The organism is Bacillus cereus group sp. N14 (assembly GCF_016483555.1).
Lineage (GTDB): Bacteria > Bacillota > Bacilli > Bacillales > Bacillaceae_G > Bacillus_A > Bacillus_A wiedmannii.
Genome location: NZ_JAEHBQ010000028.1, coordinates 1 through 57,671, shown reverse-complemented (window position 1 = coordinate 57,671; position 57,671 = coordinate 1). Strand labels below are relative to the sequence as shown.

Sequence of the window (57,671 nt, the reverse complement as noted above, 5' to 3'; positions counted from 1 at the left end):
GAGAATGAGCATTAAGTATTCAAATAAAATCAATAAAATCCGGACCTTTGCATTAAGTTTAGTATTTATCGGCCTCTTCATTGCATACTTAGGTGTCTTTTTCCGTGAAAACATTATTATTATGACAACATTTATGATGGTTGGCTTTTTAGCTGTTATCGCTAGTACTGTCGTTTACTTTTGGATTGGCATGTTATCTACTAAAACTGTACAAATTATTTGTCCAAGCTGCGATAAGCCGACCAAAATGCTCGGTCGTGTCGACGCATGTATGCATTGCAACCAACCTTTAACAATGGATCGAAATCTAGAAGGAAAAGAATTTGATGAGAAATATAATAAGAAGAGCTATAAATCATAGGCATATATAGGTACAATGTGCCCTTACAAAACTAAACGTTAAAAGGTGATTTCTTAACAAAGAAATCACCTTTTGTATTTATCTTTAATTAAATTAGGTTCTTCACTGAACGTTTTAAATCCTCCTGAACCTAACGTAATTCCCATATATAATAAAGAAAGAGGGAGACGTAAACGTCTCCCTCTTTCTTTATTATATATTACGCCTTATGACACTCTGGACAAACGCCATAAATTTCTAAGCGATGACTATTAATAACGAAGCCTGTCGTTTTCGCAGCTTCCTCTTCAAGCTTTTCCAAGCCTCCATAAGGAAAATCAACAATCTTACCACATTTTTCGCAAATCACATGATAATGTTGACTTGTAACATAATCAAATCTACTTGAAGCGTCTCCATAAGTTAATTCCTTTACAAGTCCAACCTCTTTAAATACACGTAAGTTATTATAGACAGTTGCAACACTCATATTTGGAAACTTACCTTCTAATGCTTTATAAATGTCATCCGCTGTTGGGTGCGTCATAGATTCCACAAGGTACTCTAAAATAGCATGACGCTGTGGAGTAATGCGTACACCCGTATTTTTCAGCATTTCTAGCGCTTCTTTTAATTCTTCTTTGACCACCGTCATGCACCCCGATTCTATACGGATTATTATTTTATAATTCTTATAAAGAGTGTACTCCTTTTCTTATAAATCGTCAATATTTCTACTATAAGTATGTGGTTTATTTTTATATATAGCCTTATTCTTATATATCTTTCCCCATTTTCTATACATTTACATAGAAAAAAAGTGCGACATAATCGCACTTGGAATACTATCATCTGAGGAGGTATGCCCTACACTTCACTTTATGTAAGACGATAAAATATGTATAGACACTCGCCTTACTTCTATATATTTTATCTCCACAATGGATTTACTTTATATAAGAAAGAACATCTTCAGTATGTCCTTTCACTTTCACTTTACGCCACTCTTTTACAAGCTCACCGTCTTTATTAATAAGGAATGTAGAACGCTCGATTCCCATATACTCTTTTCCAAAGTTCTTTTTCAATTTCCAAACGTCGTATAATTCCGCTACCTTATGATCTTCATCTACTAAAAGTACAAATGGAAGATCATGCTTCTCAATGAATTTCAGATGTCTGTTCGCTGAATCCGGACTTACACCTAGAATAACTGTATCTTTCTCTTGAAATAATCCATACGCATCGCGAAAATCACATGCTTCAGTTGTACACCCTGGAGTCATATCTTTCGGATAAAAATATAGCACTACGTTTTTACCACGAAAATCAGTTAAGCGAACTTGTTCCCCGTTACTTCCCTCTAATGTAAATTCTGGAGCCATTTCTCCTACTGTGATCATTGTTATCACTCCTACTCTTTTCTTTTACTATATCAAATGCTATCTTATTTTTCATTGTCTATTACAGACCTCATTACAAAAGCAAACGGTAATGTATATCCAATTAGCGCTTCTGCAATCGCAATCCATCTCCCTATTCCAATCGGAGCTATATCACCGTACCCAACGGACAATAAAGTAACCGCGCTAAAATATAAGCAAATTTCTACAAGTTGAAAAGATTGGGCATGCAAGCTTTCTCCATCTTCTTTCAAAACTGCAAAGCCCATTTCTTCTAATACAACATAACTTAACCCAAACGCAATCAATACCGTTGTATAAATTAAAAATAAGGAGGCTAAATTATAAAGCGAAAAGAAACGCCTAGAATCTGAATATGAACTCCATAACAATTGGACACTTCTCAAAATAGCAATTGCTGCAATTAATAGAATAAATCCCCATAACATGTCCTCCACCTCATTTTATATGTATGAGACAGCCATTGGATTTATCCCTTAGAAACAAACAAGCTTCTATAATTAATTCCCAGCACCACGGTACCTTTTTACCCCTTGATTCCAAAGAGTAATTGCAATCGTAAAACAGATAACACCAACGAATGGTGTTGCAAATGCATAGCTATTCCACTCTGTTTTTCTTAAAAAGTATGCTGCTGGATACACTCCGACAAACGCAAATGGTAAAACAAACGTTAAAATGAAGCGAATCACACGGTTATAAATGTTAACAGGATAGCGACCATAGTTACCTATGTTATACATTAGCGGCATAATTGAACTTTTCGCATCCGACCAAAAACCAAGACTCGCAAGCGTAACAAATATCCCTCCGTATACAAGTGCTCCTCCTCCTACCATCAGTAAGAATAAGAAGAAATCGTACCAGTAAAAAGATAATTGCAGCTCCACTGCTGCATATCCCATTACAATTATTCCTGTAATCGCTCCAATTAAAGATTCAAGTTCCATTCTTTCTAATATAATTTGAAATAAACTATGAATCGGTCTCGTTAATATACGATCCATTTCTCCTTTAATAATGTAACGATCATTAAAGTCCCATATGTTAAAGAAAGCTGAGAATATGGCAAACGGTACTAAAAAGAAACCATAAATAAAGATTACTTCTTCTCTACTCCAGCCCTTTAATGCTTGTGTATGCCCAAACACAACGAGAATAAAGATTAAATTAACAGCCTGTAGTGCTAAATCAGAAAGTAATCCAACGATAAAATCGCCCCGATACTCCAATTTTGTTTTTATATATTGGCTTGCATATTGCAAAAATAGGTTTATATATATCATCTCATCATCCCCCTTGTACAATTAGACGTTTTCTCGCCGTTCTCCACATGAGTACAATTGGAATAATAAGTACAATTGCCCAAATTACTTGGAATAATAATGCCTCATACAATTTACTTCCTTGTATACCTTCTGAAAAAATCATACTCGGAATATAACTAATAGCCTGAAACGGTAAAAATACCATTGCTTTTTGGGCCCATAACGGATAAAAACTAATTGGTAATAATAGACCTGAAAATAAATCAATAACAACACGTTTTGCATACATAATTCCACTATTATTAAATAGGAAGAACGTGAGCATTCCAGTCATTAAATTAATTTGTGTATTAATAATAAAACTAAATATTAAAGATAAGAAGAAATATAACCACGTTTGAAAATTCGTTGTAATTTGCAATGAAAATAATAAGGTAACGATAACCATACCTGGAATTGAAAAGAAAGCAAAACGAAATATTCCTTCACCAAGACCTTGCATCACTTTCATGCCTAAATAGTTATATGGACGAATGAATTCTACTGCTACACGTCCTTCTTGAATCTCCATCGCAATTTCCCTGTCTATATTATTAAAATAAAAGGCACGTGCCATCCACGCAATTGCGATATAAGTAGTCATTTGCGAAATAGATAAACTTTCAATATTCTCTTTTCCACTATAAATTGCTTGCCATAAAAAATAATACGCACCGATATTAATTGTATAAATTAAAATCCCGCTATAATAGTTTGTACGATACGCAAGCATCATTAAAAAGCGAATCCGAATCATTTCAATGTACTTACCCATGTTTAATACCTTCCTCATAAATGTTACGAATAATTTCCTCTGTAGACACTTCGTTAATTTTTAAATCTTTAATTTGAAAGGCTTGTACTACTTTAGAAATAAGCATTGAAATGATAACTTCTTCATTCGGTATTTTTGCAACCCACGCGTTTTCCTCTTTCGCTTTCGACCAAACGACATGACTATCTGGCATAACCATTGATAAAGCCTGATAGGAAACTGGTGCAATAAATTGAAAATGTATTTCCTTCTCTGCTCCCCACTGCGTACGAAGATTATTTAAAGAACCGTCATACATAATATTTCCTTCATCCAGCATGATAACGCGCTCACATAAAGCTTCAATATCAGTAATATCATGGGTTGTTAATAAAATTGTTGTTTTGTAACGTTCATTCATTTCTTTTAAAAATTCACGTATTTTTAATTTCACAAGAACATCCAATCCAATTGTTGGTTCATCTAAAAATAATAACGGTGGATTATGAATTAATGCTGCCGCTAATTCACAACGCATCCTTTGACCTAGAGATAACTTTCGAACTGGCTTATCTAATAAAGGACCAATATCTAACGTTTCAATCACGTGTTCCATATGCTCTTTATACTGAGCATCTGATACACCGTACACTTTTTTTAATAAACGAAAAGATTCTTGTACAGCAATATCCCACCAAAGTTGTGAGCGTTGACCGAAAACAACACCAATTGTTCTTACGAATTCTTCTCTCTGCTTATGGGGGTTCATCCCATTTACTAAAATTTCTCCTGATGTCGGAGTCAAAATCCCCGTAAGCATTTTAATAGTTGTTGATTTACCAGCACCGTTCTCACCGATATATCCAACCATTTCACCTTGTTTCACATTAAAAGATACATCATTTACTGCTGGTACTATTTTATAATTACGATTTAATAAATCGCGAAAAGCACCCTTTAATCCCGGACGACTTGAATAGGCTGTAAACTCTTTACGTAACCCTTGTACCTCAATTACCGATTTCATAATCGGACCCCCTTCCTAAATGTCACAACGAATAGTTTACCCAACTGCCTTCTCTATCACAAACAATACGTCTTTTCGAAAAACATGTTAGAATAATACATAGATTTTTGTAAGGAGATGAATTGTAGTGAAATTCACAAAATCAGAAGCATTACATAAAGAAGCTTTAGAACATATCGTTGGCGGCGTTAATAGTCCTTCTCGTTCTTTTAAAGCAGTTGGCGGCGGCGCTCCTGTTGCTATGGAACGTGGAAAAGGTGCTTATTTCTGGGATGTAGACGGAAATAAATATATCGATTATTTAGCAGCATACGGTCCTATTATTACTGGACATGCTCACCCGCACATTACAAAAGCAATTACAACAGCTGCTGAAAATGGTGTACTTTACGGAACACCAACAGCACTAGAAGTAAAATTTGCAAAAATGTTAAAAGAAGCAATGCCTGCATTAGATAAAGTCCGCTTCGTAAACTCTGGTACTGAATCAGTAATGACAACAATTCGTGTCGCTCGTGCTTACACAGGCCGCACAAAAATTATGAAATTTGCTGGTTGTTACCACGGTCATTCTGATTTAGTACTTGTAGCAGCTGGATCTGGCCCTTCTACGCTAGGAACTCCTGACTCAGCCGGTGTACCACAAAGTATCGCTCAAGAAGTTATTACCGTTCCATTTAATAATGTAGAAACCTTAAAAGAAGCTTTAGATAAATGGGGACACGAAGTAGCAGCTATCCTTGTAGAACCGATTGTTGGAAACTTCGGTATTGTAGAGCCAAAACCTGGCTTCCTTGAGAAAGTGAATGAACTTGTTCACGAAGCTGGTGCACTAGTAATTTATGATGAAGTTATTACTGCTTTCCGCTTCATGTACGGTGGTGCTCAAGACTTACTTGGCGTAACACCAGACTTAACAGCGCTTGGTAAAGTTATTGGCGGCGGACTTCCGATCGGTGCTTATGGTGGTAAGAAAGAAATTATGGAACAAGTTGCCCCGCTCGGACCTGCATATCAAGCTGGTACAATGGCAGGAAATCCTGCTTCTATGGCATCCGGTATCGCTTGTCTAGAAGTTCTTCAACAAGAAGGTCTTTATGAGAAATTAGATGAACTTGGTGCAATGCTTGAAAAAGGAATTTTAGAGCAAGCTACGAAACATAATATTGATATTACATTAAACCGACTAAAAGGTGCTTTAACTGTATACTTCACAACAAATACAATTGAAGATTACGATGCAGCACAAGATACAGACGGTGAAATGTTCGGTAAATTCTTCAAGCTTATGCTTCAAGAAGGAGTTAACTTAGCACCTTCTAAATACGAGGCATGGTTCTTAACGACAGAACATACAAAAGAAGATATTGAATATACAATTGAAGCTGTAGGCAGAGCATTCGCTGCTTTAGCGGATAATAAATAATCCCGCCATTAAAAGGAAAAAAGAAAGCACATCTTTCTTTTTTCCTTTTTTCTATTTCATAAATCCCTCATTAATAGTATAATTATTCATAATTATCTGTTTAATTTTCTTTTATATCCTTACTACCTTTGTATACAAGGCTGCTCACGCCTTAAATAGTAAGATTATTCAAACTTCAATAAGAGGGGGGATTGACGGATGCTCAATAAAACAAATACATGGACACCGTCTTTATTTCGAGATTATAAAAATGCAGAACATGATGCGTGTGGAATCGTTTCCGTTATGGAGAAACGAAAAGTTGCCACGAAAGAAAACATTGATCTTTGCATACAATCACTTGTCAAAATGAATCATCGAGCTGGTTTCATTAATGGTGAAGGAGATGGTATCGGAATTCACATTGATGTCCCAAAAGCACTTTGGAATGAAAAGCTGAAAAATAACGGATACAATCCAACGATTGTGGATCATCCCCACTTTATCGTTGGACATTTTTTTCTAAACAAAAACGCAAATATCGTTAATTTAAAAAATCATATTCGTACGCAATTAAATAACGAAAGTTTTACTATTATTTTTGAAAGTGATGATGTAATAAATTCCGATGCACTCGGTCCACTTGGTAAACAGGAAGAACCTTTATTTTGGCAAGTTGCTCTTATCGCAGAAAATAAAGTTGAAAATGTTGAGCAAACATTATTTTCAGTAACGATAAAAATAGAGGAAAACGAAGCGATTCATGTTGCTTCATTAAGTCGTGACCATGTTGTATATAAAGTTCTAGGCGCTGGGGATACACTTGTTGCCTATTACAATGATTTACAACATCCACTTATCGCTTCAACTATGACACTAGGACATAACCGCTATTCTACTAATACATTATCTAATTTTTTTCGTGTACAACCATTTAGCATTCTCGGACATAATGGTGAAATTAACACAATTGCAAAATTACGTGATCAAGCTGACATGATTCATGTTCCACTTACTGCTGGGGGCAGTGACTCCCAAGATTTAAACCGCACCTTAGAAACTCTACTTGTTCAATACGACTACAGTTTATTTGAAGCAATGGATATACTATTCCCACCAATTATTAATGAAATGAAACTTTATGAACCGCATTTACAAGATTTATATACGTATATACGTGAAGCTTGGGGCCATTTTGCGCAAGGTCCAGCTGGTATTATTTCACGTTATAAAGATGAGGCTGTTTTCAGCGTTGATTCCCTTGGACTACGACCAGTATGGAAAGTAGAGACAGCGAGTTCTTATGTTTTCTCTTCTGAACCTGGAGTTGTATCACCAACTGAATATGTAGCAGAACCAAAACCACTCGCTCCTGGAGAAAAAGTCGGTCTAAAGTGGAATGAACAAGATGAACTTGTACTCTACGAATACGATGACTACCAAACTCAAGTATATAACCGTTTTAAAAAGCGAGTTGATACTAAAGATTATCATTTAAACTTATCTATCCCTGAAACGAAAGAAATCCCAGGATTATTTGATTCTATACAAGTCGAAACGAAACAATACGTTGCTTTTGGATGGGACCGAGAACATATTCAGCTTCTTGAACAGATGGCAACAAAAGGCGTTGAGCCAATTCGCTCACTTGGGCATGACTCACCACTTGCAGCACTCGATACTGATAGACGAAATATCGCTGATTTCATTAAGGAAAGTGTAGCCGTTGTTACAAATCCAGCAATCGATCGTGATCGAGAGGTCGAGCACTTCTCCACACGAACAATACTTGGAGAGCGCCCAAGTTTATTAAGCGGAGCTAAACGGCCATTTGTAGTTGAGATTCTTTCCCCCATTATTTTAGAAGGAAGTGTAGCACAATCTATTACAGAGGAATTACACACAGTTACGTACGAACAACTTATACAGCTATTCAATACTCATAGCTCTATCGCTACAATCTCTGCTACATTCAGTCCGCCAGAAACTTTACAATGCGCCTTAAATCGAATTAGTTCTGAAGCGATAAAGGCCGTGAACGATGGAGCTTCCCTACTATTAATAGACGATGCCAACGCTCATCTAAATGAACAGTTATGGATTGATCCGCATTTAGTTACCGCTAAAGTACATCAAGTATTAAGCGAAAATAAATTACGCCGAAACTGCTCTCTCGTTATACGTTCTGGTGCTCTTCGCTCTTTACATGATATCGTCACACTGTATGGATTAGGAGCAGATGGTATGAATCCATATTTATTATTTGCAACCGTAAATGATGGAACAAAAACGCCAATTATGAATTTGTATAATGCTCTTAATAAAGGACTAGAAAAAGTCATTTCAACAATTGGAATTCATGAATTACGTGGTTACGGTCGCCTCTATTCTTCTATCGGATTACATGAGGAAATCGCAAATATATTACAAATTACGAATTTCTTCGGTTCAAATGATTTAGCTTTTTCGCTTAAATCACTTGCTGAAGATGCACAATTGCGAGCGGATGATTATAACAATCCTAAAGTTAGAATGCGAAAATCTTTTCATATATTCCCGCGAATTTGGAAAGCAATCGGCGATGTCGCAAAAGGAAATTCTTATGATGATTACCGTGACAAATTAAGTGAGTTAGAAGAAAATAATCCAATCGCGATTAGACATCTTGTTCAAACGAAAGAAACAAAACATGTCGTTCCGGCCGAAGAAGTATCCATCAGCATTCAAAATCATGATTTACCATTTATTATCAGTTCCATGTCATTCGGTTCTCAAAATGAAATTGCCTTTCGTGCATATGCAGAAGCGGCCGATCAGCTAAATATGATTAGCTTGAACGGTGAAGGCGGCGAAATTAAAGATATGATTGGAAAATATCCACATACACGTGGACAACAAGTTGCATCTGGGCGATTTGGTGTAAACGCCGAACTACTAAATTCATCAAACTTAATTGAAATAAAAATTGGGCAAGGCGCAAAGCCTGGTGAAGGCGGACATTTGCCTGGTTCAAAAGTAACAGCAAAAATCGCTGAAGCGCGTAATGCTACAATTGGCTCTGATTTAATTTCACCTTCTAACAACCATGATATTTATTCCATTGAAGATTTAGCTCAAATGATTACAGAAATTAAAACGGCTAATCAACTTGCGAAAGTAGCTGTAAAGGTTCCTGTCGTCCCTAACATTGGAACAATTGCTGTCGGTATCGCAAAGGCTGGTGCTGACTTTATTAACATTAGCGGATTTGATGGTGGTACAGGTGCCGCACGTATTCACGCATTGCAACATGTAGGCCTTCCTGCAGAAATTGGTGTGAAAGCCGCTCACAATGCTTTATTAGAAGCAAATATGAGACAAAAGGTAGAAATTTGGGCTGACGGTGGTATTCGAAGTGTTAATGATGCCTTGAAAATCATGCTCCTTGGGGCAAACCGTATTGGATTTGGTACATTATCCATGATTGCAATCGGCTGTACAACTTGCCGCGGATGTCATCTAGATACTTGTCACGTTGGAATTGCAACACAAATTGATTCTGAAGCTCAGGCGAAAGAACACGGATTACGCCGCTTCGTCCCGCGCGAATTAGAAAGCGCCGTTGCTGGATTATTACATTTATTCACCGCTTTTGGCGTAGAACTAAAACGATTAACAGGAAATCTTGGTTATACAAATTTACAAGAAATTGTCGGACATTCCGATTTATTAGAACAAGTTCGAGGCGAAAATTTATTAGACTTATGTAATTTACTACAAACGATAGAAAACCCATCTGTTACAAAAACAGAATACGTACCGGAAAAACAATTTGAAACAGTTCATTCCCCTCATTCAAAAGAATTAATAGGCGTTGGCGTAGAGCAACGCGTTATGGGGGGGCTAGAATCTTGCTATCGCGTTCGTAGTAAATTATATGAAGACACCAAGCTTGAACCACTTACATTAAAGTATACGAATGGCTCTATTCCTGGAAATGGATTAGGTGCTTATAATAGTGAGAACTTATTTATACACGTAAATGGCGGTGCACAAGATGGTATTGGTAAAACCTCCTTTGGTGGTGGTATTTATATAACGAAAGCAAAAGGAAAAGACGGCATATATTATAACGGTTCTGTCGGAAAAGGTTTTGGGTACGGTGCACAAAAAGGATCGCTATACGTTCAAGGTAACGCTGATGCTCGCGCTGGCATTCGCCTCTCTGGAGCAGACATGATAATTGGAGGGCGAATGACAAAGCCACTCCGTGAAAAAGAGCAAGGGAATATAGGTGTATACTCTAATATTAAAGGTTTCGCTTTTGAATATATGACAAATGGGCGAGCGCTTGTTTTAGGGGATCCTGGTCCATGGATTTGTGCTGGTATGACTGGTGGTGTTGTTTATTTACGTCATGATTCAAGCTCGGGTTTAACAGAACACGCCTTAAAAAGAAGAATCGCAAAAGGGGCAAATGTTACATTACAACCAATTAGTAAAAACGGCGTGCAAGATGTGACTGAGTTATTGGTAGATTACATTCGTGTATTAAATGAACATGAGCAATACGAGGAAGTTGCTTTATTAACACCGTTACTCGATGATATGCAGCAACAGTTTTTTGAAATTATCCCGAAAAAAGAGCAGGCTGATCCATCTATCTCAACAGAGTGATATACCAACTTTTCATTTTTAAGAAAAAATTGACGAAGTACACTTCTCATAGTAATCTATAGTAACAATTTGAAACCTGCTGAAATTCAGCAGGTTTTTTCACTAAAAATTGATGTTTAAAAAGAATTAGGAAAAAGTATAAAATGAATCTTATTTTCTTATTAACGTCACTAAAATATCACTTGCTAACATATTGTAATGAATGTATAGTATCATGTTGTACATTCATTATGACAAGAGAAAGGATCTTATTAAGGGTATGAAACTTGGTGCTCGCATTTTAAAAACGGGTATTGCCATCACATTAGCTTTATTTGCTTGTATTTTACTTCAATTACCGAGTCCAGTATTCGCGGGAATCTCAGCTATATTCGCTGTTCAACCGTCTGTATACCGCTCGTATTTAACAGCTCTTGAGCAAATTCAAGCAAACGTCATTGGTGCGGTATTCGCTATCGTATTTGCTACTGCTTTTGGACATAATCCTTTTATTATTGGATTAACATGTATATTAGTAATTGCGCTTACGTTACAATTACGATTAGAAAACACAATATCAATTGCTTTAGTAACAGTTATCGCCATTATGGAGTATCAGGGCGACGATTTCTTTAGTTTTGCCTTACTTCGCTTTGCGACGATTATGATTGGAATTATTGCGGCTTCACTTGTAAATTTAGTGTTTATGCCGCCAAAATACGAAACAAAACTATATCATCGTATCGTTGATAATACAGAAGAAATTGTAAAATGGATTCGAATGAATAGCAGGCAAGCTTCTGATTTTACAACGCTAAAAACTGATATTGATCGTATGAAAGAAAAGATGATCAAACTAAACCATTACTATTTGCTGTATAAAGAAGAAAGAAGCTACACGAAAAAAGTAAAGTTCGCAAAAATTCGTAAGCTCGTTTTATTCAGACAAATGTTAGCGACGACAAGCCGTGCTTTAAGTACGTTAAAATCATTACATCGTACTGAAAATGAACTGCGCTATATGCCAGAAGAATTTCAGGAATCTATCCAAAACGAACTTGACTCATTAACCCATTACCATGAACAAGTTTTATTAAAATTTATTGGTAAAGCAAAAAAACAACAATCCGTTGAAATGCTTGATGAAGTTGAAACAGGTAAACAAGAATTAATTGATATCTTTATGGATTATCAAAACAAGGACGATGAGGAAGCGTATAAAACATGGCTACACCTCTTCCCTCTTATTTCTGCCATTATTAACTATAGTGAAGAAGTAGAGCATTTAGATTTACTTGTGGATAGCTTCTACACATACCATAAACCAGAAGCGGAACTCCAAATCGAAGATAAAAAAGAAGACGAATAAAGAAAACAGCTCCTTTTACGCTAAAGGAGCTGTTTCTGTTATATGTTGAAGTTGATATAAATTGTAATAAAACCCTCTTTTTTTCATTAACTCTTCATGAGAACCTGTTTCTTTAATTTCACCATCTTCAATGTAAATAATCGTATCCACATGTGTAATCGTCGCCAATCGATGTGCGATTACGATCGTCGTCCGATCAGCAGCTAACGTCTGAAGCGCCTGCTGAATATACCGTTCATTTTCTAAATCTAAAGCGGAAGTCGCCTCATCTAATATAAGCAACGATGGATTCTTTAGAAACACTCTTGCAATCGCTACACGTTGCCTTTGCCCACCAGATAACTTCACACCGCGTTCCCCAACGACAGTATCATAGCCATCAGGTAACTCTATAATAAAATCATGGATTTGCGCAGCTTTAGCAGCTGCAATCACTTCTTCCTCTGTAGCTTTCGGGTTTCCATATAAAATATTTGCCCCGATTGTATCACTAAATAACAAGTTATCTTGCAGTACAATTCCAATATGACTACGTAAATTTCTCATATCATACTTTCTAACATCTATCCCATCTACATAAACTGCACCTGAAGAAACATCATAGAAACGTGGGATTAAGCTAGCAAGAGATGACTTCCCTCCCCCACTTGCTCCTACAAGTGCTACCTTCTCTCCTGGCAACATAGTTAACGAAAGGTTATGTAATATCTCTTTTTCATCCGAATTGTAACGAAAAGATACATTATCAAATATCACTTCACCATTTAATTTTGTCGTTTGTACCGCACTTGGCACATTGACAATATCGTATTTTTCATCTAACAATTCAAACACTCGATCCATCGATGCGAAAGACTGTGTTAATGTTGTAGAGGAATTGACAAGGCGGCGAAGCGGACTATACAAACTATCCATATATCCAACAAAGGCAACCATAGTCCCTAATGTTAACTGCCCCTGAATTACTTCATATGCTGCAAAACCGATCACCAGTAACGGGCCTAAATCGGTTAACGTATTCACTACCGAAAATGTCCTTGCAGTCCAACTCGTATGCGTTAATGCTTTCGTCAAAAATTCATTATTTCTTTTTTCAAATTGCTTACCCTCATACTCTTCTAATGCAAAGCTACGTGTCACTTGCATCCCTTGAATACGTTCATGTAAATACCCTTGCATCGTTGCTAAAGCTTGCGAACGCTCTTTCGTTAATTTTCGAAGACGCCCGAAAAAATATTTCACTGCCACTACATAAATAGGTAAAATTAATAACGCAACAAATGTTAATTTTATATTCATAGAAAACATAACAATAATAGCAATAGCAATCGTTGCCGTATCTAGCCAAACATTCATCAAACCAGTAATTACAAAATCCTTTGTTTGTTCTACATCATGGATTACACGTGAAATAAGCTCCCCTGTTTTTGTATTCGAATAATAGCGTAAACTCAACTTTTGTAAATGACCAAAAATATTTTTTCGCAAATCATATAGTATTGTATTTGCGATACGCTGCGCGAAATATTGACGATAATATTCAATTGGCGGTCTTACTACTGCAAAAATAAAAAAAGCAATCCCAACGGCTGTTACTAATTGGGATGTTTTATCTTGAAGTGACCCTCCGCCTTGAATTACATCATCGATAATATATTTTAATAACCACGGCATAATAAGCGGGATGCCGAATTTAACTAGACCAATCATAATTGTAATAGCAATAAGCCATCGATACGGTTTAACAAATTGCAAATATCTTTTTATACCTTGCACATAATCCCCCCTCTAATAGGACAAACCTGCCGGGAAATCCCCTGCAGGTTTGTTTTAATTTCTGTACATTAAATATCTTTCATACCACATATCTACGAAATCTGGCGCGAATGGCCCTTTTCTTTGATGAATCCATTGTGTTAATTGTGCTACATTTCGTTTTAAAATAGTATCAATAACAGGTGGATACTGCATAATTTGACTATGCTTTTCATACTCATCTTCATCTAAAAGCGTATATGTCATATCTGGATATACTTTAATATCTAAATCATAATCAATGTACTTTAATGCTTCAGAATCATATGCAAAAGGTGAGCCTAAATTACAATAATAATATACTCCCTCTTCCCTTAGCATCCCAATCACATTAAACCAATAGTTTGCATGAAAATAACAAATTGCTGGTTCACGAGTAATCCATGTTCGGCCATCTGATTCTGTCACTACTGTACGATCATTTGCTCCGATCACAAGGCTCTGTGTCCCTTTTAAAATTGTTGTCTCTTCCCACATTCTATGAATGGAGCCATTATGTTTATAACTATGTATTTGTACTTTTTCTCCTTCTTTGGGAAATCCCATATATGCTCCCTTCTTTCAACTGCAAATGCCCTTTGAGCTGCATTCACTTTTTTTCTATTATAACTTTTTTGTCGAAATTTTAAAACTAAAGCGACAAGACTCTATTTTTCACACTGAATACCATATCCCTAATCTTCTTAGGAGACGGGGCCTTCGCTAAATGATTTACAAACGAGGAAATGGAAATAGAAAAAGCCCTTCCTTATTTCTATCTAAAGAAGGACCTTTCACCGGAAGGTAACAATATGCCTTATCCTAAACTCGAAATCATTTTTTCAGTTTCAAAAGATTGAATCACACTATTTGTTTGCTCTTCAAATTTCTCATGTAACAGTTTTAATGCTAATTCTGTTCTATATATTTCTTGGCGGATAAAATGTAATTCCTTTTTATCGCACGTATCCTTTTCGCTCATTTCAATTTGCTGATACTTCTCTAGATGAGCCTGTAACTTTAACAACTCATCCATCGTTTCCAATTGCTCTCCTACCAACTTATCAAAATCGTTCATTACTTACCCCCTTTTGGACTTATTTATCAGTTATTATTCCTCATTACATATTTCTCATCTTTACCTTCCTTCTCCTTTGACTACATTTGTTGACTTATTAGAAGTTATGTCGTTCACTTTATTTTCATTACCATGACCCAGGCACAAAGAAAACACTTCTCCCGAATTAGAGAAGTGTTTTTCTTTCATTACTGATTTGAACTAGAAGATTGTGATTGTTTTGCAGCTGATTGTGCATTTTGTTTTTTCACAGCGTGCACATCTGTTTCAGTTGCGAATTCTGTACCATAACTAGCGTTTGCACTTTGTGCACCGGAAGCTTGTGCTTTCTTTGCTTCTGATTGTGCGTTTGCTTGTTTTACTGCTTGTGCATTTGTTTCAGTTGCGAACTCTGTACCATAACTAGCATTTGTACTTTGAATGCTAGCACCAGAAGTTGCCTTGTTATAACCTTGTTGTTTTTTACTCATCTTTCTCACCTCCACAACCAATAATGTAACCAATTTACTTAGAAGCTATCCGTAATTTTCTTTTTAAAAAATTTCGCATATATCTCTTATTACTCATTCAAACTATAGGAAATGGAGGTGGGAGTATGTATATAGGACGCGATATGACTGAACTAACGATGATTTCAAAAAATGAATGGAAAGAAGATGAATTAGCTTATTTTCATCACTCATTACAACAGATTTTGCCGTATTTAAATGCAGAAGGTCAAAGTATCTATAAAGAAATTGTAGTAGAAATTGAATCAAGAGGTGGCTTACAACAAGGTGAAGCTAATTGGACTCATGGGACAAAAATTTCTTACGATTAAAAAAGTGTTCCCAATCTAGGGAACACTTTTTTAATTTATCCCGCTTTAATGGGCAGTAAGACCCCCACCTCAAAATGCAGCGAAAGCAAAGAATTTAGGTGGGGGATCAACTGCCCATAAAAGTCCGATTAGTTCAACTAATAATCAGTGGGGATGAAGAAAACCCCCACTGATTAAAGTTTCACTTTATTGCATTGTAATTTTCTCAACGCAATTCTCATAAATCGTACGATGCGATTTCGAGAATGGTAACTGCTCAAATGCTTCTTTCGATACAAATTTCAATGTATCTGTTTCAACAATATCACCAGTTACTTTTCCGTAAAATACGAATATATCCCAAGTGCGATGTGTAAATGTATGTTGTACATTCACTGCGTATTCTTCAATAGAAATCGAGAGCTCAAATTTTTCTTTCATATAATCTGTAAGCTGCTCTTTCTGATTCCGAATCCCTTCCCCAAGTTCAGCATTTGGAAACTCCCACATGTTAGCTAATAACCCGGTACTTGGACGTTTATTAATGACGTAACGACCATCTTCTGTTTGAAGTACCCCTGCAACAATCGGTACCATTGTAGGAGCCTTCGCTTTACTTTTTACTGGTAACTCCTTTTGAACACCTTCAGCATATCCTCGACAATGTTCACGTACAGGACAAAGTAAGCAAGATGGATTTTTTGGAATACAAATTAGTGCACCTAATTCCATCAAACCTTGATTAAAATAAGATGGATTTTCAGCCGAAATAATTTCACGTACAATCTCTTCAAACACTTTTCTAGTTTTCGGTTTTGCAATGTCATCCCATACTGATAAAATGCGAGATAATACACGCATAACATTTCCGTCAACTGCCGGCTCTGGTATACCATATGCGATACTTAAAATAGCACCTTTTGTATAGGGGCCAACTCCTTTTAATTTTTCAATTTTCTTTACATCACTCGGTACTATCCCGCCGTATACTTCTTTCACTTCTTTTACAGCCGCATGTAAATTTCGTGCTCTAGAATAATATCCTAAACCTTCCCATGCTTTTAACACTTCTTCATCACCAGCATTTGCCAAAGCTTCTAGAGTAGGAAACTTCCCCATAAAATTCGCGTAATATGGTTTTACAGCTTCTACCCTCGTTTGCTGCAACATAATTTCCGAAACCCAGACGCGGTATGGATCTTTATTTTTACGCCACGGTAAGTCGCGTTGCTCTTTTTCAAACCAACCAATTAAATCATTTTGAAACTGCTCTATGTTAAAATTATTTAATATTTCAAGTGTCAAACTTGATCCCCCTCATTTTTTTGCATATAAGTACTATTATAAAGATTTTAGGAAAAAATTTAAGTAAGATGACATAGGAAATAGAAGGCAAAGGACTTGAGGTATCGAATAAAAAGAGTTACATTAATAAAAAACGGAGGTGGATTTCTATGGACACAGCCACTCACCTTGTTATGGGCGTTACTCTAGGCAGTTTGGCAACGTTAGATCCAGCCATAGCACAAAGTGATATTGGGCCACAAGCAGTTATGCTTGCTACAATTGCCGGTTCCAATATTCCTGACATCGATACAGTTTTAAAATTGCGTAATAACGCTAAATATATAAGAAATCATCGCGGGATTACTCATTCCATTCCTGCTGTGATTCTTTGGTCATTCCTTATAAGTGGCATCTCTTTCGCCTTCTTTTCAGACGCTCCATATTTGCATCTACTACTTTGGTCATTTATTGCCGTCTTTCTTCATGTCTTTGTAGATATTTTCAACGCCTACGGTACCCAGGCATTACGGCCCTTCACAAAAAAATGGGTAGCGCTCGGCATCATTAATACATTTGATACCGTCATTTTCTTTATCAACCTACTCACGATTGCTTGTATGCTTGTAGGTTCCCATAAAGGGTATACTGCCTTAGCAGCGTATATATTGATGATTATTTACTATATCGGACGGATTATGATGCATAGAAACATACGTAGCATCGTATATAAACGTTTCAATCATGTGGAGAAAATAATCATTTCCCCTTCTTACAGATTTTATCATTATCATTTAGCAATCGTTACAACTGATTATTACTACGTTGCTAGATGGCATCGTGGTAACATCATGATATATGATAAGTTCGACCGGGTACCGTTCCCAGATAATGCTATTATGCGCGCAGCTAAACAAGATGAAAACATCTCAGCATTTCTATCTTTCTCCCCTGTGTATCGCTGGGACATTTTCGATTATGATCATTATTACGAAGTTCGCTTCATTGATTTGCGCTATCGCAGTAAAGATTATTATCCATTCGTTGCAATCGTTCAACTCGACCACAATTTAAATATTATTAGTTCCTATACAGGATGGATTTTTAGTGAAGAAAAACTTCGAAAAAAACTGGAATTACTTCCACATTAAAAAAAGCGACTTAAGTCGCTTTTTTTTAATGTTTCAAATGATCTTCTTGATTGATTAAATGGCTATATTTCGGATTATTTGTACGCATTTCATGAAGGCGACCTCCATGATTATTAATCCATGTTCGTACCACTTGTTCAGTCATTTCATCACCTTGATAACGACCTGATTTCGCATAAGTTGTTTGAAAGTCTTCCCACAATAATTCAACCCACGCACGAGCTTGTGCGTAAGAAAGTTTGTCATTTTTGTCTAATAATTCTTTTGTTAATGTTTCGTGAATATCATTCATGTTCTATTCTCCTTTTACCTATTTATTCCCTTAATTTCTAAAGGATAGTTTCCTCTATTTTGCACATTCTATAAGTGATACTTCTTAAAGAGGTATCAACTGATGATGAGGAGGGCGTTCGCAATGGGTAAACAAGCCGAATTTTGGTCTGAGTCAAAAAACAACAGCAAAATCGATGGTCAGCCGAAAGCGAAATCACGCTTCGCTTCGAAACGACCTAACGGCACAATTAACACGCACCCACAAGAACGTATGCGTGCTGCAAATCAGCAGGAAGAATAGTTCAGGTACAACCTAAAAAATTAACTTCCTACACGAGGTGATAAAGATGAGCTACCGTGATCGCTTAGATAGTCGTTCTGAATTATTTAACCATACGTGGACTCGTCCGAAACATGCAAAAGCGCAAGTTAACGGACAGACGCAACAAACCCAGTCTCTCATTATACTGGCGAATGAATGTAAAAAACGCCAATTTTAGAATCTCCTATCTCCTGTAACGCCTACCAAAGATGAAAACCAGAGAGATATTCGCTCTCTGGTTTTCATTTTTCTTGCAATAAAGAAATCGGTATTCCAATCTCTTCATTATCATTTTGCTTATGTCCCCAAGCAAATACCCCGTTGAAATACGTAATTTCAAATAATATACCAGGTTCTTCTACTAATTCATATGTCTCACCAATATGAAATTTGTTTATATCAGTCATATAAGCACGAGCCATTGCCATCTTTCGCATTAATACATCGAACTCATTTACAATACCAAGTTGCTCTGCCTTTATTGCTTGCTCTTTCAAAACCCCAATTTCTTCCCTTAGCTCATGTGGTGTCATTTCACTGTAGCGCTTTGGCATATTCATCTTATTCCCCTCATCCCTCTTCACGTTTCATCTGCAAAAATATCTCTATCTCATCAATAGAGAATCCTTTGCGATATAACGCTTGTTTCATCTTATTTTCGAATGTCCATCCATCATACTTCTTATATTTCTCATAATATTTATTCCCATGATAGTGTAACGCTTCTTGTTGCTGTTCGTCATCTTTTTCGTCTTTCAATTCTTCCAAACAAATTTGAATCACATCTCTAGAATATCCTTTACGAACAAGCATTTCGTCTAACTTAAGCTTCATTTGTAAAAAGGAATGCTTTTGATAAGACCTTTTCTTCTTTTCTATAAGAAGTAAAGCATTCTCAATTTGCTTTTCCTTCGGATATTCTTGTAAACTATGTGTAATAATTAGATCCTGAACACCTTTATTTAATAATTCTCTTTTAATAACAGTTGGACCCTTTCGATTCACATTACTTTGCGTTCGTGTATATAAAACAGCGTACTCTTTATCATTAATATATCGATCATGTAATAATTTCGAAACGACTTCAGAGATGACGGCCTGTCCCACTTCTTTTTTTCGTAAATAGTCTTCTACTTCTTTTTTTGTTCTCATTTGATAGGATAGATAGGAAATTGCTTGTAAATATGCTTTTTGTACCTCTTCATTGTATAAAATATTCCCTAACGCTATTTCATCAATTTCTAATCCTTTTTGTAATCCATGTTTCATTAAGATTACTTGATCCACACTAAATCCGTATTCTTCACCTTGACCTTTATCAATATAAATATTAAATCGTTCTTTCGATCGTTTTTGCACTTCTATTTTTGTAATGACAGCCATACTCTCACCTCTCTATTATTTTAACATAGTCAAGGAACGTTTTTGCTTTTCAAGAATATATATAATGAGGAGGAAATAATTGTGAGAATCGCAATTTCTGGTGGTACCGGCTTTATCGGTAAATACCTTTCTACTTTTTTTATTCAAAAAGGATATAATGTTTACATTCTTACTCGAAACAAAACTACTGAAACTTCCCACCCTAACCTTCAGTATGTACAATGGACACCAGATTTACAAACCTTCCCCCTCGCTTCTATCGATGTAGTTATTAATCTAGCTGGAGAGTCTATTAATAGTAGATGGACAAAGAAACAAAAGGAATCCATTTTAAACAGTCGAATTCAAACAACAAAAGGACTCATTAAACAATTGCAAACACTTGGTACAAAGCCAAATACATTTATTAACGCAAGTGCTATTGGATACTACGGAACGTCTGAAACTGAGTCTTTTACAGAACAGCATGAGATTCCTGGAAATGACTTTTTAGCAAATACAGTATATTCATGGGAACAAGAAGCATCTAAAGCACGTTCTCTTGGAATGCGAACAATCTACGCAAGACTTGGAGTTGTATTAGGCGCAGACGGAGGAGCTCTTCCCAAAATGCTACTCCCCTATCAATTCTATATTGGAGGTACAATTGGATCTGGAAACCAATGGTTATCATGGATTCATATAGACGATGTCGTTCGCCTAATTGATTTCATCATACACAAAGAAGAAATTGATGGCCCTTTTAACATCACAGCTCCCCTACCTATAAGAATGAAGGAATTTGGAGAAACCATTGCAACTATAATGAAAAAACCTCATTGGTTACCTGTCCCTTCATTTATGCTTCACACTTTATTAGGTGAGATGAGTATACTTGTACTCGAAGGACAACATGTATTACCTAGTAAAGCAATTGAACATGGGTATCAATACACATTTCCGGCAATAGACCATGCATTACAAAATATACTTTCGCATACAATGTAGTACTTCTAAAACACAGTTTTACAAGGTCCCTTTCAAAACTTTCATTTTCTAGAATCCGGAGCATTATTACACAAATAACCTTTCAGTTACTTTCCCTTAAATTCCATTAATATTGTAAAGTAACAGAAATGAGGTACCTATGAAAATATTGCTCAAACAAGCCATTGTCTATCCTATTACATCCCAAAAATTTCAAGGGGATGTACTCGTTATAGGAGAAAGAATTGCCGAGGTCAAGCCTTCCATTCAGCCTACTCAAGATATGACAGTTATAGACGCTCGTGCTCTTCATCTTTTACCTGGATTTATTGATGTCCATACTCATCTTGGTCTCTATGATGAAGGTACTGGTTGGGCTGGCAATGATGCAAATGAAACATCTGAAGTTTCAACACCACATATCCGTTCTTTGGACGGAATCCACCCTTTTGATATTGCATTTCAAGATGCTGTACAAAACGGAATCACAACTGTTCACGTTATGCCAGGAAGTCAAAACATTATCGGTGGTACGACTTGTGTAATAAAAACAGCTGGAACTTGTATTGATCATATGATTATTCAAGAACCTGCCGGCTTAAAGATTGCCTTTGGAGAAAATCCTAAAAAGGTCCATAGTAATGGAACAAAAGAATCCATAACACGTATGGGAATTATGGGATTACTTCGGGAATCATTCTATGAAGCACAGCACTACGGGCATGAAGCTGATTTTCGAATGCTTCCTATCTTAAAAGCATTACGCCGCGAAATACCCGTACGTATCCACGCTCACCGAGCAGATGATATTAGTTCTGCTCTACGCTTTGCAACAGAGTTCAATCTCGATTTACGTATTGAACATTGTACAGAAGGACACTTTATTGTTGAAGAACTTTCGAAACACAATTTGAAGGTTTCAGTTGGCCCCACTCTTACACGCCGTTCTAAAATCGAACTTAAAAACAAAACATGGGATACTTACCATATATTATCGAAAAATGGTGTAGAAGTTTCTATAACAACAGATCACCCTTATACACCAATTCAATATTTAAATATTTGTGCTGCTGTCGCAGTAAGAGAAGGATTAGACGAAAAAACTGCACTAGAAGGAATCACCATATTTCCAGCACGAAATTTACGTTTAGAGGATAGAATTGGAAGCATTGAGGTTGGAAAAGACGCTGATCTTGTGTTATGGACTCATCATCCTTTCCATTATTTAGCCAAGCCTGTACTAACCATGATTGATGGAAAAATAATTTACAAAAAAAATAAAAAAAACTAGTTTATTTTTTTGACTAGATAAAGTATTATACGATTATAAACTGAATGAAACCATAATCAATTTGTGTCGTGATTATCATTTTCAAATTGATGAATGGGGAAGGCAAATGGTGCGCCACCAGCGTTAGAAACTGGTTCTAGTGGGTTCGATTCCCACCCCGAAATTTTTTAAAGATTGATATAAAAATTTCGAGGGTGGGGTGTTTTTTCGTCATGCTACCCTCGTGTGAGGAGGAGTTAGTATGTTGAAAAAACGCGACTTACACGACAGCCACGTTCTATACGAGTTAATGGTGGACCCAGCTGTCTTCCCTTTTGTGCGTCAAAAGGCTTATTCTTATGAAGAGTATTTATTTTTAACGAAACAAACGATTGAAGCTGAAGAGCGTGGGGAATTAATTTCACGCACAATTTTAGATGAATGGGGTAACCCTATCGGAACAATTACTTTATTTGATGTGCAAGAAAAAGCCGGATTTCTCGGAACATGGCTTGGCAAACCCTATCATGGAAAAGGCTATAATAAATTGGCGAAAGATTCATTTTTTAGTGAACTTTTCTATGAATTAGATATTGAAACAATCTTTATGCGTATTCGTAAAATAAATATTCGTTCTATTAAAGCTGCCGAAAAACTACAATATGTAAATCTAGCAAACGAAACAAGAAAAGCCGTTTATGATGAAATTAACGCAAATGAAGAAGTATATAACTTATATGAAATCCCAAAAGATCAATATACACTTGCTACAATGCGAGATACAACGTTCCAAGATGCTCACCAATTAAAAGAAGCATAATCTAAATTTTTAGAAAAATTAATTAATCATTAACATTTTGCCATATACGTATATCACCCTATGTCTTTGGGAACGATAGATAGTGACTTTAGGACACGAGGTGATTTGTAATGGATAAAAAGAAACGTGACAAAACAAAAAACACATTATCTAGTACACAAGAAGTTCTTTACCAACGAGAATTTCGCAAAGCAGATCGCGCAGCGGGTTATCGCTCGAAAAGTATTTAAAGTGAGAATGAATAATTAGAAGTTTTCCCCCCTAATTATTCATTCTCATTACATATTTTTTCTACGTGATAGAATAGACAAAAAGGTTCCTTATAAATAAGGAACCTTTTTTGTGTGGATAACGTTATCCACACAATTTATAGAATTGTGAATAAATTCAACAAATCCTTCACAATTTTATATGTTGTAACGCATAGTAAATGTTAGAATTGTGGATAATTTTCTAAAAATTGTGGACAATGTGGATATAGTTGTTAATATTTCGACTTTACTGTTTAATGAAAGCGTAAGCTTCATGTGGATAAGTTACTACTTTATCTTATAAAACAATAAAGAACCCTCTTTAAACATATAAAAGAGGGTTTCATATTAAGTAAATAATTGTGCAAGAGCAGGTGATTTAATAGGTATATGATTCGGTTCTACATGATTTTCTGTCAAAATTGTATCCACAATATGACCAGCTGGCTCCGGACGATAAATGCTTTTCATCGCTTCTTTCATTTGAAGAAGCTTCATATCATCTTGTAATAACGCCTCTGTCTTTGCAAAAACCTCACTATCATCACGAATGACAACTGCAGCTCCTTTTCTTTCAAAGTACATCGCATTTTCATTTTCTTGCCCTGGAACAGGTTTATATAAAATGACAGGTACTTGCAATGCTGCCGCTTCACTTAACGTAATACCGCCTGGCTTCGTAATCATACAAGAAGTAACACGGAATAATTCATCAATATTTTCAACATAACCAAATACTTTTAATGCATCAGGATTTTTTTCCTGTACTCCTAATAAATCCTGTTTTAACGCTTCATTCTTTCCACAAACGACAACTACTTGTAAATCAGGTAATGACATAAATGATTGGCATAGTTCTTTTACACTTCCTAATACCCCATGAGCACCTGCTACAATTAGTAAAATCTTTTTATTCTTACATAACTGATATTTATTATATATAATGTCTGGATTGATCTTCAGCTCAAAACTACTACGAATCGGAATTCCAGTTTCAACAATTTGCTCCGAGGGCACACCAATATCAACCATAATTTTTTTCACGTGATCCGTTGCTACAAAATAACGATCTACTTCCCGATGAATCCATATTTTGTGCACACAAAAATCCGTTAATACGTTATAAACAGGAATTGAAATACCTGTTTGCTTTTTTAACTCTGGTACAGCTATGATCGGAAAAGTATTAATAACAATATCCGGTTTCTCTGCTTGTAAAAGTAATTTCAAACGTTTTCTTCCAAAGTTCGCATACCAAGATGCTATTTTTTTATCATAAATTTTTTCTACGCCATAATAAAACAAACGGTATAATTCTTTTCCTATTGTATAACTTTTTAAATATAAATATTTTGTAATATCGGTTATAACTGGATGTGATTCTCCGAACAAATCGCATACAATTACATCTTTAATTCCTTTTTGGCGAAATGTTTGTTCTAATGTTTTCGCTACTTGCACATGACCATTACCGTAATGTGCAGTTAATATTAAAACCTTGGGGTTTTTTATCAAACAAATCCACTCCTAGCTTATTGTTTCTCCATATTGCATATACGACAATAGGAAAAACATTTTCCTTAAAAATTACATAAACAGATTCTAATACTTCTCTTTCAGCTATGTACCTGTCGTGGATATGCAAAGCATATAAGATTGACCCCTTAATCCTATCTGTGCTCATATCTTTACATTATACTTTCCTATAAGAGCTTTCGCAATAACTTACAAATGTTCTCTATTCCATGATACTCACTCTTTTACTTCTTAATTCTTTTTACTATTTTGATTTCCCTTTACAATTATGTAAATTTCTCCACTTAATCCTTACAAAAATATGGATATTCTATTTTTAGTATACTCTTTTCTATATACATACTCTAGGTTTTATTGTAAAGAAAGCAAAAAGCCTAATCCAATATTTGGATTAGACTACTTGTAAAATATGTCTTGCTTGCTCTACATTTTTTTCAGTAGGTGGTTCTACATTCGCGAGTGGATACTTATGCCCAAGTGCCTCCCATTTATATACACCAAGCTTATGATATGGTAGCACTTCAACCTTCTGAACATTAGACAGGCTTTGAATAAAGCTAGATAATTTTTGTAGATCCTCTTCATTATCCGTAACACCAGGAACTAATACGTGTCTTACCCAAATTGGTTTATTTTTATCCGATAAATAACGAGCAAATTGTAAAATATGTTCATTTGGTTTCCCTGTTAATTTACGGTGTTTCTTTGAATCAATATGTTTCAAATCCAATAAAACTAAATCTGTGTAATCCATTAAAATATCTAGCTTATTTTGGAATTCTGGTTCTTCAGAATAACAACCACCCGAAGAATCAATTGTTGTATGAATTCCAACTTCCTTACATTTCTTAAATAATTCAATTAAGAAATCTAGCTGTAATAATGGTTCACCACCACTAACTGTTATACCGCCTCCAGAAGCTTCAATAAAAGGAAGGTAACATGTCACATCCTGCATTACTTCTTCAACTGTTATTTCTTTTCCTTTACCGATCTCCCACGTATCAGCATTATGACAGTATTGACAACGCAATAAACACCCTTGTGTAAATATGACATAACGAATTCCTGGGCCATCAACAGTACCACAAGACTCTACAGAATGAATTCTTCCTTTTATCATGTTACTTCCTCCTTTATTGAAGCAGCCCCCCTCTGCTATTTATAAAAAGCAGAGGGACACTTTTTCACTTACATACTTTCATGCATTGTACGATTAATTACATCGATTTGTTGTTCACGAGTTAATTTAATAAAGTTTACAGCGTAACCAGATACGCGAATTGTTAATTGTGGATATTTCTCAGGATGTTCCATCGCATCCATTAATGTTTCACGATTAAATACGTTAATATTTAAGTGATGGCCTTCTTTTACTGCATAACCATCAAGCATTGATACTAAGTTACGTACTTGTACATCATCTTCTTTACCAAGTGCTTTTGGAATAATAGAGAATGTATTAGAAATACCATCTTGTGCATCTTCATATGGTAATTTAGCTACAGATAATAATGAAGCTAATGCACCTTTTGTATCACGACCATGCATTGGGTTCGCACCTGGTGCAAATGGTTCTCCAGTACGGCGACCATCTGGAGTGTTACCAGTTTTCTTACCGTATACAACGTTAGATGTGATTGTTAAGATCGACATTGTATGAACAGAATTTCTGTATGTTTTATGTTTACGAAGTTTATTCATAAATGTTTTTACAAGATTTACAGCAATTTCATCTACACGGTCATCATTGTTACCGTATTTAGGGAAATCTCCTTCGATTTCAAAGTCAACTGCAATTCCGTTTTCATCACGAATTGGTTTTACTTTTGCGTGTTTAATTGCACTTAAAGAGTCTGCTACTACAGATAGACCCGCGATACCTGTTGCCATTGTACGAAGAACATTTGTATCATGCAGTGCCATTTCAATACGTTCGTAGCTATATTTATCATGCATGTAATGAATAACATTTAATGTGTTTAAATATAGACCTGCTAACCATTCCATTGTCATATCAAACTTACGCATAACTTCTTCATAATCTAATACTTCAGAAGTAATCGGTGCGTACTCAGGACCAACTTGTGCTTTAGATTTTTCATCTTTACCACCGTTAATCGCATATAGTAATGCTTTTGCTAAGTTTGCACGTGCGCCGAAGAACTGCATTTGTTTACCAATTCTCATTGCAGATACACAACAAGCAATTCCGTAGTCATCGCCGTAGTCAGCACGCATAATGTCATCATTTTCATATTGAATTGCTGATGTTTTAATAGACATTTTCGCACAGTAGTTTTTAAAGTTCTGCGGTAATTGTTTAGACCAAAGAACTGTTAAGTTTGGTTCTGGAGCTGGTCCTAAATTATCTAATGTATGCAAGAAACGGAATGAGTTCTTTGTTACTAATGGACGACCATCTAATGCTATACCACCGATAGACTCAGTTACCCAAGTTGGGTCACCAGAGAATAATTCATTATAATCAGGTGTTCTTGCAAATTTCACAAGACGTAATTTCATAATGAAGTGATCCACAATTTCTTGTACTTCTTCTTCTGTTAAAGTACCATTTGCTAAATCTCTTTCAATATAAATATCTAAGAATGTAGAAGTACGTCCAAGACTCATTGCAGCTCCATTTTGCTCTTTAATCGCTGCTAGATATGCAAAGTATAACCATTGGAATGCTTCTTGTGTATTTGTTGCAGGCTTAGAAATATCAAAGCCATGAGAAGCAGCCATTTGTTTTAACTCTTGAAGTGCACGCATTTGCTCAGATAACTCTTCGCGTAAACGCATTGTATCTTCACTCATTACACCGCCAGTTAAATTCAAATCAGCTTTTTTCACTTCAATTAAATGATCAATACCATATAATGCTACGCGTCGGTAGTCACCGATAATACGTCCACGTCCGTATGCATCTGGAAGGCCAGTAATTACACCTGATTTACGAGCCGCTTTCATTTCTGGTGTGTATGCATCAAATACACCTTGATTATGCGTTTTTCTCCAGTCTCTGAAAATACGACTAAGTTCTTTATCCATTTCGTATCCATAAGATTCACAAGCTTGTTCCGCCATACGAATACCACCATATGGTTGTAAAGAACGTTTAAATGGTTTTTCGGTTTGGAAACCGACTACTTTTTCAATATCTTTATTTAAATATCCTGGTTCATGTGATGTAATAGAAGAAACAATTTTTGTATCCATATCAAGAACGCCACCGTTTTCACGTTCTTTCGTTGTTAAATCCATTACTTGATCCCAAAGTTGTTTCGTTGCTTCAGTTGCTCCCGCTAAGAAAGATTCGTCTCCTTCGAAAACGTTTACATTATTTAAAATGAAATCGCGAACATCAATCTCTGCTTTCCATTTTTCACCTTTAAAGTTTTCCCATGCGTTTTTAACATTTTCTAATACTTGAGTCATCCTAATCTCCTCCATTTTTGATTAGTACAGGACTAAGATTTTTTATATAACAGCTTACACACTTAGAATACTACTTTTTTGCTAAAGTGAACGAAATAGTTGTGACATGTTTGTGAAATGTTGAGCAAACTACTATATACATAGTGTTAACTTCACTTAAAACTCTTTATAATTAACCCTTTCCTTAATTGTATTTTTTTGGTATCCTTATATACGAGTCCTATTTTGTAATATAAGAACAATACCCATTGTAGAGCTGTAATACTCTTATCTCCTAATCTGTTATAGTTTTTATAACAGAACAAAAAAAGTGTACATATGTTGTACACTTTTTTTGTTACTACTCTAAAACATCTCTTTTTCTATTCCCATCATAGAATCCACCACGGCTACCTTCTAATACAATTAATTGCTCTAATCCTTCTATATGATCACCTATAATTCGCAAGACAGCTGGAGGATGACCTATTTTTGCAAAATGTTCACTGGGACGAATGCGGTTCATCTTATCGACCTCTACACGACTTACACACGCAATTTCGAATCCTGAAAGAATAGCTTTCACTTGCGCTACGCAAGGTGACAATAAAGACCTATACCCAATTGATTTCAAACACTTTTGGCTAAACGCATTAGGTACAGCGATAAGAGATCCTACTCCTAAATCTTTTCTATCACAAGCTAAATTTAATGCATATTTAAATGCAGTTACAAGATGAAGTGGTACTCTTAAATCTAAATAATGATTTAGATCATTTAATGCGACATCCATTCCATCTGCAATAGCTTTTGCAAATGGATATAGCTCACTAGCTGGAATAACAAAATCACCGTCTATAAATAATACAATTTCTCCTTTGGCGAAATAAGTTCCAAGTGAACGCCCCACATCGTTGCCAAGTGCTTCTTTATATACAATTGTTGTTGCTCCCTTGTCTTTTGCAATCGTTGCTGTTTTATCAGACGAACCATTTACAACAACGATAATTTCAAAAGGTTCAATTTTGCGAAGCTCTTCGATAACATTTCCAATTGTTTTCTCTTCATCTTGTACAGGAATAATGACCGATAATTGTTTTCCTTTATACAACTTAGATGTAACGCCCCATCCTTGATAAAAATCTTCGAAACTTAAAGTATGATAGACACACTCTCTTTTCCTATTTCCATCATAATACCCTCCGCGCTCATCACTGCCTACTATTCGCTCCGCTACAGCTTCTATATGATCACCTATCATCCGTTTTTCAGATTGAGAAAGACCCGTGCCATACGCAGCATGCTCGGCCGGCCGAAATTTATTCGGTGTAATAACGTCAATTGCACAATGACGACTAATTCTCCATTTGCTTTGTACTAGGCGTAAATGAGCGACAATAGGATTAACGAAACATTCATATCCAATGCTTTGAACAACTTCTTTCGTCAATGCATGCGGTACAGCTAATAAAGAATCAATCTTTAATTCTTCGCGCTCTAATATTGCATTTAATATTTGGCGCCATACTGTCACGGCGTGCGGTTTTTGTTTCTTTAAAAATAATGCGTCCAAATTATTTAAAACGATGTCGGCCTGATCATGTAAAATCGGATTCAGGAATAATTGTAATTTTGAAGTTTGAATAGCAAAATCTCCATCTATAAATAGTAATACGTCACCTATCGCGTGTTTTGCGCCAATCGCGCGGCCAACATCGTTCCCTAGTAGCTCTGTATGCTTGATTACTTTACACCCTAAACGATCAGCAACCTCTTCTGTACCATCGTTACAACCGTTTGCTACTACAATAATCTCTATTGGATTTAATCCTTTTGCCGATTGGATAACATCTGAAATCGTTTCAGCTTCATTACATACAGGTATAATGACCGATAGTGACTTAGCCATTATTTTCTTCACGGAACCACTTAATAGTTTCTTTCAATCCTTCTTCCCATGTTACTTCTGCTTGAAACTGAACAAGTTCTCTTAATTTCGCAACATCTGGTCTTCTATTTGGAATTTCTTCAAAACCATGTGGGTACACCTCTTCAAAAGGAACTTGGACAATCTTTGAAGAAGATTTCGTTAGCTTTTTAATTACTTCTGCTACTTCTTTTATACTCTTTTCATTGTCAGAACCTATATTAATAATTTCACCATTTACCTTCTCATCCATTGCTCGAATCGTTGCCTCTACCGCATCACTTACATACGTGAAGCAACGTGTCTGCTTTCCATCTCCATATACGAGAATGTCTTCTCCTTGCAAAGCTGCACGGATAAATCGTGGGATTACCCCTGCATACGGACCATCTTTCGCTCTTGGACCATAAATATTAAAATAACGAACAATCGTGACAGGTAAACCTTCTAATGCGTAGCCTAAACATAATGTTTCTTCTAATGTTTTACAAATTGCATAACTCCAACGTATTTTTGAAGTTGCCCCGTATAATCGATCCCCCTCTTCAGAGAAGGGTGGCTTTGCCTTACCATATACTTCTGAAGTAGAAGCAAAGACTACTTTCTTCTTTTCTTTTAGCGCTGCTTGTAAAATGTTTCTCGTTCCATCAAAATTCGTTTCAATAAGCTCTATACTCTTTTCCATTGTCGTTTTCACACCTAAAATTGCCGCTAAATGAAAAACTACATCATGTTGATTTACTAATTCATAAATAGAATTTTTATCTAAAACACTTATTGGAATAACCCGAATTTCTTTCATTAACTCATCATGATATTTATTTTTCCCTTTATAGAAGTTATCAACAATCGTAACCCTATAGCCTCTTTTCACCAGCTCTTCAGCTAAATGTGATCCAATAAATCCTGCTCCACCTGTAATTAAACATTTCTTACTCATACACTCACCTTCTTTATAATTCCACGCGTATCTATTACTCGCTTCATTCCTTTAAAAAGCTTCCAATCGATATTAGAGTGATCAGTTAAAATTAAAATACAACCCGCTTGTTTAACGACTTGTTCATCCAAAGAAACAGATTGGTACACCTTATCTCCAAATTTTGCAGAAGAAATATATGGATCGTGATATTCTATCTCATATCCTTCTTTTATTAACAATTCGATAATTGGCAACGCTGGTGATTCTCTTAAGTCATTTACATCTTTCTTATACGCAATTCCTACAATTAAAACTGATGCAGGCGATTGCACCATGCCTTTTACTTTCTTAACTATTTTCTCTGGCATTTCTTCATTAATCACATGTGCTGCTTCAATTAATTGACTAATTGTCCCATTCTTTTTTATCCTCCATTGGAAATATAAAGGATCTACTGGAATACAATGTCCTCCTATTCCTGGTCCTGGCCAATATGGGGTAAATCCAAACGGTTTTGTAGATGCAGCTTCAAGCGCCTCATAAAAATCAATTCCTAAACTTTCACATAGTGTGTTTAACTCATTTACTAAGGAAATATTGACTAGGCGCTGAATATTTTCAAATAACTTACACATTTCCGCTACTTTCGGAGAACTAACTGGAACAACTACATCAAATGTAGTGCTATACAACTCCTGAACTTTTTGTTTACACTTTTCTGTTTGTCCACTAATAACTTTTGGAATCGTTTGAACAGAATAGTGACTATTAGCCGGATCAATTCTCTCAGGGGAATATCCGATATAGAAATCTTCTCCTACCTTTTTACCTGTTTGAGAAATAATAGGAATGATAACTTCCTCGAGTGTACCTGGATATGTGGAGCTTTCAAAAATGAAGGTTTGTCCTTTTTGAAGATTTTGTTGTATATAATGTGAGGCTGAAATGAGGGCACTTAAGTCTGGTTCTCTTTGTTCATTAATCGGAGTCGGGACAGTAACAATAACATAATCACTATTTTGAAAATCAGCAATGCCTTGATCCGGTGTGTTCACTATTAATTTTTTTTTCACCAATAAACTTTGTAACTCTTTAGAAGAAACATCCGGAATATAGCTTTCTCCTTTTATAATTGATTCTATTTTTCTAATATCTTTATCTAACCCAAGTACTGTATGCCCTCTCTCTGCAAAATGGACTGCTAAAGGAAGGCCAACATACCCTAAGCCAATAATAGCTACTTTACTACTATTCATTTGTATTCTCTTCTTCCCTTCTCAATTGTTGAATGATATCTCTATCTCTATCTCCATCCGTAAAGCCACCGCGTTCGTCTGTACATTGTAATAAATACGCAATCGCCTCAATTTGATCACCGAAAATACGATCAAATGCTGAAATACGCCCATTTACAAATTCGTGTTGCTCTGGACGTACTCGATTTGTTTTTATAACATCTTCTAACTCTACTGCTGTAATAGAGAATCCTTCTAAAATAGCTTTCACCTGAGCTAATGGAGGAATCACAAGAGAATCATAACCAATTTTCTCTATTACCTTCTTATGAATGGCATGTGGTACTGCTGTTAGTGAGTTATTCCATAAATCTGGTCGTTTCGCTACCAAATTCAAAAAGTATTTTCCCATACTAATTGGATCTGCTGGATGAAATATATCTAATAAACACTGCAAATCATTTAATGCCACATCACTTCCACCTTCAATAGCACACAAAAATTGAACTAGTTTTTTTGCCGGAATAACAAAATCTCCATCAACGAATAAACAAATATCTGCTGTAGCATGCATGGCACCTATCGCTCGTGCTACATTGTGTCCAAGCGCCTTCGTAAATTCAACAACAATAACATTCTCTAGCTTTACTTGTTTAACAGTCTCAATATCTGCTCCATTCACAACAACAATAATTTCGTCTACCCCTGCTTTTTTTACTTCTTGTATAACAGATCTTATAGTCATTTTTTCTTCTGACACTGGTATAATCGCACTATATTTCGCTTTTTCCTTCTTTAATACAACTGGTTTATATTTCCCTATAAACTCTCTATCTCTGTTCCCCTCCGAAAAACTACCGCGTTTACCATATGTTTCGATTACGTATTGTAAAGCACGTAAATGATCGCCCATAATACGGCTAGTCGCTTTCGGATAAGGTGAACCCGGTGATGTGCCCGTATGAACAGGACGAACTTTATTTGTGTAAATGACATCAACTGAAGCCATATCAGAAATATTTACTCCTCTAGACATCGCCATTGCTTGAAATAATGCTGGATCTGCTAAATTCCACCACCCCAGTTTTTCAATCACTTCACGACTTATCGCATGTGGTATTGCAATTAAAGATCCTACAACAAACTCTTTCTTGTTCAAATAACGATTTAACATATATTTTCCAACCGTCGTATAATGCGGTCTCATCTTCAAATAAACGGACCATGTTAAATTATTTAAAACAATCTCATGTCCTTGCTGTATTCCTTTAATAAAATTGTATAATTCTTCACTTTTCATAACGATATCACCATCTAAAAATAAAACAATTTCACCTTTTGCTTCTCTAGCACCAATTGCCCGTCCCACATCATTACCAAGGGAATATCTATAATAAATCACACGGCAATTATGCTGTAATGCTATTTCTTTCGTACCATCTGTCGATCCATTATCTACTATGATAATTTCATATGGTTCCAACTTTCTCACTTCTACTAAAACTTTTGATAAAGTACTTGCTTCATTATGCACTGGAATAACAACTGACACTCTCATACTTGTATCACTCTTACCCTTCCAAGCGAACATAAGCAATAATAGGAATACGTACAACTACATCTTCTGGTGGTCCATAAGAAGGAGAAGTACGTACAATTACTGCCCCATCTGTCACAGATAAAAGAACTCCTGCAATGATTTCTACAGCTGTCACAACTTGCACTAGTTCACCAACATGGTTACGTAATTCATCAGTAAATAACATATATAACTCTCCTTTCTTACACTTCTTTAATTGATATAATACTTGTAAATGGTAATAAAACTTCTGTTCCTATTCCTTCTTGCAATGTTAAGAAATCATCACCAACTGCTACAATCACACCAGTTAACTGTCCAACTGTCACAGTAATTTCTACGTTTTTACCCAAATATTGCTCTGCAATTTCTTTAAAAGGTGATGTATTACATTCTTTTAAAATGTTACAAATAATAGATTGGAATCTACTTGATTCAATAACTTCTTCCGTAGCTTGCTTAGAGTTTCTTTGAATAAATCTCGCGAAGTTTTGTGAAAATAAAAGTCTCTCCACAGCAGGCAATAACTTATTATCTAAAAAATAATCTAATTGTCTATTAAACAATCTCGATAGCTTTTTCCAATATTTACCGAACAAACACATACACTTCTCCTCCTAGTATTTTTAAAGTATAAAAAATACATCTATACATCTTAATGTATACAAAGCAGACTTTTTTGTGATAGGTAAGACATACATTTTTCAAAGAAACAATCTTTTTTAATCACATAAAAAAGATAGATGGTATCCCATCTATCTTTATATATATTTTAATTTTTAATTGTAACAATGGCAGCTGCACTATAATAAACCGCTCGTGGTAATTCAGCCTGTTCACTTATAGAAGCTGTAACAAGTGAACCACCACTTGCCGAGAAATACTTAACAGCTTCTAAAGGAATACCATCTTCTTTTACATCAATATGCGTTCCATCTCGCCAATCTATTTTCTGCATTGTTGCTGAAAGGTCCCCAGTCACTTTACCAAATTCTTTACCATCCACCCCTAAAAAGATCCATTCCCACTTTGTTAAACTTAGTACTTGTTTCAACTCTCCAATTTTCTTTCCATCTATATTAGAAAAAGTATAGAAATTGCGTACTCCCTTCTCCTTTTGAACACGCAACAACCTTTCTCCCGAGTGATTATATAAATAAAATTGTTGCTTATGTAGTCCCTTAAAAAGAAAAGAAAGTACAGCTTGCCATACACGTTGAATAACCAAATCATACTCTTCTTTTAAAAATCCTACTGCACTGCCATCTAATCCAAAGTACGTTATTACTTGAAATACTCCTACCTCTTTGCGAACAACAAATTTTTTTTGCTCAAATAATTCAGAAGTCTCTATATGATTATTTTCCTGTTTAAGCATTTTTGACCTTCGTTTTTCCATAAAACTATATATTAATAATCCAAATGCTGGTAGTACAACACTTATTAATTTCAAATTTTCTTTCTCCGAAGTGAATAGCATCCCTTTTTTATATTCCATCACTAATACAATTGCGACGATAATCCATACAATGACAGATGCAAAAAATATGCGTTTTGCATTACGTGCGTGATGCTTATGTATACTCATATCCCTCCCCCTTTTCCATTTATCCCGCTATTCGCCGGGCAGTAAGATCCCCACTGATTAAAGTTTCACTTTATTTCATTATCCCATTGCCCCTACACTTCCTCAATAAAAAAAGACTATCCAATAGGATAGCCTCTTATACTTCAATATTTCGCAACATCGTATAAATGTCGTTATTCACTTTACCAAACGATTTAATATTATTTTGAATGTTAGATAATAAAACGACATACACACTTCCGTTTTTGCTAAATCCATTTAAACAATTCCATCCTGGCATTACACCGTGATTCGAATAACTTCCCGGGTCTACATACCAACCAAATCCGTAATCCTTTTTCACAGCCGTAAACATTTGATCATAACTCTCTTTTGAAATCAGCTTTCCAGAGAAGAGTGCTTCATTAAATAAATATAAATCATGTGCACTTGTATATATATCACCACAACCATATAGTTGTGACATACTTGGAATATTAGGTGTTGTCATATTGTTATTTACTATTTTATAACCTGTCGATGGAAACCTTGTTTGCTCTAGCCCTTTGCCGAAACCAGACTGCTTCATACCCGCAGTAGCAAAAATATGTTGTTTAATATATTCTTCTAACGGTTGTCCACTTACCTTCTCAGCGATGTAGGCGAGTATCGAATAGTTCGAATCGGAATATTTCCATTTCTCTCCTGGACTCCCTACACGCTTTTGCTTTCCTATTCTTTTTATCAATTCTTCATGAGAAATATCCTCTGTTCCCTGCTCATACTCTGGAATTCCTGAAGTATGTGTTAGTAAATGTTTTAACTGAATACCATTACCTTGAGGGAAATCAGGAATATACTTTGCAACCGTATCCTCTACGTTTAATTTATTTTGATCCTTTAATTGCATAATAGCAGTCGCTACAAATGCCTTTGAAATAGAACCAATATAAAAAGTTGTCTCTGAATTATTCGGTACTTGTTTCTCTTTGTTCGCCATACCGTATCCTTTATTCAAAAGAACTTTTCCGTTCTTCACAATAACAGCTGTCCCGCTAAATCCTGCGTTTTGTAAATATTGATCTAATTGAGCGTTTTCATTAATTTCTTGAGGTGGTCCCTCAGCAGGCTTTTCCACAGCTTGTACTTGCTCTACTTGTTCTTCCTGCTCTTTTTGTTTTTGTGCTTCTTGCTTCTTTTTTTCTTCTTCTTTCTTTTTTAGCTCTTCTTGTTTTTTCATTTCTGCTGCCGCTTTTAAAGTTTCCTCTTTCTTATTATGCGTAACAATTTTTGTATACATGAAATATACAAGCGAAAATAGTAGAACAAGAATGATTGTTCTTTTTATGTATACAATCGGCCGACGTGATTTCCCATTAACATTATTTTTTTCTTGATCCATGATTGCCCTTTTCCCCTTATTTACCGATAATTTACTTTAAATCTTTTCCCTATATTATGGATAATCTATTCTATAACATCACTACTTTATCACGCACTGCACATATTACCAACCTATATGTATAAAAAAGAAAAAGAAAATTTACAAAAGTAAGATTCCCGTTAAATTGTTAACATAAAAAGAGGATATCCTCTAAAAAAATTGATGTTATCAATCTTTTGGGATATCCTCTTATCTCATTATTTATACGTGTTTTTTCATATCATCGGCAACAGATTCAACATTTGTACCTACGATAACTTGGACACTCGTGTTACTTAATTTCATAACACCTTTTGCACCAGCACGTTTTAATGCTGCTTCGTTTACTTGACCAGCATCTTTCACTTGTAAGCGTAGACGTGTTGCACAGTTATCAATAACTGTTAAGTTCTCTTTTCCACCTAAAGCTGCTACGTAAGTTTCACCAATTGAACCTGCAACTGGCGCATCATCCTCTTCAGCTAACTCATCGTCATCTTCACGACCAGGAGTTTTTAGGTCGAATTTCTTAATTAAGAAGTAGAATACTACAAAGTAAATTACTGCGTAAATTAAACCGATTCCCGCTAGCAATACTGGTTTTGTTGCAATACCGAAGTTTAAGAAGTAATCAATTGCACCGGCACTAAATGTGAAACCATCGTGAATGCCAAGTGATGTTGTTACAAATAAAGAAATACCTGTTAACACAGCATGAATACCGTATAATACTGGTGATAAGAACATGAATGAGAATTCAATTGGTTCTGTAATACCAGTTAAGAATGAAGTTAATGCTAGACCACCTAACATACCTGTAACCATTTTACGTTTTTCTGGCTTAGCCGCCGCAATCATTGCGAAACATGCTGCTGGTAAACCGAACATCATAACTGGGAAGAAACCAGTCATAAACATACCTGCTGTTTTATCCCCTGCAAGGAAGCGAGCAATATCACCATTTACAACATTACCTGCTGCATTTGTAAAGTCACCAAATACGAACCAGAAGTATGTGTTCATTACGTGGTGTAAACCAATTGGAATTAATAGACGGTTTAATAAACCAAATAGACCTGAACCAACTGCACCTAAATTAACAATTCCATGAGCTAATGCATCGATGCCATTTTGAATTGCTGGCCAAATTTGAGCGAATAGAATTCCTAATATTAGCATCACAACCGATGTAACAATCGGAACGAAACGTTTTCCAGCAAAGAAACCTAACCATTCTGGAAGTTTAATCTTATGGAATTTATTATAAAGGAATCCTGCTATAACGCCGACAATAATACCACCTAAAACTTTCATATCCACTTTAGTCGATAATTCGGCGGCCTTAGATACTTGTGTCATTGTATCTGCCAGCTTAGATGGATCTACATTTGCGCTATTGCCTATTAAATCTTGAACTTTACCTAATTTATCTTGTAATTCTACAGTAGAATATCCCTTACTAAGTGCATCAATACTGTTTTTCATAACCAGATAACCAATTGCACCTGCAAGACCTGCTGCACCACTACCATCAACTGAAAGACCGATTGCAATACCAATTGCAAAAATAAGTGCTAAATTATCAAAAACCGCTGCGCCGGCCTGTGCCATAACAGGAATATCAAATACATCCGGTTGCCCTAAACGAAGCAATAATCCTGCTGCTGGTAGTACGGCGATTGGAAGCATTAACGCTTTACCAATACGTTGTAAAAACTGCAACATTTTAATTCCCCCTATCAAATTTATGAAATCGTTATCATTATAAGTACGCTTTAGAAAACGCTTTCTATTTACATAACCATAATAACATATAGTTGTATAGATGTGTAGTTTTTATTTTTGAATTTTATATGGATAAATCTCCTATTTCCAAACTGTTATATAAAAGGAAAATTCTCCTTTTTTAATATAGAATACTCGAAACGAAATACCTACTATAGAACATGTAACTTTCGTTTTATCATTCCACCTTTTCATGTTATTATTTATTTCCGAGCATATCGGGAAAAGTAAACGTAGTTAATTCGAAATAGGAGCGTTGGTACTATGCAGTGCATTGAAACAAACAACTTACAACAGTTGTTAGAACAAGTAAAACCATATACAAAAAAAGGAAATCTTGCTACTTATATCCCCGAACTAGGAAATGCAAATCCAGATGATTTAGGGATTGCCATTTTCCATAAAGAAACAGAATACATCCATGCTGGCAACTCACAAACACTATTTACTCTTCAAAGTATTTCAAAAGTAATTACACTTGCACTTGCCCTTTTAGATCGTGGTGAAGAATATGTATTTTCTAAAGTTGGAATGGAACCAACTGGTGATCCATTTAATTCTATTATTAAGTTAGAAACGACAAGTCCTTCTAAGCCACTTAATCCAATGATTAATGCAGGGGCACTAGCCATTACAAGCATGTTAACAGGAAAAGATAATGAAGAAAAAATGGAGCGTATCCTTCATTTTGTACGTGAAATAACAGATAATCCTACTATTAATTATTCTTCTAAAGTTGCCAATTCAGAATTAGAGACAGCTTACTTAAACCGTTCACTTTGTTACTATATGAAACAAAACGGAATTATCGATTGTGATATCGAAGAACTTATGGATTTATACACTCGTCAATGTGCAGTTGAAGTAAACTGTATCGATTTAGCACGTATTGGCTTAATTTTTGCGATGGATGGCTATGATCCATATAAGAAAAAACAAATTATCCCTAAACATATTACAAAAATCTGTAAAACATTTATGGTTACATGCGGTATGTATAACGAGTCTGGTGAATTTGCGATTCGTGTTGGTATTCCAGCAAAAAGTGGCGTAGCTGGTGGCATTTTCGGCTGCGTAAAAGGAGAAATGGGAATTGGTATTTTCGGACCGGCTTTAGATGCAAACGGAAATAGTATCGCTGGTTTTAAAATACTTGAACTTCTTTCTGCTCAAGAAGGTTGGAGCATTTTTTAATTCAGAGTTATCCTGCTATACTAGCGGGATTTTTTTATTGCATAAAAACCTCAACTTTATCAGCTATCCATACCCTTACAAAAACCGTACTGAAAGTTTCTCTATATCATGCATATTTGCTCCCCCCTACTGAATAATATAGTACAACCTAGCGCTATATGTGGAGGTGTGAAAGATGAAACTAATATTTCAAATGGAAAAACAGCCTGTTCTTGAAAAAACAATTCTTCTTTTTATATTGAGTATTGTAGAAAGCTTGAAGTTAAAAGTTGTTTCACTCGATGAAGCTCACCGATACATATTCAATTTAGAAGTGCTTGAACTATTAATGGATCGGAACATCGATGATCAAGTACTTGAACTTATTCATTTCGGAATGGGACTTGAAGACATTCATCATGTACTTCCTGAAGAACTGGAGCATACTATCGAAGAATTAAAGTGGCTTTGCATTCAAGTGTTAAGTGAATACAGTATGCATGAAGAATCGGAACAATTAATTGAAGATATACGTTGAAAAAGCACCTATGTAGGTGCTTTTAATGTTTTTTCAAACTATTTTTATACGTTTCAATATTTACTGGTAGTTCTTCCTCTTCTAAAGTATGTTCATTTACATCTTTATGAATGAACGCACCTTTAGGCGGTTGATGGTCATGCCCTTTTTTCTTATGATCAAATGCTTTTCCGCGTCCCATACGAATCCCCCTTTCTTTAAAAGAAATCCGTATTAGTATGGGGAAAAGTACGTCGACATATGCAATCCTTTGCCGTATTTCCAAGGAAATACTCGAACATTGTTTTCTGTTCTCCTTACAACAACTGATCGATCCCAATAAGAATTAATAGCACGCCCGCAATAACAGTAGCCCATTTCCCTAAGTATTCTGCTAAAAATCGTTTTCCTACATAAGCAAAACCACTAATACAAATAAAACTAAACACCCCAGAAATAGTTGCTGTAAGCCACAGATTCAAGTTTGTTACCCCCGCGTCAAATCCACCTGCAATATTATTAATAGACAACGCAACCCCTAAAACAATTGCTTCTGAAAAACTAATTGTTTTAGAACCATCAAAATCTGCTTTTTCTGGATCACGTAAAATTCCCATAAGTACATTACCATCTTTAGAACCTACAGTATTTCTTTGCCCCAAGAAAGGCTGGCACAAAATAAACACACCGATTATACCTAAAACGATTGCTCCAATTAGGTTTGCAGTAAACTCTGAAATAAATAACGCTATCCAGTTCCCAAAAAAGCCAGCTAATAAAGTAAATAAAAAACCAAAAAATGCGATGATAAAATTGTTAAGCCACGAAATTCGAATTTTACGAATGCCATATGCAATCCCAACACCTGCATTATCTAAATTAGAAGCAATACCGATTAAAAAAATTGAAAATAGACCTGCCGTACTCATAAATAGCCACCCCTTTTTCTCACTTTTCAATGCATATTATGAAAATGTTGAGCAACTGTGCCTGTCTGTTTCATATACATGTAAGAAATGCTCAACATTTTTTCAACAATAAAAAAGGAGTGCCTTCACTATGCCTAAAGAAAACCCAAATGAGCGGCTTAGTACATTAATAAAAAAACTTTTAAAAGAACGTGCCTTATCCATGCGTCAATTAGGAATGCATACAAATATTGATCCCGCAACAATCTCAAGAATTATGAATGGTAAACAACCGCCAAAACAAAAACATCTACAAAAATTTGCAGAGTGTTTGCAAGTTCCACCCCAATTGTTATTTGATGAAATGTATCCTGATTCTCCTCACATTAATAAAGAAAAGACGGATATGTACACATCTCTTGATACAATTCAGCAAACGCTACAATCCTCTAACTTATTCGATTTCGACTATACAACAACTCGCGTAAAACAAGAACTTGAAAACTATGAACGCTATGCTCAGACAACAGAAGGTGAAAAACGTATTCATGAAAGTTTCGCGAGTAAATTAGAACAAATTGATAGCGCTGGTCCTTTTATTGAACAATTAACCGATATGTATCAACAATTTTGCAATGAAACTATCTCAAAAGAAGAGCGTGCAGTTCTTGGAGGCGCATTACTGTATTTCATTTTATCGACAGATATTATTCCCGACTATCTCTTTCCAATTGGCTATTTAGATGATGCAATTGCTGTTGAATTAGCGAAAGAAAAATTAATCGAACTAAAACGAAAAACATAGAAAAATAAAGAACTATTTCAGTTGTTTCTGTTCAACTCTGAAATAGTTCACTAAAAAGTCGTACAAGTATACATACCTGTACGATTTCAACACACTAATCTATTTTTTCGTGTGACACCATTCATATATAAATGCTGTTATTACTTTTGTAAATTCAATTAACTGTTCTACTTCAACTTTCTCATTTATTGAATGAGCTTCTTCTAATGTACCTGGTCCGTAAATAACAGCTGGAATATGAAATTCACTAAACCAACCACCATCCGTTACCGTTGCAGACATATCTAAAATTGCATTTTTAGATAGAATTGATTCGTGTACTGAGCTAAGAGTTTTTACTGCTGCATGTTCACTATCTACTTCTAAAGAAGGGAAAATTTCGCCACGATCCACAATCATTGATTCTCCGCCCCACTTAAATTGTGGTGGATTTTCACTTAACCATGGATCAGCAGCCGCTACTTTCTCAATATACTCTTCAATTTCTTTTATTATTTGTTCATGTGTTTCATTCGGATAGAAGTGCACCGTTATCCATAACCGGCACTCATCCGCAATAAACGCTGCATGCCGTCCGCCTTCAATAACAGCTGGGTTAATTGTTGTTGTTCCAGATGGATAACCTTCATATGTTTTCATAACTGCCCAATGACGCTCTAATTCTTGTAAACTTTGCACAATTTTCATCATTTTTTCAATCGCACTCGCTCCGAATAAACGTCCTCCAGCATGAATCATTTGCCTGCGTGTTGCATCATGAAACGTCTGGGGGCTTTTCACAGTAATCCATCCAGTAATTACGCCGCCCTGTCCTTGCATATGTAAATCACTTGTATCCACTACGACTGCAAAATCAGCATCATAACCTCTTTTGCAGCATTGAAGTGTACCTGCTTCTCCAACTTCTTCCCCAATTACTGATTGAAAGATTAAATCTCCAGGTAATTCAATGCCAGCTTCTTGTAAAAGTTGAATAGCAAATAGTGCTCCAGCCAGTCCTCCTTTCATATCCGCCGCACCACGTCCAACTAACCAACCATCTTTTATAAATGGCTCAAACGGATTGGTTTCCCACGCTTCATCTGCTGATACTTCAGCTACATCCACATGTCCATTAATAATAAGACTTTTATGTGTGTCACTTTCTAGCCCTTTTCTTACCCCAACAACGTTCGGGTCATTCGGATATACATCCCATTTATCAACACTAAAATTTCGTTTTCTTAGAAAACCTGCAACAAATTCTTGCGCCTCATTTGTGTTTCTCGCCGGCGGTGCTGGTGTTTCAAAACGAATTAAAGTCTTTGTAAGCTCTAGTAACTCATCTTTTCGTAAATCAATCTGTTCTAATAGCTGTGAAACTTCTTGATTCATCGCTAATTCCCCTTTGCATACATAGTATGTTTCCAGCTTTATTGTCACAAAAAAAGAGACTGTTTACAATTTTACAGTCTCTTTTTTTAGCATAAGTTTCTAATATATTTACAAACTTTCTGCCTCTGTTGTATTCGTTTTTTCAATATGTTCTACCTTACGTGCCTTATTTCTTGTCGCACGGTAAAACAGTAAACAAACAATCATAAATGGAATACCACAATATAATGCCATTCTTTGTTCTGGAATAAAAGCCATACCAACAATTACTGTTACATTTAATACTAACGCAAGCAGTGGTACGAATGGATACAGCGGTGTTTTAAATTTCAAGTCCTTTACATCCCCGCCCTGCTTAATGTATGACCTTCTAGCCAATAAGTTAGATAGAGCGATAGATGCCCAAACTAATATTGCCCCGAACCCGGCAATAGAAAGTAGCCATAAATAAACTGTATCTTCCGCATAAATACCTGATAGTAATGAAAGGCAACCTACAATTGTACTTACAATCAATGCATAAATAGGAACACCATTTTTAGATAACTTACCGAAAATTGGACTAATCATTCCTTGATTAGACATAGACCATAGCATACGAGAAGTTGCATATAATCCTGAATTCGCAACGGATAGAACCGCTGTAATAATAACGAAATTTATAATATCGGCTGCATAAGGAATACCAATTTTATCAAATACAACTACGAATGGACTTTCTATCACTCCTGCTTGCTGCCAAGGGAATAAGCCTGCAAGAATGAAAATAGATAATACAAAGAACACAAGTATACGCCAAACTGTATTATTAATTGCCTTCGGAATCGTTTTCTCTGGATTTTCACTCTCTCCAGCTGCAATACCAACTAGTTCCGTTCCTTGGAAGGAAAAATTAACTGCAATCATCGTAATTAAAATGGCTGATAATCCATTTGGAAACAACCCACCATAATCAGTAAAGCTAGAGAACATCGGTGCTGGTTCATTTCCTTTCATATCTAGAAAACCAAACATTGCTGCCCCGCCTAAAATAATAAATGCAATGATTGTAATTACTTTAATACTTGCAAACCAAAATTCAACTTCTGCAAAACTTCTTGAAGATAACGCATTGATAGCAAAGAGAAGCACCGCAAACGCTACACACCAAATCCATGACGGTACATCAGGAAACCATCGTTTCATTAAAATACTAACTGCAATCAGTTCAATACCTATCGTAGCAGACCAGTTTAGCCATGACATCCAGCCGACTACATAACCCGCTGCAGGGGAAATGTGCTTTGTAGCATACGTTTGATAAGATCCTGCGTCAGGCATCGCAACAGCTAACTCTCCGAGACAGAGCATCGTTAAATACATAACAAATCCTCCAACAAGATACGCTACAATCGCTCCTCCAGGCCCAGCCTCATGGATTGTATACCCAGATCCTAAAAAAAGACCGGTACCAATAACTCCTCCAAGTGCAATCATAAATATGTGCCTGCTTTTCAATTCCCTTTTTAACCCTTGGTTTTGGTCCATCATATAATTCCCCCCTCTTCCCTTTGGAAACCCATTTCATGTAAGCGTTTTTAAAATTGTCCATAATAAGAATAATTATTGAAAAGAGCAAAATACATAGTATTAATCACTACCTGTTATTAAAAGATCATCCCTCACTGTTATTAATAACTTTTTATCAGCGATAGCTTGTCCTTCTACTACTTCTAATGATTCGATATATCCACTGATTCCTACTTTAATTTCTACTTTCTGTTTATCTATTGTTTCAATTAACGCTAATTTCTCCCACTCGTATACGTAAGAACTTTCCGTAACAAATAACTTCTCTACTTTCCCGTAACAAGGACTATACACGCCTTCTATAACCATCTTCACTTTATAAACTCCTCCTTCTTATTAATCGGTACTGAAACGTTGCATATCCCTCCTTTAGAGATTTCAACTATTATTTATGCAAAATGCGTACCAATCTCCAATTCCTATTTAAAATGAAGGTTTCTCAAAAAAAAATCTTCATAACCGCAAAATTTTTCTATCATTTGAGAAGTTTTAAAGGGAAAATAGCAAAAAAATTTTGCGATTTTATAAGAATTTTAATAAAATTATAAAAAGTCAGTCTTCATAGGGTGAAATGAGGAGAAGATAATCTATGCGTACAGAAGAAATTAATTTTAAACAGATCATTGAAATGAATATGCTATATGAAACTTTACTCAATGAGCTCGATATCGGGATTCATATTATTAATGAGGAAAGTAAAACGATTATCTATAACCGCAAAATGATGGAAATTGAATCAATGGAACGCTCAGATGTGCTATATAAAAGTCCTTTAGAAGTATTCGCATTTGAAGAAAATAAAAATAGTACTCTAATAGAGGCATTAAAATTAGGAAAAACAAACAAAAATATAAAACAAACGTATTTTAACAATAAAGGGCAAGAAATTACAACAATTAACAATACTTTCCCTATAATAGAAAACGGAAAAATTAAAGGCGCTATTGAAATTTCAACAGAGATTAGCCATTTCAAACAAACAATGAAAACGAACCTTTCTCGAAAACAAAATAATAAGTTTACCTTTGATCACATAATCGGTGATTCTAATGCTATTCAATCTGTCATTACAGAAGCAAAGAGAGTAATTCGTACATCCTCCTCCATACTTCTCGTAGGAGAAACAGGGACCGGTAAAGAACTATTTGCACAAAGTATCCATAATGAAAGTCAACGTTCAACAAAACCATTTATTTCACAAAACTGTGCCGCTATACCTGATACACTCATGGAAAGCTTATTATTTGGTACGAACCGAGGTGCATTTACAGGAGCTATCGATAAAGCTGGTTTATTTGAAGAAGCAAACGGAGGAACTTTGTTATTAGATGAGATCAACTCATTAAGTCCAGCACTTCAAGCGAAGTTACTGCGAGCTATACAAGAAAAAACAATACGAAGAATCGGAGGCACACAAGAAAAAGAAATTGATGTTCGTATTATAGCAACTATTAATGAAGATCCTCTTGAAGCTATTACACATAATCGATTACGGGAAGACTTATATTACCGATTAAGCGTCGTTACTTTATGTCTCCCGCCTTTACGTGAACGAAAAGAAGATATTCCTGATCTTGTGCAGCACTTTATCGAAAAGTACAACATTCAATTTGGACTTGGCGTAACGGATCTAGATGTACATGTAAGAGAATTCTTGTATGCATATGATTGGCCTGGAAACGTACGAGAATTGGAACATATCATTGAAGGTTCGATGAATTTAGTTGAAGATGAAAATATCATTACAGCGTTTCATCTTCCCACTCGCTTTCGTGAACAAATAAAAAAAGAATTCAATATGCAACCTTCCCTAACTAATAACGAGGATGATGCACCTAAAACGTTAAAGCACACAATAGAGACAATGGAGAAGAACTACATCAATCAAATTCTGACAGAGTATCACGGTAATATCTCACAGGCTGCAAAGTTTTTAGGATTAAGTAGGCAAAACTTACAATATCGAATTAAAAAATTGCATTTACACATATGAAATGAAACTTTAATCAAATGTAGGATGAATCCGCTTCCAAGCGCAAATAAAAATTGGTAAAATATGCCGAAATAAACATATAACATACTAGAAAGGAACGATATATATGAGTAATGATAACAAATTAAAGTTATTACAATACTTAGCCTTCTTCCCTACCCTTGTATGTATGATGTTACTAGTTGATATGAATGCTTATCCTTATGCAAAACTATTAGCAACAATTAGCGGCTCCTTTGCAGCTATTATGCTTGCTGCTTTTTGGAATTTGAAGATACGTATGAAGAAAGAAAAATCTTCTTAATGCCAAAACAATAAAAAAATCGAGCTTACACAGCTCGATTTTTTTATTGTTTATTAAAATTCAACATTCTCCAAATACAATCCACTCGCCTCAGCAAGGCAATTAATTTGATTACGTTGTTTTTCCTCTAAAATATTTGGGATTGCGTCCGCATCTAATTGTCCTAATCCAACTTCAATTAATGCTCCAACAATTTTTCGTACCATGTTATGAAGGAATCCGTTACCACTTACTCTAATTTGTACAAATCCTGCTTCTTCCATCACTTCAAGTGTATATACTTCTCGAACCATAGACTTTTTCTTTGATTTCGCATTTGAAAAAGCAGTAAAGTCATGTGAACCAACTAAATGTTTCGCAGCTTCTTTCATGCTTTTCACATTTAATTTTTTATTCACATGCATGCTGTATTTACGCATAAATGGATTTGTATGCTCTTCATTCCAAATTTTATAAAGATATGTTTTTGCTTTAGAATTGTAACGAGCATGGAAGCGTTCTTGTACTTCTTCTACATTCGTAATGCTAATATCGTTGGGTAAATATTGATTTAAATATTTTTTCACTTTATGTTCCACTAACTTCTCATCACTTTGAAAGTTAGCAACTTGATTCAAAGCATGTACACCCGCATCTGTTCTACTACAACCGATAATTTCAATTTCTTTTCCGATCATTTCAGATATGACACTCTCGATTTTTCCTTGAATTGTATTATCGTTATTACCGAGACGTTGCCATCCTTTAAAACGTGCACCATCGTACTGAATCGTTAATTTATAATTATTCATTTTACTCTCCTTCATAGAAAATATTCCCTCATATCGTGAGGGAATATGAATAAACTTTACTTTCTAACAAGCTTCACTACATTTTCTACATGGGCTGTATGTGGGAACATATCAACTGGTTGTACATATTCCACTTCATAACTCTTCATTAATGCTTGTACATCACGTGCTAATGAAGAAGGATTACAAGATACGTAAACAACTTGTTTTGGTTTCACTTTTAAAATTGTTTCCAGTAATTTATCATCGCAACCTGTACGAGGTGGATCGACAACAATTACATCTGGACGCCATCCTTCTTTTACCCATTTCGGTAACCATTGTTCAGCTTTACCTGCTTCATATTTCGTATTTGTAAATCCGTGACGCTTCGCATTTTTTCTTGCATCTTCAATCGCTTCTGGAATTACATCCATACCACGTACTTCCGCTGCATCATTTGCAAGCCAAAGACCGATTGTACCAACACCACAATAAGCATCTACAATTTTCTCATCGCCTGTTAAAGCAGCTGCTTTTTTCGCTTCATCGTATAAAACAACTGTTTGTTCTGGATTTAACTGGAAGAATGCACGTGCTGATAATTCAAATGATAAATCACCTAGTGTTTCTTGAATTACTTCTTTTCCAGCTAATTTAAATGTTTTATCACCGAAAATAACAGATGTTTTACGCCAGTTTACGTTTTGCATAATTGATCTAACAGCTGGCATCTGTTTTTGTACTTCTGCGATAAATTGATCTTTATTTGGTAATTCTTCTTTTGTTGTAATAAGTGTAACTTGTACTTCCCCTGTTTGAACTGCAGTACGTGTCACAATTGTGCGTACTAAACCCTTTTGTTTTTTCTCATTGTAAATAGAAACATTTAATTTTTCTAATATACGTCTTACAACTTTTGTCGCTTCATTCGTTGCTTTATGTTGAATCATACAGTGAGCAATATCAATTAACTGATGTGAGTTTTGCTTATACAGCCCTGTAATAACCTTTTCGTCTTTACGTCCCACTTGTAATTGACTCTTATTACGATAATGCCATGGGTTTTCCATACCAAGCGTTGGACGAATTTTTTCTTCCAAACTGTTGTTCATATACTTCTCGAATGCTTGTACAACGATATCACGCTTTTGATTTAATTGTTCTTTATAATCTAAATGTTGCAGCTGACAACCGCCACACTCTTCATATACCGGACATGGTGCTTTCACACGATGTGGTGAAGCTTTACGAACTTTTTTCACTTTCGCTTCAGCGAAGCCACGCTGAATTTTCGTTGTTTCAGCAACAACTTCTTCTCCTGGTAATGCCCCTGGAATGAAAACAACTTGTCTCTTAAAATAACCAACGCCTTCTCCGTTAATCCCAAGACGTTTAATTGTCACAGGAAACGTTTGACCAACTTCCAACTTACTCTCATGTTGCTTTTGTATCATTATTACACCTCTACTCTATACTTTTCCATAAATATAACGCTGCATAACTGCAGTATGGTTCACACTCTTGTTTCACTTTTTCTAAAAATGCATCATCAGGTTTATCAGCTAATTGAAATACACCTTGCACTGCACGCTGAATCCCAATGTCCGCTTTCGGAAACATATTTTTCCGTCCAAGCCCAAACATTAAAAAATTTTGCACTGTCCATGTACCAATCCCCCTAATTGGTAACAATTGTGCGGAAACCTCTTCATCCGCCCTGGTTTCTATACTCGCTAAATTTAATGTACCGCTGACAATACTTCGACCTAACCCTACTATATATTCAGCCTTTCGCTGACTAAACTTCTGCTCTCTCAATTCTTCTATTGAAATATTTGCTACTATTTCTGGAGTGGGGAAAAAGAATACACCGTTCTTCTCTGTTCCATATCGTTTCACAAACTGTTCTGTTAACACAGTAGCAAATTTCAAATTTATTTGTTGATGAATGATACAGCGAAGAAGACAAGCAAAATAATCAAACTCTAAAATAATTGGAGTATAAGCATATGTTTCAAATAGTGGACGTAATGATGTGTTTAAAAAATGATTTTGTATATCTTGAAACGGTTCATTCCAATGAAAAATGGCCCTCATTCGTTTCATGACTTTCTCTTGATCTCCTGCCTGACTAGAGATCCAAAACTGTGGATTTTGAACAGTACCAATCCCTTGCAAGCGAACAACAATCTGTTCCTCGTCTATACAAAGCGGGACATAAAGGACTTTCTCATCTAATTGAATGACGTTAAGAGGATCAAAAGATAAACGTTTTAATACTTCTTCAAAATGATACGGATACTCTAACGTAACATGTTCGCTCCACATACGTTTCCCCATCCTTTTTACACATCATTATAGCATGAGAAAACCGCAAGCATACATGCTTACGGTTGATTGCTTTTTACTAAGTCATCTAGACTTTTAAAATGATACCCTTTCTCGCGCAAATCATCAATGATTTTCGCAAGTGCTTCTGCATTATCTTTTGATATTGCATGAAGTAATAAAACAGATCCTGGATGAATCATCGTCATTACATTATTATGTGCATATTGCCATCCTCTTTGCTCGTCCACTTTCCAATCCAAAAATGCAAGTGACCAAAATACATTATAATAGCCCATTTCTTTCGTAAGAGCCAATGTTCTTTCACTAAATACGCCGCGCGGCGGACGTACATATTTTACTTCTTTTTGCCCCGTTACTTTTTTAATCTCTTCCGTTACACTCGTTAATTCTTCACGAAGTTTCGCATCATTTACCGTTGTAAAATCAGGATGACTCCACGAATGGTTTCCAATAATATGTCCTTCATCCTTCATTCTTAATAACAAATCTTTTTGTGTTTTAATATAATGACCCGTTACAAAGAAAGTTGCCGGTACTTTTTTCTCTTTTAATACATCTAAGATTTTCCCTGTGTATCCATTCTCGTAACCATTATCGAATGTTAAATAAATATCTTTTTTCTTTGTATCCCCTAAATAAAACCCACCATTTTTTTGTAATAAATCTGTGTATAACTTTCCTGCATCTGGTACTGTTTCATTTTTAGGACGCGGGATTCCCCAGTTATGTGGAGTATTTGTATAAGCTAATGCTGAAACTGGAACAAGTGCCATCATAATTGAAAAAATGAGACCGATATATAACCATTTATATTTCATAAATAGTCTCCTTTCCATATATAATCGTACTTGTAGTTTCTGTTGCCGTGCATTCTTTCATGCTGAACATGTTTTTCTATATATACCAAAAAAATGCATCTCGAATCATTCGAGATGCATTTTTGTTTACTTAAATACTGGCTCTTTAAAGCTAGCTAATTTTTCAAGTGATGTTTTATCAACATCTGCATGTAAGCTATTACCATGAGAATCCATCGTTACAACTGCTTTAAATCCTTCGATACGTAAATGCCACATCGCCTCTGGAATACCAAATTGTAAGAAATCAACATCTTTTACTTCTTTAATACATTCAGCATAATATTGCGCTGCACCGCCAATTGCATTTAAATATACACCACCGTGCTCTTCTAAAGCCGCTAATGTTTTTGCACCCATACCACCTTTTCCAATGACAGCGCGAATACCGAATTTCTTCATAATATCACCTTGGTACGGTTCTTCACGAATACTTGTCGTTGGACCTGCCGCTTTAATTTGCCAGTTTTCATTTTCATCTTTCACGACAACTGGACCACAGTGATAAATAACTTGTCCTTTTAAATCTACTGGACAATCGTTATCCATTAAATGCTTATGGATTGCGTCACGACCTGTATACATCATGCCATTAATTGTTACAACATCACCAACGCGAAGTTCACGAATTTGCTCTTCTGTAATTGGTGCTTGTAATACAATCTCACGTTGCTCTGTTTTTTCTTGCGCTTCTTGCTGAAGTGTATCCTCACCTTCTTGATATAGCCAATCCATAATTTCACCTGTTTCAGGATGGATTGTTACGCCAAGGCGGCGATATGCCCAGCAATTATACGCAACAGATACGTAGAAACTAGCTGGCAGACGATTATACACGCCAATTTTACAACCAAGTAAAGTTGTTTCTCCGCCAAATCCCATCGTACCAATGCCAAGCTTATTCGCATTTTCTAATACGTACTCTTCAAGTTTTTGTAACTCTGGTACTGGATTGACATCATCTAATGTACGGAATAATTGATTTTTTGCTAATTCGTAACCTGATGTGCGGTCTCCCCCGATACCAACACCAATTACACCTGCACTACAGCCTTGACCTTGCGCTTGATATACAGCATGAAGAAGGCATTTACGAATTCCTTCTAAATCACGGCCAGCGCGTCCAAGTCCTTCTAATTCACACGGTAAGCTATACTGAATATTTTTATTCTCACAGCCACCACCCTTTAGAATTAAGCGTGCATCAATATAATCTTTTTCCCATTGTTCAAACTTAATAACCGGTGTACCTGGTCCTAAATTATTTCCACTATTGTCTCCAAAAAGAGAATCAACAGAATTAGGACGAAGTTTACCATCTTTTGTCGCCCGCTCAAGCGCATTATAGATAGCTTCCTTCAACTTTAATTGATTCACACCAACTGGTGTATAAATTTTAAACGTTGGCATCCCTGTATCTTGGCAAATTGGCGAGATGTTATCATCAGCCATTTTAATATTATTCGTAATTGTGCCAAGTGCCATCGCAGAACGAGTCCCTGAATTTTCTCGTTCTTTCGCTTGTTGAATCGCACGACGAACATCTTTCGGTAAGTTCGTTGACGTTTCAACAATTAGTTGATACATGCTTTCTTGAAGCTTTTCCATTGTTACTTCCCCCTCAATTGTGAACGCTACCAAAACGTTATGAGCTGAAAATTCCATTTTTATGCTCTTCAGCTTTTTATTTGTTTCACGCTATTAAAGCATAAATGAAATTTTTCACAACTTGATTATACCTTTTTTTCTACCGTCCTTCTATTATCCATACAGAAAAAGGCTGCCAATTTTGCATTGGCAGCCTTTTTAATATATTATTCGTCTTTTTTAAATTGCTCACATTTTAATTCTAATTCATCTAACATCGCAAGAAGACGATCTACATCTTCTAACTCTACTTCTTCAGGTTCAATTGTATCAATTACTTCAATGAACATATTTAAACGTTCTTTTAAATATACTAGTTGTGAATCTTTATCTTCAATTGCTTTTCCCATGAAGGCACTCTCCTTTTAATTCGAGTTGCTTTTATTATACCGCAAAAATGATTGCTATGGGCATGAAATTTCATCAATTTTGTCCCAGTCATTCATTCAAATGTAAGCCCTCTCTCTTTTTTCACAAAAAAGTTTCACTTTATAAAAAGTACATATTCTTCTATTATAGAGAATGGACAAATTGTTATTTCAATAGTCAAAGGAGTATTTCATATGACGATATCACAAAAAATGAAGCCGATTACTCCTTCTTACGATCCATGGGAAGCGTATATGGACCTTGAAGAGTACGGCAAACTACTATTAACAAACGTTGAGTTTACAACGACAACGTTATGCAATATGCGTTGCGAGCATTGTGCTGTTGGTTACACATTACAGCCGAAAGATCCAAATCCGCTTCCGATGGAGCTTTTATTAAAAAGATTAGATGAGATTCCTCATTTACGTTCTTTAAGTATTACTGGCGGAGAACCAATGCTTTCAAAGAAATCCGTCGACAACTATGTAACACCACTCTTAAAATACGCCCATGAACGAGGCGTTCGCACTCAAATCAACTCAAACTTAACTATAGATTTAGCACGTTACGAACAAATTATTCCGTATTTAGACGTATTGCATATATCTCATAACTGGGGAACAATTGATGACTTCGTTGAAGGTGGATTTGCAATGATGGAACGTAAACCTACTTATGAACAACGTGCAAAACTATTTGAACGAATGATTACAAATAGTAAAGCTCTATCAGATGCCGGTGTACTCGTATCAGCCGAAACGATGCTGAATAAAAGAACTCTACCACATATGGAACATATTCATCGTCAAATTGTTGAAGAAATGGGCTGTAAACGTCATGAAGTACATCCGATGTATCCAAGTGACTTCGCGAGTAATCTAGAAATTTTAACAAAAGCTGAAATTCGTGATGCCATTGAGCATTTACTAGAAATTCGCGATGAAAATGTATGGATGTTATTTGGGACTTTACCTTTCTACGCTTGTAGCGATGACGAGCGAGACATCGCCACATTTAAGAAATTACAAGAAAGCAAAAATGTAACAGTTCGTAACGATCCCGATGGCCGTTCTCGTTTAAACGTTAACATTTTCGATGGAAATATTATTGTAACTGATTTCGGTGACGTTCCTCTTCTAGGTAACGTACAAACAAACACACTACAAGAAGCGTATGACAAATGGAGTGCTTCAAAAACAGCACAATCATTAAGCTGTCACTGTCCTGCTGTTAAATGCCTCGGACCGAATGTTCTTGTAAAAAACAGCTACTATCCAACAGAAGATTTCTTATCAAAAACAGCAAATATTACATTCTAAATAAAAACGTCAGCTTATAAGCTGACGTTTTTTCATATTATTGCGAGTGAGAAGAAGATATGAATTTAAAATATAAATGATCATGAATTGGAATAGCAGCCCCAATTCCTTGTGAGGTAATATTTTTTACAACAAGCCTTTTTTGATTTCCTTTTAATACAAGGTATACTTCTCCAAACGTCACTTTTCCTTTTTCATTTACTGCCGGCGTATAAGCATATAAATATCCAAGTTGACTCGGGCTAATATTATACACACGCTCATGTCCTGTACCATAACCAATGGTCGTTTTAAATGAAAGTGGCAATTGTACTTTTTCAAGTGCTTTGAGAAGCATCATTTTTTTCACATCTGTGGCATCTTTCATATCTGCTGTTAAATCGCCTTCAACCGTCTTTTGCGTTTCTTGCTTATAGCGTAACGGATATAAGCGATCTCCTCCGCGATTATCGTACACATTGCGATTTACTTGTTTATATTCCCAATTAATCGATGTATCAACCGATTCATAATTCAAAGCCCATTGACCTAAATAAATCTTCGCTCGGTACCCTACCGCAAGCGGCGCATTCGAAATTGTCGTTTCATTAAACATTCGAATTAAGTCCGGATTTTCAATTTTAATATTTGCTGTTTTCAATAGTTCTTGAGCAAACTTACTCGGCTGTAAACGCGGCAAATCTTGCGCATCATTTGGAAACGTATTGTCTTTAGAAATATTTAAAACAGATGAAGGCATTTTTGTTTCTACCGTTGTCTTTGCAAAACTCATGTTAGGAAATAATAGAATAAACGAGACCATAGTTGAAAGACATATGCTGTATACTCGTTTCACCTGTCTGGCTCCTTCCTACGTAAAGGTATATATACTACTTTTTTTATTGTTTTCTCTCAATACAATTGTTATGCCTATTTTTCATAATAAATAAAAACCAATTCCCATAATGACATACGCCGCTAATAAAGTACCGCCTTCAAACCAATTTGTATCTCCATCATTTGAAATCGCAATCGTTAAGAAAACAGCTGTAATCATAGAAACAAGTTCTGGTATTGTAAATACTAAAGGCATCCTTTGTGCAAAGAACATAGAAAGCAGTACTAATGCAGGAGCAACAAACATGGCAATTTGCAACGTAGAACCGACTGCAATTTCAACTGCAATATTTACTTTATTTTTATACGCCATAATAATTGCAGATGCATGTTCCGCTGCATTCCCAACAATTGCAACGATAATAACCCCTATAAATAACTCTGACCAACCAAATGACTTTGCAACTGTCTCAAATGTATGCACAAGCGCCTCTGACACATAAGCTACCGCAATTGTCGCTATTGCTAAAATGAGTAGCGCTTTACCTTTCGACCACTCTGGTTCTTCCTCATGAGCTACTTCATCCGTTTTATGTTGATATACACCACGATGCGTAACGAGCTTAAATAGCAGTGCAGCAAGGTACATAATAATCATAATGATAGAAACACCGATACTTAATTGATACGTCTTTCCAGCATCCATCTTCATTGAAAAAATCTCTGGAATAACAAAAGCTACTACTACCGCAAAGATTAATAAAGCTGAATTATGCCTTGCATCATATACATTAAAACTTTGTCTTTTGTATTTAAGCCCTCCTATAAAGAAGGATAGCCCTCCTACTAATAATAAATTCCCAAGTACAGAACCCGTTAAAGAGGCTAATACAACCTCAATTAATCCCGCCTGAAGTGCAAAAATCGAAATAATTAGTTCAACAGCATTACCAAAAGTAGCATTTAATAATCCGCCTATTCTAGGTCCAGAGACAATTGCCAAACTTTCTGTCGCTCTCCCCATAAAACCCGCTAAGGCGATAATAGTAATGCAATACACAGCGAACATAATTGTTTGAGGCCAATGAAGCATTTTTCCAAGTACAGAAAGTGGTACCCCGATTAGCGCTACTATAAGAAATATTTTATTAAACATGCTTTTCATCCTTCCATCGTATGTATTTCTCCTCGATATTATTATTATTCTTCTCCTAACTTGTCCGATTTCATCACAATTACGTTTAAAAAATCGGATTGAAGAAAACAGTATAAAAGATATTTAAATTATCTTGTTTAAACGGAGAAAACAATAAATTATGAACAGGGGTTAAAAGCATGCATTTAAAAGAAAAAATTGAAACTATTATTTGCGGTCAACGAACTGGTGTATTATCTACTGTACGTGAAAATAAACCTCATAGTACCTTTATGATGTTTTTCCACGAAGATTTTGTGTTATATGTTGCAACAGATCGGAAATCAAAAAAGATAACAGATATCGAAAACAATCCAAATGTACATGTACTACTTGGACGTGAAGGAAAAAAATTAGATGAAGATTATATTGAAGTTGAAGGCTTAGCCTCCATCGAGGAAGACTCCACATTAAAAAACAAGTTTTGGAATAATAGCTTAAAACGCTGGTTACTTGGTCCTGAAGACCCTAATTACGTATTAATAAAAATCAATCCCGACACAATTTATTACATCGATGGTGCTGGTACGACGGAGCCCGAGTTTTTACGACTATAAAATAAAACAAGCCCCCTTTGAAGTGACCCCTGTCAAGTAGACAGTATTCAAAAAACACAACTAAGCAACCTGAGTTCTATATTTATATGGACTC

59 protein-coding genes are annotated in these 57,671 nt (G+C 35.6%); 19 read left to right on the top strand and 40 right to left on the bottom strand.

The annotated features are described in order from the left end of the window. Nucleotides 1–4: 4 nt before the first annotated feature. Nucleotides 5–361, top strand: coding sequence for a YgzB family protein (locus tag JDS82_RS26120; protein ID WP_000025063.1), 357 nt, complete (start codon nucleotides 5–7; stop codon nucleotides 359–361). 199 nt (nucleotides 362–560) lie between these two features. Here JDS82_RS26120 and perR read toward each other — a convergent pair whose 3' ends face one another. From perR to JDS82_RS26090, 6 genes are all read right to left on the bottom strand, one after another. Next, nucleotides 561–989: a peroxide-responsive transcriptional repressor PerR gene (gene perR, locus JDS82_RS26115; RefSeq protein WP_000237829.1), complete on the bottom strand. Its 429-nt coding sequence runs from the start codon at nucleotides 987–989 to the stop codon at nucleotides 561–563. A 298-nt stretch (nucleotides 990–1,287) separates the two neighbouring features. Next, a complete protein-coding gene (gene bcp, locus JDS82_RS26110) occupies nucleotides 1,288–1,743 on the bottom strand; it encodes a thioredoxin-dependent thiol peroxidase (protein WP_000633726.1) in 456 nt (151 codons plus the stop codon). 44 nt (nucleotides 1,744–1,787) lie between these two features. Next, the gene (locus JDS82_RS26105; protein ID WP_000964347.1) at nucleotides 1,788–2,192 is read right to left on the bottom strand and encodes a potassium channel family protein; all 405 of its coding nucleotides are present in this window, start codon (nucleotides 2,190–2,192) and stop codon (nucleotides 1,788–1,790) included. 72 nt (nucleotides 2,193–2,264) lie between these two features. Continuing rightward, entirely contained in the window at nucleotides 2,265–3,050 is a 786-nt protein-coding gene (locus JDS82_RS26100) for an ABC transporter permease (protein WP_000639385.1), read from the bottom strand. Nucleotides 3,051–3,054: 4 nt separating this feature from the next. Next, complete coding sequence (locus JDS82_RS26095; RefSeq protein WP_199714155.1) at nucleotides 3,055–3,846, bottom strand: ABC transporter permease; 792 nt, start codon at nucleotides 3,844–3,846, stop codon at nucleotides 3,055–3,057. After that, nucleotides 3,839–4,852 carry an ABC transporter ATP-binding protein gene (locus JDS82_RS26090; protein ID WP_000843640.1) on the bottom strand — a complete coding sequence of 338 codons (1,014 nt, stop codon included), beginning with the start codon at nucleotides 4,850–4,852 and terminating at the stop codon, nucleotides 3,839–3,841. Before JDS82_RS26090 ends, JDS82_RS26095 begins: the two co-directional genes overlap by 8 nt. A 127-nt stretch (nucleotides 4,853–4,979) precedes the next feature. Here JDS82_RS26090 and hemL point away from each other — a divergent pair, with 127 nt between their 5' ends. The 3 genes from hemL (at nucleotide 4,980) to JDS82_RS26075 (ending at nucleotide 12,261) form a co-directional block, all read left to right on the top strand. Further along, entirely contained in the window at nucleotides 4,980–6,278 is a 1,299-nt protein-coding gene (gene hemL / locus JDS82_RS26085; protein ID WP_000673251.1) for a glutamate-1-semialdehyde-2,1-aminomutase, read from the top strand. A gap of 198 nt (nucleotides 6,279–6,476) precedes the next feature. Next, nucleotides 6,477–10,913 carry a glutamate synthase-related protein gene (locus JDS82_RS26080; protein WP_199714154.1) on the top strand — a complete coding sequence of 1,479 codons (4,437 nt, stop codon included), beginning with the start codon at nucleotides 6,477–6,479 and terminating at the stop codon, nucleotides 10,911–10,913. A gap of 259 nt (nucleotides 10,914–11,172) precedes the next feature. Next, a complete protein-coding gene (locus JDS82_RS26075; protein ID WP_000765792.1) occupies nucleotides 11,173–12,261 on the top strand; it encodes an aromatic acid exporter family protein in 1,089 nt (362 codons plus the stop codon). 15 nt (nucleotides 12,262–12,276) lie between these two features. Here JDS82_RS26075 and JDS82_RS26070 read toward each other — a convergent pair whose 3' ends face one another. The 4 genes from JDS82_RS26070 to JDS82_RS26055 form a co-directional block, all read right to left on the bottom strand. Continuing rightward, complete coding sequence (locus tag JDS82_RS26070) at nucleotides 12,277–14,037, bottom strand: ABC transporter ATP-binding protein (protein ID WP_001161632.1); 1,761 nt, start codon at nucleotides 14,035–14,037, stop codon at nucleotides 12,277–12,279. A 54-nt stretch (nucleotides 14,038–14,091) separates the two neighbouring features. Continuing rightward, a complete protein-coding gene (gene ntdP, locus JDS82_RS26065; RefSeq protein ID WP_000506626.1) occupies nucleotides 14,092–14,622 on the bottom strand; it encodes a nucleoside tri-diphosphate phosphatase in 531 nt (176 codons plus the stop codon). 250 nt (nucleotides 14,623–14,872) lie between these two features. After that, on the bottom strand, nucleotides 14,873–15,133 hold the full coding sequence (locus JDS82_RS26060) for a YgaB family protein (protein WP_000997583.1): 261 nt from the start codon (nucleotides 15,131–15,133) through the stop codon (nucleotides 14,873–14,875). 188 nt (nucleotides 15,134–15,321) lie between these two features. Continuing rightward, the gene (locus tag JDS82_RS26055) at nucleotides 15,322–15,603 is read right to left on the bottom strand and encodes a gamma-type small acid-soluble spore protein (RefSeq protein WP_000039033.1); all 282 of its coding nucleotides are present in this window, start codon (nucleotides 15,601–15,603) and stop codon (nucleotides 15,322–15,324) included. A gap of 125 nt (nucleotides 15,604–15,728) precedes the next feature. On the opposite strand from JDS82_RS26055, the gene JDS82_RS26050 reads away from it, so the two are divergent. Further along, on the top strand, nucleotides 15,729–15,953 hold the full coding sequence (locus tag JDS82_RS26050; protein ID WP_000275434.1) for a hypothetical protein: 225 nt from the start codon (nucleotides 15,729–15,731) through the stop codon (nucleotides 15,951–15,953). Between the two features lie 186 nt (nucleotides 15,954–16,139). On the opposite strand, the gene mutY is transcribed toward JDS82_RS26050, so the two are convergent. After that, complete coding sequence (gene mutY, locus JDS82_RS26045; RefSeq protein ID WP_000171415.1) at nucleotides 16,140–17,237, bottom strand: A/G-specific adenine glycosylase; 1,098 nt, start codon at nucleotides 17,235–17,237, stop codon at nucleotides 16,140–16,142. A gap of 149 nt (nucleotides 17,238–17,386) precedes the next feature. Here mutY and JDS82_RS26040 point away from each other — a divergent pair, with 149 nt between their 5' ends. After that, nucleotides 17,387–18,367 (top strand): metal-dependent hydrolase, encoded by a 981-nt coding sequence (locus tag JDS82_RS26040; RefSeq protein WP_199714153.1) that lies wholly within the window; start codon nucleotides 17,387–17,389, stop codon nucleotides 18,365–18,367. A 25-nt stretch (nucleotides 18,368–18,392) separates the two neighbouring features. On the opposite strand, the gene JDS82_RS26035 is transcribed toward JDS82_RS26040, so the two are convergent. Next, nucleotides 18,393–18,659: a YfhJ family protein gene (locus JDS82_RS26035; RefSeq protein WP_000997857.1), complete on the bottom strand. Its 267-nt coding sequence runs from the start codon at nucleotides 18,657–18,659 to the stop codon at nucleotides 18,393–18,395. Between the two features lie 123 nt (nucleotides 18,660–18,782). On the opposite strand from JDS82_RS26035, the gene JDS82_RS26030 reads away from it, so the two are divergent. Beyond that, nucleotides 18,783–18,941, top strand: coding sequence for a small, acid-soluble spore protein K (locus JDS82_RS26030; protein WP_000517891.1), 159 nt, complete (start codon nucleotides 18,783–18,785; stop codon nucleotides 18,939–18,941). A 46-nt stretch (nucleotides 18,942–18,987) separates the two neighbouring features. Then, a complete protein-coding gene (locus JDS82_RS26025) occupies nucleotides 18,988–19,140 on the top strand; it encodes a YpzG family protein (protein ID WP_000122093.1) in 153 nt (50 codons plus the stop codon). 64 nt (nucleotides 19,141–19,204) lie between these two features. On the opposite strand, the gene JDS82_RS26020 is transcribed toward JDS82_RS26025, so the two are convergent. Together JDS82_RS26020 and recX are read right to left on the bottom strand one after the other, a co-directional pair. Continuing rightward, nucleotides 19,205–19,522 (bottom strand): YfhH family protein, encoded by a 318-nt coding sequence (locus JDS82_RS26020; protein ID WP_001057030.1) that lies wholly within the window; start codon nucleotides 19,520–19,522, stop codon nucleotides 19,205–19,207. A gap of 10 nt (nucleotides 19,523–19,532) precedes the next feature. Beyond that, nucleotides 19,533–20,345, bottom strand: a complete 813-nt coding sequence (gene recX / locus JDS82_RS26015) for a recombination regulator RecX (RefSeq protein ID WP_000268506.1) — start codon at nucleotides 20,343–20,345, stop codon at nucleotides 19,533–19,535. An 81-nt stretch (nucleotides 20,346–20,426) separates the two neighbouring features. Here recX and JDS82_RS26010 point away from each other — a divergent pair, with 81 nt between their 5' ends. The 4 genes from JDS82_RS26010 (at nucleotide 20,427) to JDS82_RS25995 (ending at nucleotide 23,631) form a co-directional block, all read left to right on the top strand. Continuing rightward, complete coding sequence (locus tag JDS82_RS26010) at nucleotides 20,427–21,332, top strand: TIGR01777 family oxidoreductase (protein ID WP_001216942.1); 906 nt, start codon at nucleotides 20,427–20,429, stop codon at nucleotides 21,330–21,332. Between the two features lie 139 nt (nucleotides 21,333–21,471). After that, nucleotides 21,472–22,602 carry an amidohydrolase gene (locus JDS82_RS26005; RefSeq protein WP_000698306.1) on the top strand — a complete coding sequence of 377 codons (1,131 nt, stop codon included), beginning with the start codon at nucleotides 21,472–21,474 and terminating at the stop codon, nucleotides 22,600–22,602. Between the two features lie 241 nt (nucleotides 22,603–22,843). Next, nucleotides 22,844–23,401: a GNAT family N-acetyltransferase gene (locus JDS82_RS26000; protein WP_000914737.1), complete on the top strand. Its 558-nt coding sequence runs from the start codon at nucleotides 22,844–22,846 to the stop codon at nucleotides 23,399–23,401. Between the two features lie 110 nt (nucleotides 23,402–23,511). Next, on the top strand, nucleotides 23,512–23,631 hold the full coding sequence (locus JDS82_RS25995) for a YfhE family protein (protein ID WP_000358487.1): 120 nt from the start codon (nucleotides 23,512–23,514) through the stop codon (nucleotides 23,629–23,631). A 369-nt stretch (nucleotides 23,632–24,000) separates the two neighbouring features. Here JDS82_RS25995 and JDS82_RS25990 read toward each other — a convergent pair whose 3' ends face one another. From JDS82_RS25990 to JDS82_RS30270, 13 genes are all read right to left on the bottom strand, one after another. Further along, entirely contained in the window at nucleotides 24,001–25,167 is a 1,167-nt protein-coding gene (locus tag JDS82_RS25990; protein WP_000594705.1) for a diglucosyl diacylglycerol synthase, read from the bottom strand. Between the two features lie 412 nt (nucleotides 25,168–25,579). Continuing rightward, the gene (pflA, locus tag JDS82_RS25985; protein WP_000589743.1) at nucleotides 25,580–26,311 is read right to left on the bottom strand and encodes a pyruvate formate-lyase-activating protein; all 732 of its coding nucleotides are present in this window, start codon (nucleotides 26,309–26,311) and stop codon (nucleotides 25,580–25,582) included. Between the two features lie 68 nt (nucleotides 26,312–26,379). Next, nucleotides 26,380–28,629 carry a formate C-acetyltransferase gene (pflB, locus tag JDS82_RS25980; protein ID WP_000195475.1) on the bottom strand — a complete coding sequence of 750 codons (2,250 nt, stop codon included), beginning with the start codon at nucleotides 28,627–28,629 and terminating at the stop codon, nucleotides 26,380–26,382. Between the two features lie 340 nt (nucleotides 28,630–28,969). Continuing rightward, nucleotides 28,970–30,517: a glycosyltransferase family 2 protein gene (locus JDS82_RS25975; RefSeq protein ID WP_046958170.1), complete on the bottom strand. Its 1,548-nt coding sequence runs from the start codon at nucleotides 30,515–30,517 to the stop codon at nucleotides 28,970–28,972. Continuing rightward, nucleotides 30,510–31,475 (bottom strand): NAD-dependent epimerase/dehydratase family protein, encoded by a 966-nt coding sequence (locus JDS82_RS25970; protein ID WP_199714152.1) that lies wholly within the window; start codon nucleotides 31,473–31,475, stop codon nucleotides 30,510–30,512. The genes JDS82_RS25975 and JDS82_RS25970 overlap by 8 nt, the downstream gene beginning before the upstream one ends. Further along, a complete protein-coding gene (locus tag JDS82_RS25965) occupies nucleotides 31,472–32,713 on the bottom strand; it encodes a nucleotide sugar dehydrogenase (protein WP_048567305.1) in 1,242 nt (413 codons plus the stop codon). Before JDS82_RS25965 ends, JDS82_RS25970 begins: the two co-directional genes overlap by 4 nt. Then, on the bottom strand, nucleotides 32,706–34,250 hold the full coding sequence (locus tag JDS82_RS25960) for a glycosyltransferase family 2 protein (RefSeq protein WP_048567304.1): 1,545 nt from the start codon (nucleotides 34,248–34,250) through the stop codon (nucleotides 32,706–32,708). Before JDS82_RS25960 ends, JDS82_RS25965 begins: the two co-directional genes overlap by 8 nt. A gap of 13 nt (nucleotides 34,251–34,263) precedes the next feature. Further along, nucleotides 34,264–34,458: an LSm family protein gene (locus JDS82_RS25955; RefSeq protein ID WP_000899469.1), complete on the bottom strand. Its 195-nt coding sequence runs from the start codon at nucleotides 34,456–34,458 to the stop codon at nucleotides 34,264–34,266. A 16-nt stretch (nucleotides 34,459–34,474) separates the two neighbouring features. After that, complete coding sequence (locus tag JDS82_RS25950; RefSeq protein WP_000335522.1) at nucleotides 34,475–34,876, bottom strand: LSm family protein; 402 nt, start codon at nucleotides 34,874–34,876, stop codon at nucleotides 34,475–34,477. A 167-nt stretch (nucleotides 34,877–35,043) separates the two neighbouring features. Beyond that, nucleotides 35,044–35,859, bottom strand: coding sequence for a hypothetical protein (locus tag JDS82_RS25945; protein WP_048567303.1), 816 nt, complete (start codon nucleotides 35,857–35,859; stop codon nucleotides 35,044–35,046). Nucleotides 35,860–35,995: 136 nt separating this feature from the next. Continuing rightward, nucleotides 35,996–37,240 carry a serine hydrolase domain-containing protein gene (locus JDS82_RS25940; protein ID WP_199714151.1) on the bottom strand — a complete coding sequence of 415 codons (1,245 nt, stop codon included), beginning with the start codon at nucleotides 37,238–37,240 and terminating at the stop codon, nucleotides 35,996–35,998. A 243-nt stretch (nucleotides 37,241–37,483) separates the two neighbouring features. Then, nucleotides 37,484–38,986, bottom strand: a complete 1,503-nt coding sequence (nagE, locus tag JDS82_RS25935) for an N-acetylglucosamine-specific PTS transporter subunit IIBC (RefSeq protein ID WP_076542192.1) — start codon at nucleotides 38,984–38,986, stop codon at nucleotides 37,484–37,486. A gap of 141 nt (nucleotides 38,987–39,127) precedes the next feature. Continuing rightward, nucleotides 39,128–39,241, bottom strand: coding sequence for a transcriptional regulator (locus JDS82_RS30270; protein WP_074651593.1), 114 nt, complete (start codon nucleotides 39,239–39,241; stop codon nucleotides 39,128–39,130). Between the two features lie 69 nt (nucleotides 39,242–39,310). Here JDS82_RS30270 and glsA point away from each other — a divergent pair, with 69 nt between their 5' ends. After that, complete coding sequence (glsA, locus tag JDS82_RS25930; protein ID WP_061676732.1) at nucleotides 39,311–40,240, top strand: glutaminase A; 930 nt, start codon at nucleotides 39,311–39,313, stop codon at nucleotides 40,238–40,240. A 175-nt stretch (nucleotides 40,241–40,415) separates the two neighbouring features. After that, entirely contained in the window at nucleotides 40,416–40,757 is a 342-nt protein-coding gene (locus JDS82_RS25925) for a DUF3969 family protein (protein ID WP_000766602.1), read from the top strand. Between the two features lie 22 nt (nucleotides 40,758–40,779). On the opposite strand, the gene JDS82_RS25920 is transcribed toward JDS82_RS25925, so the two are convergent. Further along, entirely contained in the window at nucleotides 40,780–40,938 is a 159-nt protein-coding gene (locus JDS82_RS25920; protein WP_000532411.1) for a hypothetical protein, read from the bottom strand. A gap of 115 nt (nucleotides 40,939–41,053) precedes the next feature. Then, nucleotides 41,054–41,665: a manganese efflux pump gene (locus JDS82_RS25915; RefSeq protein WP_000100745.1), complete on the bottom strand. Its 612-nt coding sequence runs from the start codon at nucleotides 41,663–41,665 to the stop codon at nucleotides 41,054–41,056. A gap of 130 nt (nucleotides 41,666–41,795) precedes the next feature. Between JDS82_RS25915 and JDS82_RS25910 the strand changes: the two genes are divergently transcribed. Next, nucleotides 41,796–42,449, top strand: coding sequence for a DUF1232 domain-containing protein (locus JDS82_RS25910; protein ID WP_001123723.1), 654 nt, complete (start codon nucleotides 41,796–41,798; stop codon nucleotides 42,447–42,449). 99 nt (nucleotides 42,450–42,548) lie between these two features. Here JDS82_RS25910 and JDS82_RS25905 read toward each other — a convergent pair whose 3' ends face one another. The 3 genes from JDS82_RS25905 to JDS82_RS25895 form a co-directional block, all read right to left on the bottom strand. After that, on the bottom strand, nucleotides 42,549–43,823 hold the full coding sequence (locus JDS82_RS25905) for an acetylornithine deacetylase (protein WP_001071204.1): 1,275 nt from the start codon (nucleotides 43,821–43,823) through the stop codon (nucleotides 42,549–42,551). A 108-nt stretch (nucleotides 43,824–43,931) separates the two neighbouring features. Then, nucleotides 43,932–45,353 carry an amino acid permease gene (locus tag JDS82_RS25900; protein ID WP_000969239.1) on the bottom strand — a complete coding sequence of 474 codons (1,422 nt, stop codon included), beginning with the start codon at nucleotides 45,351–45,353 and terminating at the stop codon, nucleotides 43,932–43,934. 99 nt (nucleotides 45,354–45,452) lie between these two features. Next, the gene (locus JDS82_RS25895; RefSeq protein ID WP_000784766.1) at nucleotides 45,453–45,707 is read right to left on the bottom strand and encodes a biotin/lipoyl-containing protein; all 255 of its coding nucleotides are present in this window, start codon (nucleotides 45,705–45,707) and stop codon (nucleotides 45,453–45,455) included. Between the two features lie 274 nt (nucleotides 45,708–45,981). Here JDS82_RS25895 and JDS82_RS25890 point away from each other — a divergent pair, with 274 nt between their 5' ends. After that, the gene (locus JDS82_RS25890; protein ID WP_098201038.1) at nucleotides 45,982–47,385 is read left to right on the top strand and encodes a sigma-54 interaction domain-containing protein; all 1,404 of its coding nucleotides are present in this window, start codon (nucleotides 45,982–45,984) and stop codon (nucleotides 47,383–47,385) included. A 106-nt stretch (nucleotides 47,386–47,491) separates the two neighbouring features. After that, a complete protein-coding gene (locus JDS82_RS25885) occupies nucleotides 47,492–47,689 on the top strand; it encodes a hypothetical protein (RefSeq protein ID WP_000063921.1) in 198 nt (65 codons plus the stop codon). Between the two features lie 53 nt (nucleotides 47,690–47,742). Here JDS82_RS25885 and truA read toward each other — a convergent pair whose 3' ends face one another. The 6 genes from truA to JDS82_RS25855 all read right to left on the bottom strand — a co-directional run bounded on the left by truA (nucleotide 47,743) and on the right by JDS82_RS25855 (nucleotide 53,668). Then, nucleotides 47,743–48,480 (bottom strand): tRNA pseudouridine(38-40) synthase TruA, encoded by a 738-nt coding sequence (gene truA, locus JDS82_RS25880; RefSeq protein WP_061672578.1) that lies wholly within the window; start codon nucleotides 48,478–48,480, stop codon nucleotides 47,743–47,745. Nucleotides 48,481–48,536: 56 nt separating this feature from the next. Beyond that, nucleotides 48,537–49,916: a 23S rRNA (uracil(1939)-C(5))-methyltransferase RlmD gene (rlmD, locus tag JDS82_RS25875; RefSeq protein WP_088057240.1), complete on the bottom strand. Its 1,380-nt coding sequence runs from the start codon at nucleotides 49,914–49,916 to the stop codon at nucleotides 48,537–48,539. Between the two features lie 10 nt (nucleotides 49,917–49,926). Then, nucleotides 49,927–50,790 carry a DNA-3-methyladenine glycosylase family protein gene (locus JDS82_RS25870; RefSeq protein ID WP_048559744.1) on the bottom strand — a complete coding sequence of 288 codons (864 nt, stop codon included), beginning with the start codon at nucleotides 50,788–50,790 and terminating at the stop codon, nucleotides 49,927–49,929. Between the two features lie 59 nt (nucleotides 50,791–50,849). Continuing rightward, nucleotides 50,850–51,632: a delta-lactam-biosynthetic de-N-acetylase gene (gene pdaA, locus JDS82_RS25865; protein ID WP_000875958.1), complete on the bottom strand. Its 783-nt coding sequence runs from the start codon at nucleotides 51,630–51,632 to the stop codon at nucleotides 50,850–50,852. Nucleotides 51,633–51,758: 126 nt separating this feature from the next. Continuing rightward, complete coding sequence (gene fumA, locus JDS82_RS25860) at nucleotides 51,759–53,279, bottom strand: class I fumarate hydratase (RefSeq protein ID WP_097815304.1); 1,521 nt, start codon at nucleotides 53,277–53,279, stop codon at nucleotides 51,759–51,761. Between the two features lie 206 nt (nucleotides 53,280–53,485). Continuing rightward, a complete protein-coding gene (locus tag JDS82_RS25855) occupies nucleotides 53,486–53,668 on the bottom strand; it encodes an SE1561 family protein (RefSeq protein ID WP_000513547.1) in 183 nt (60 codons plus the stop codon). Nucleotides 53,669–53,881: 213 nt separating this feature from the next. Here JDS82_RS25855 and yfkAB point away from each other — a divergent pair, with 213 nt between their 5' ends. After that, nucleotides 53,882–55,009 carry a radical SAM/CxCxxxxC motif protein YfkAB gene (gene yfkAB, locus JDS82_RS25850; RefSeq protein WP_048559742.1) on the top strand — a complete coding sequence of 376 codons (1,128 nt, stop codon included), beginning with the start codon at nucleotides 53,882–53,884 and terminating at the stop codon, nucleotides 55,007–55,009. 37 nt (nucleotides 55,010–55,046) lie between these two features. Here yfkAB and JDS82_RS25845 read toward each other — a convergent pair whose 3' ends face one another. Then, complete coding sequence (locus JDS82_RS25845; protein WP_048559741.1) at nucleotides 55,047–55,844, bottom strand: YfkD famly protein; 798 nt, start codon at nucleotides 55,842–55,844, stop codon at nucleotides 55,047–55,049. Between the two features lie 81 nt (nucleotides 55,845–55,925). Continuing rightward, nucleotides 55,926–56,981, bottom strand: coding sequence for a calcium/proton exchanger (gene cax, locus JDS82_RS25840; RefSeq protein WP_199714150.1), 1,056 nt, complete (start codon nucleotides 56,979–56,981; stop codon nucleotides 55,926–55,928). A 179-nt stretch (nucleotides 56,982–57,160) separates the two neighbouring features. On the opposite strand from cax, the gene JDS82_RS25835 reads away from it, so the two are divergent. Then, nucleotides 57,161–57,577: a pyridoxamine 5'-phosphate oxidase family protein gene (locus tag JDS82_RS25835; protein ID WP_000550224.1), complete on the top strand. Its 417-nt coding sequence runs from the start codon at nucleotides 57,161–57,163 to the stop codon at nucleotides 57,575–57,577. Nucleotides 57,578–57,671: the final 94 nt, after the last annotated feature.

Bases quoted from the DNA above. Each gene is read 5' to 3' on its own strand.
- yfkAB (WP_048559742.1), top strand. From the start codon at position 53,882: ATGACGATATCACAAAAAATGAAGCCGATTACTCCTTCTTACGATCCA.
- JDS82_RS26100 (WP_000639385.1), bottom strand. From the start codon at position 3,050: ATGATATATATAAACCTATTTTTGCAATATGCAAGCCAATATATAAAA.
- JDS82_RS26120 (WP_000025063.1), top strand. From the start codon at position 5: ATGAGCATTAAGTATTCAAATAAAATCAATAAAATCCGGACCTTTGCA.
- bcp (WP_000633726.1), bottom strand. From the start codon at position 1,743: ATGATCACAGTAGGAGAAATGGCTCCAGAATTTACATTAGAGGGAAGT.
- JDS82_RS26020 (WP_001057030.1), bottom strand. From the start codon at position 19,522: ATGAATATGCCAAAGCGCTACAGTGAAATGACACCACATGAGCTAAGG.
- JDS82_RS25855 (WP_000513547.1), bottom strand. From the start codon at position 53,668: ATGGGAAAAGCAATTGAAGATAAAGATTCACAACTAGTATATTTAAAA.
- JDS82_RS25885 (WP_000063921.1), top strand. From the start codon at position 47,492: ATGAGTAATGATAACAAATTAAAGTTATTACAATACTTAGCCTTCTTC.
- JDS82_RS26060 (WP_000997583.1), bottom strand. From the start codon at position 15,133: ATGAACGATTTTGATAAGTTGGTAGGAGAGCAATTGGAAACGATGGAT.
- JDS82_RS25915 (WP_000100745.1), bottom strand. From the start codon at position 41,665: ATGAGTACGGCAGGTCTATTTTCAATTTTTTTAATCGGTATTGCTTCT.
- JDS82_RS25940 (WP_199714151.1), bottom strand. From the start codon at position 37,240: ATGGATCAAGAAAAAAATAATGTTAATGGGAAATCACGTCGGCCGATT.
- JDS82_RS25950 (WP_000335522.1), bottom strand. From the start codon at position 34,876: ATGTGTTTGTTCGGTAAATATTGGAAAAAGCTATCGAGATTGTTTAAT.
- JDS82_RS25870 (WP_048559744.1), bottom strand. From the start codon at position 50,790: ATGTGGAGCGAACATGTTACGTTAGAGTATCCGTATCATTTTGAAGAA.
- JDS82_RS26095 (WP_199714155.1), bottom strand. From the start codon at position 3,846: ATGGGTAAGTACATTGAAATGATTCGGATTCGCTTTTTAATGATGCTT.
- JDS82_RS25920 (WP_000532411.1), bottom strand. From the start codon at position 40,938: ATGGGACGCGGAAAAGCATTTGATCATAAGAAAAAAGGGCATGACCAT.
- JDS82_RS26075 (WP_000765792.1), top strand. From the start codon at position 11,173: ATGAAACTTGGTGCTCGCATTTTAAAAACGGGTATTGCCATCACATTA.
- rlmD (WP_088057240.1), bottom strand. From the start codon at position 49,916: ATGATACAAAAGCAACATGAGAGTAAGTTGGAAGTTGGTCAAACGTTT.
- JDS82_RS25970 (WP_199714152.1), bottom strand. From the start codon at position 31,475: ATGAGTAAGAAATGTTTAATTACAGGTGGAGCAGGATTTATTGGATCA.
- fumA (WP_097815304.1), bottom strand. From the start codon at position 53,279: ATGGAAAAGCTTCAAGAAAGCATGTATCAACTAATTGTTGAAACGTCA.
- JDS82_RS25835 (WP_000550224.1), top strand. From the start codon at position 57,161: ATGCATTTAAAAGAAAAAATTGAAACTATTATTTGCGGTCAACGAACT.
- JDS82_RS30270 (WP_074651593.1), bottom strand. From the start codon at position 39,241: ATGAAAAGGTGGAATGATAAAACGAAAGTTACATGTTCTATAGTAGGT.
- JDS82_RS25960 (WP_048567304.1), bottom strand. From the start codon at position 34,250: ATGAGAGTGTCAGTTGTTATTCCAGTGCATAATGAAGCAAGTACTTTA.
- JDS82_RS25995 (WP_000358487.1), top strand. From the start codon at position 23,512: ATGGATAAAAAGAAACGTGACAAAACAAAAAACACATTATCTAGTACA.
- truA (WP_061672578.1), bottom strand. From the start codon at position 48,480: ATGAATAATTATAAATTAACGATTCAGTACGATGGTGCACGTTTTAAA.
- pflA (WP_000589743.1), bottom strand. From the start codon at position 26,311: ATGATAAAAGGAAGAATTCATTCTGTAGAGTCTTGTGGTACTGTTGAT.
- JDS82_RS26080 (WP_199714154.1), top strand. From the start codon at position 6,477: ATGCTCAATAAAACAAATACATGGACACCGTCTTTATTTCGAGATTAT.
- JDS82_RS26005 (WP_000698306.1), top strand. From the start codon at position 21,472: ATGAAAATATTGCTCAAACAAGCCATTGTCTATCCTATTACATCCCAA.
- JDS82_RS26105 (WP_000964347.1), bottom strand. From the start codon at position 2,192: ATGTTATGGGGATTTATTCTATTAATTGCAGCAATTGCTATTTTGAGA.
- pdaA (WP_000875958.1), bottom strand. From the start codon at position 51,632: ATGAAATATAAATGGTTATATATCGGTCTCATTTTTTCAATTATGATG.
- JDS82_RS25890 (WP_098201038.1), top strand. From the start codon at position 45,982: ATGCGTACAGAAGAAATTAATTTTAAACAGATCATTGAAATGAATATG.
- JDS82_RS26050 (WP_000275434.1), top strand. From the start codon at position 15,729: ATGTATATAGGACGCGATATGACTGAACTAACGATGATTTCAAAAAAT.
- JDS82_RS26090 (WP_000843640.1), bottom strand. From the start codon at position 4,852: ATGAAATCGGTAATTGAGGTACAAGGGTTACGTAAAGAGTTTACAGCC.
- cax (WP_199714150.1), bottom strand. From the start codon at position 56,981: ATGTTTAATAAAATATTTCTTATAGTAGCGCTAATCGGGGTACCACTT.
- JDS82_RS26000 (WP_000914737.1), top strand. From the start codon at position 22,844: ATGTTGAAAAAACGCGACTTACACGACAGCCACGTTCTATACGAGTTA.
- JDS82_RS25975 (WP_046958170.1), bottom strand. From the start codon at position 30,517: ATGGCTAAGTCACTATCGGTCATTATACCTGTATGTAATGAAGCTGAA.
- pflB (WP_000195475.1), bottom strand. From the start codon at position 28,629: ATGACTCAAGTATTAGAAAATGTTAAAAACGCATGGGAAAACTTTAAA.
- JDS82_RS26040 (WP_199714153.1), top strand. From the start codon at position 17,387: ATGGACACAGCCACTCACCTTGTTATGGGCGTTACTCTAGGCAGTTTG.
- JDS82_RS25910 (WP_001123723.1), top strand. From the start codon at position 41,796: ATGCCTAAAGAAAACCCAAATGAGCGGCTTAGTACATTAATAAAAAAA.
- JDS82_RS25900 (WP_000969239.1), bottom strand. From the start codon at position 45,353: ATGATGGACCAAAACCAAGGGTTAAAAAGGGAATTGAAAAGCAGGCAC.
- JDS82_RS25955 (WP_000899469.1), bottom strand. From the start codon at position 34,458: ATGTTATTTACTGATGAATTACGTAACCATGTTGGTGAACTAGTGCAA.
- JDS82_RS26030 (WP_000517891.1), top strand. From the start codon at position 18,783: ATGGGTAAACAAGCCGAATTTTGGTCTGAGTCAAAAAACAACAGCAAA.
- recX (WP_000268506.1), bottom strand. From the start codon at position 20,345: ATGGCTGTCATTACAAAAATAGAAGTGCAAAAACGATCGAAAGAACGA.
- JDS82_RS25965 (WP_048567305.1), bottom strand. From the start codon at position 32,713: ATGAATAGTAGTAAAGTAGCTATTATTGGCTTAGGGTATGTTGGCCTT.
- nagE (WP_076542192.1), bottom strand. From the start codon at position 38,986: ATGTTGCAGTTTTTACAACGTATTGGTAAAGCGTTAATGCTTCCAATC.
- ntdP (WP_000506626.1), bottom strand. From the start codon at position 14,622: ATGGGATTTCCCAAAGAAGGAGAAAAAGTACAAATACATAGTTATAAA.
- JDS82_RS25925 (WP_000766602.1), top strand. From the start codon at position 40,416: ATGAAACTAATATTTCAAATGGAAAAACAGCCTGTTCTTGAAAAAACA.
- JDS82_RS26035 (WP_000997857.1), bottom strand. From the start codon at position 18,659: ATGAATGATATTCACGAAACATTAACAAAAGAATTATTAGACAAAAAT.
- JDS82_RS26025 (WP_000122093.1), top strand. From the start codon at position 18,988: ATGAGCTACCGTGATCGCTTAGATAGTCGTTCTGAATTATTTAACCAT.
- JDS82_RS26055 (WP_000039033.1), bottom strand. From the start codon at position 15,603: ATGAGTAAAAAACAACAAGGTTATAACAAGGCAACTTCTGGTGCTAGC.
- glsA (WP_061676732.1), top strand. From the start codon at position 39,311: ATGCAGTGCATTGAAACAAACAACTTACAACAGTTGTTAGAACAAGTA.
- JDS82_RS25905 (WP_001071204.1), bottom strand. From the start codon at position 43,823: ATGAATCAAGAAGTTTCACAGCTATTAGAACAGATTGATTTACGAAAA.
- JDS82_RS25945 (WP_048567303.1), bottom strand. From the start codon at position 35,859: ATGAGTATACATAAGCATCACGCACGTAATGCAAAACGCATATTTTTT.